At 38.2% G+C, this 54,119-nt stretch carries 46 protein-coding genes, 2 tRNA genes and 1 pseudogene; 25 read left to right on the top strand and 24 right to left on the bottom strand.

All coding sequences use genetic code 11. The annotated features are described in order from the left end of the window. From JHD79_RS14335 to rpsT, 9 genes are all read right to left on the bottom strand, one after another. Window positions 1-2,151 (bottom strand): TonB-dependent receptor (locus tag JHD79_RS14335; protein ID WP_199119995.1); only part of this gene is annotated, 2,151 nt, incomplete at its 3' end. A 111-nt stretch (window positions 2,152-2,262) separates the two neighbouring features. Next, the gene (locus JHD79_RS14340) at window positions 2,263-2,775 is read right to left on the bottom strand and encodes a DUF962 domain-containing protein (RefSeq protein WP_199119996.1); all 513 of its coding nucleotides are present in this window, start codon (window positions 2,773-2,775) and stop codon (window positions 2,263-2,265) included. A 180-nt stretch (window positions 2,776-2,955) separates the two neighbouring features. Next, entirely contained in the window at window positions 2,956-4,518 is a 1,563-nt protein-coding gene (gene rny, locus JHD79_RS14345) for a ribonuclease Y (RefSeq protein ID WP_199119997.1), read from the bottom strand. Window positions 4,519-4,684: 166 nt separating this feature from the next. Next, on the bottom strand, window positions 4,685-4,975 hold the full coding sequence (locus JHD79_RS14350; RefSeq protein ID WP_199119998.1) for a cell division protein ZapA: 291 nt from the start codon (window positions 4,973-4,975) through the stop codon (window positions 4,685-4,687). A gap of 31 nt (window positions 4,976-5,006) precedes the next feature. Continuing rightward, complete coding sequence (locus JHD79_RS14355; RefSeq protein ID WP_199119999.1) at window positions 5,007-5,297, bottom strand: hypothetical protein; 291 nt, start codon at window positions 5,295-5,297, stop codon at window positions 5,007-5,009. A 153-nt stretch (window positions 5,298-5,450) separates the two neighbouring features. Further along, window positions 5,451-7,847 carry a phenylalanine--tRNA ligase subunit beta gene (gene pheT, locus JHD79_RS14360; RefSeq protein ID WP_199120000.1) on the bottom strand — a complete coding sequence of 799 codons (2,397 nt, stop codon included), beginning with the start codon at window positions 7,845-7,847 and terminating at the stop codon, window positions 5,451-5,453. A 298-nt stretch (window positions 7,848-8,145) separates the two neighbouring features. Next, on the bottom strand, window positions 8,146-8,988 hold the full coding sequence (locus JHD79_RS14365; RefSeq protein WP_199120001.1) for an endonuclease/exonuclease/phosphatase family protein: 843 nt from the start codon (window positions 8,986-8,988) through the stop codon (window positions 8,146-8,148). 52 nt (window positions 8,989-9,040) lie between these two features. After that, window positions 9,041-9,739, bottom strand: coding sequence for a DNA repair protein RadC (gene radC, locus JHD79_RS14370; RefSeq protein ID WP_199120002.1), 699 nt, complete (start codon window positions 9,737-9,739; stop codon window positions 9,041-9,043). A gap of 65 nt (window positions 9,740-9,804) precedes the next feature. Next, window positions 9,805-10,059 carry a 30S ribosomal protein S20 gene (gene rpsT / locus JHD79_RS14375; protein WP_199120003.1) on the bottom strand — a complete coding sequence of 85 codons (255 nt, stop codon included), beginning with the start codon at window positions 10,057-10,059 and terminating at the stop codon, window positions 9,805-9,807. A gap of 244 nt (window positions 10,060-10,303) precedes the next feature. On the opposite strand from rpsT, the gene purN reads away from it, so the two are divergent. From purN to rodA, 10 genes and pseudogenes are all read left to right on the top strand, one after another. Beyond that, a complete protein-coding gene (purN, locus tag JHD79_RS14380) occupies window positions 10,304-10,882 on the top strand; it encodes a phosphoribosylglycinamide formyltransferase (RefSeq protein ID WP_199120004.1) in 579 nt (192 codons plus the stop codon). Window positions 10,883-11,014: 132 nt separating this feature from the next. After that, window positions 11,015-11,332: a hypothetical protein gene (locus tag JHD79_RS14385; protein WP_199120005.1), complete on the top strand. Its 318-nt coding sequence runs from the start codon at window positions 11,015-11,017 to the stop codon at window positions 11,330-11,332. Between the two features lie 41 nt (window positions 11,333-11,373). Beyond that, window positions 11,374-12,897 (top strand): DUF4394 domain-containing protein, encoded by a 1,524-nt coding sequence (locus JHD79_RS14390; RefSeq protein ID WP_199120006.1) that lies wholly within the window; start codon window positions 11,374-11,376, stop codon window positions 12,895-12,897. 192 nt (window positions 12,898-13,089) lie between these two features. Then, window positions 13,090-14,616, top strand: coding sequence for a bifunctional phosphoribosylaminoimidazolecarboxamide formyltransferase/IMP cyclohydrolase (gene purH, locus JHD79_RS14395; RefSeq protein WP_199120007.1), 1,527 nt, complete (start codon window positions 13,090-13,092; stop codon window positions 14,614-14,616). Between the two features lie 334 nt (window positions 14,617-14,950). Continuing rightward, window positions 14,951-15,973 (top strand): rod shape-determining protein, encoded by a 1,023-nt coding sequence (locus JHD79_RS14400; RefSeq protein ID WP_055132282.1) that lies wholly within the window; start codon window positions 14,951-14,953, stop codon window positions 15,971-15,973. Window positions 15,974-16,133: 160 nt separating this feature from the next. Beyond that, window positions 16,134-16,379, top strand: a pseudogene (locus JHD79_RS14405) (four helix bundle protein); the annotation flags it as partial. A gap of 21 nt (window positions 16,380-16,400) precedes the next feature. Further along, window positions 16,401-17,240, top strand: coding sequence for a rod shape-determining protein MreC (gene mreC, locus JHD79_RS14410; RefSeq protein WP_199120008.1), 840 nt, complete (start codon window positions 16,401-16,403; stop codon window positions 17,238-17,240). Further along, window positions 17,230-17,745 (top strand): rod shape-determining protein MreD, encoded by a 516-nt coding sequence (locus JHD79_RS14415; protein ID WP_199120009.1) that lies wholly within the window; start codon window positions 17,230-17,232, stop codon window positions 17,743-17,745. The genes mreC and JHD79_RS14415 overlap by 11 nt, the downstream gene beginning before the upstream one ends. After that, window positions 17,745-19,733 (top strand): penicillin-binding protein 2, encoded by a 1,989-nt coding sequence (mrdA, locus tag JHD79_RS14420; RefSeq protein WP_199120010.1) that lies wholly within the window; start codon window positions 17,745-17,747, stop codon window positions 19,731-19,733. The genes JHD79_RS14415 and mrdA overlap by 1 nt, the downstream gene beginning before the upstream one ends. Beyond that, window positions 19,714-20,976 (top strand): rod shape-determining protein RodA, encoded by a 1,263-nt coding sequence (gene rodA, locus JHD79_RS14425; protein WP_199120011.1) that lies wholly within the window; start codon window positions 19,714-19,716, stop codon window positions 20,974-20,976. The genes mrdA and rodA overlap by 20 nt, the downstream gene beginning before the upstream one ends. A 93-nt stretch (window positions 20,977-21,069) precedes the next feature. Here rodA and JHD79_RS14430 read toward each other — a convergent pair whose 3' ends face one another. Beyond that, the gene (locus JHD79_RS14430; protein ID WP_199120012.1) at window positions 21,070-22,125 is read right to left on the bottom strand and encodes a hypothetical protein; all 1,056 of its coding nucleotides are present in this window, start codon (window positions 22,123-22,125) and stop codon (window positions 21,070-21,072) included. A 92-nt stretch (window positions 22,126-22,217) separates the two neighbouring features. Between JHD79_RS14430 and JHD79_RS14435 the strand changes: the two genes are divergently transcribed. Further along, on the top strand, window positions 22,218-22,793 hold the full coding sequence (locus tag JHD79_RS14435; RefSeq protein ID WP_199120013.1) for a thymidine kinase: 576 nt from the start codon (window positions 22,218-22,220) through the stop codon (window positions 22,791-22,793). A gap of 30 nt (window positions 22,794-22,823) precedes the next feature. On the opposite strand, the gene JHD79_RS14440 is transcribed toward JHD79_RS14435, so the two are convergent. From JHD79_RS14440 to JHD79_RS14455, 4 genes are all read right to left on the bottom strand, one after another. Further along, a complete protein-coding gene (locus tag JHD79_RS14440) occupies window positions 22,824-25,676 on the bottom strand; it encodes a S8/S53 family peptidase (protein WP_199120014.1) in 2,853 nt (950 codons plus the stop codon). A gap of 154 nt (window positions 25,677-25,830) precedes the next feature. Continuing rightward, window positions 25,831-28,284: an outer membrane beta-barrel protein gene (locus JHD79_RS14445; RefSeq protein ID WP_199120015.1), complete on the bottom strand. Its 2,454-nt coding sequence runs from the start codon at window positions 28,282-28,284 to the stop codon at window positions 25,831-25,833. Window positions 28,285-28,317: 33 nt separating this feature from the next. Next, window positions 28,318-30,000 carry a M56 family metallopeptidase gene (locus JHD79_RS14450; RefSeq protein WP_199120016.1) on the bottom strand — a complete coding sequence of 561 codons (1,683 nt, stop codon included), beginning with the start codon at window positions 29,998-30,000 and terminating at the stop codon, window positions 28,318-28,320. Between the two features lie 31 nt (window positions 30,001-30,031). After that, window positions 30,032-30,424, bottom strand: a complete 393-nt coding sequence (locus tag JHD79_RS14455; RefSeq protein WP_199120017.1) for a BlaI/MecI/CopY family transcriptional regulator — start codon at window positions 30,422-30,424, stop codon at window positions 30,032-30,034. 222 nt (window positions 30,425-30,646) lie between these two features. On the opposite strand from JHD79_RS14455, the gene JHD79_RS14460 reads away from it, so the two are divergent. The 7 genes from JHD79_RS14460 to JHD79_RS14490 all read left to right on the top strand — a co-directional run bounded on the left by JHD79_RS14460 (window position 30,647) and on the right by JHD79_RS14490 (window position 38,887). Further along, window positions 30,647-31,087: a VOC family protein gene (locus JHD79_RS14460; RefSeq protein ID WP_199120018.1), complete on the top strand. Its 441-nt coding sequence runs from the start codon at window positions 30,647-30,649 to the stop codon at window positions 31,085-31,087. Between the two features lie 11 nt (window positions 31,088-31,098). Then, entirely contained in the window at window positions 31,099-31,500 is a 402-nt protein-coding gene (locus tag JHD79_RS14465; protein WP_199120019.1) for an SRPBCC domain-containing protein, read from the top strand. Between the two features lie 116 nt (window positions 31,501-31,616). Then, the gene (locus JHD79_RS14470) at window positions 31,617-32,015 is read left to right on the top strand and encodes a hypothetical protein (RefSeq protein ID WP_199120020.1); all 399 of its coding nucleotides are present in this window, start codon (window positions 31,617-31,619) and stop codon (window positions 32,013-32,015) included. 59 nt (window positions 32,016-32,074) lie between these two features. Then, window positions 32,075-36,400 (top strand): CusA/CzcA family heavy metal efflux RND transporter, encoded by a 4,326-nt coding sequence (locus tag JHD79_RS14475; protein WP_199120021.1) that lies wholly within the window; start codon window positions 32,075-32,077, stop codon window positions 36,398-36,400. A 2-nt stretch (window positions 36,401-36,402) separates the two neighbouring features. Further along, window positions 36,403-37,530 carry an efflux RND transporter periplasmic adaptor subunit gene (locus tag JHD79_RS14480; protein ID WP_199120022.1) on the top strand — a complete coding sequence of 376 codons (1,128 nt, stop codon included), beginning with the start codon at window positions 36,403-36,405 and terminating at the stop codon, window positions 37,528-37,530. Between the two features lie 356 nt (window positions 37,531-37,886). Continuing rightward, on the top strand, window positions 37,887-38,258 hold the full coding sequence (locus tag JHD79_RS14485) for a hypothetical protein (RefSeq protein ID WP_199120023.1): 372 nt from the start codon (window positions 37,887-37,889) through the stop codon (window positions 38,256-38,258). Window positions 38,259-38,356: 98 nt separating this feature from the next. Continuing rightward, window positions 38,357-38,887, top strand: coding sequence for a ferritin (locus tag JHD79_RS14490; RefSeq protein ID WP_199120024.1), 531 nt, complete (start codon window positions 38,357-38,359; stop codon window positions 38,885-38,887). A gap of 354 nt (window positions 38,888-39,241) precedes the next feature. On the opposite strand, the gene JHD79_RS14495 is transcribed toward JHD79_RS14490, so the two are convergent. From JHD79_RS14495 to JHD79_RS14510, 4 genes are all read right to left on the bottom strand, one after another. After that, a complete protein-coding gene (locus JHD79_RS14495) occupies window positions 39,242-39,802 on the bottom strand; it encodes a DinB family protein (protein ID WP_199120025.1) in 561 nt (186 codons plus the stop codon). A gap of 68 nt (window positions 39,803-39,870) precedes the next feature. After that, window positions 39,871-40,455, bottom strand: a complete 585-nt coding sequence (locus tag JHD79_RS14500) for a Crp/Fnr family transcriptional regulator (protein ID WP_199120026.1) — start codon at window positions 40,453-40,455, stop codon at window positions 39,871-39,873. 142 nt (window positions 40,456-40,597) lie between these two features. Then, window positions 40,598-40,672, bottom strand: a tRNA-Val gene (locus tag JHD79_RS14505). Window positions 40,673-40,715: 43 nt separating this feature from the next. Beyond that, window positions 40,716-40,788 (bottom strand) — tRNA-Phe (locus tag JHD79_RS14510). 234 nt (window positions 40,789-41,022) lie between these two features. Here JHD79_RS14510 and JHD79_RS14515 point away from each other — a divergent pair. Both JHD79_RS14515 and JHD79_RS14520 read left to right on the top strand, forming a co-directional pair. After that, complete coding sequence (locus JHD79_RS14515) at window positions 41,023-42,318, top strand: (Fe-S)-binding protein (RefSeq protein ID WP_199120027.1); 1,296 nt, start codon at window positions 41,023-41,025, stop codon at window positions 42,316-42,318. An 80-nt stretch (window positions 42,319-42,398) separates the two neighbouring features. Then, on the top strand, window positions 42,399-43,187 hold the full coding sequence (locus JHD79_RS14520; protein WP_199120028.1) for a (Fe-S)-binding protein: 789 nt from the start codon (window positions 42,399-42,401) through the stop codon (window positions 43,185-43,187). A 125-nt stretch (window positions 43,188-43,312) separates the two neighbouring features. On the opposite strand, the gene JHD79_RS14525 is transcribed toward JHD79_RS14520, so the two are convergent. Next, on the bottom strand, window positions 43,313-43,795 hold the full coding sequence (locus JHD79_RS14525; RefSeq protein WP_199120029.1) for a hypothetical protein: 483 nt from the start codon (window positions 43,793-43,795) through the stop codon (window positions 43,313-43,315). Window positions 43,796-43,846: 51 nt separating this feature from the next. On the opposite strand from JHD79_RS14525, the gene JHD79_RS14530 reads away from it, so the two are divergent. Both JHD79_RS14530 and JHD79_RS14535 read left to right on the top strand, forming a co-directional pair. After that, a complete protein-coding gene (locus JHD79_RS14530) occupies window positions 43,847-44,332 on the top strand; it encodes an ABC transporter ATPase (protein WP_199120030.1) in 486 nt (161 codons plus the stop codon). A 59-nt stretch (window positions 44,333-44,391) separates the two neighbouring features. Then, a complete protein-coding gene (locus JHD79_RS14535) occupies window positions 44,392-46,833 on the top strand; it encodes an AsmA family protein (RefSeq protein WP_199120031.1) in 2,442 nt (813 codons plus the stop codon). A gap of 129 nt (window positions 46,834-46,962) precedes the next feature. On the opposite strand, the gene JHD79_RS14540 is transcribed toward JHD79_RS14535, so the two are convergent. From JHD79_RS14540 to JHD79_RS14550, 3 genes are all read right to left on the bottom strand, one after another. After that, window positions 46,963-48,195 (bottom strand): tetratricopeptide repeat protein, encoded by a 1,233-nt coding sequence (locus JHD79_RS14540; protein WP_199120032.1) that lies wholly within the window; start codon window positions 48,193-48,195, stop codon window positions 46,963-46,965. A 426-nt stretch (window positions 48,196-48,621) separates the two neighbouring features. Next, window positions 48,622-49,683 carry a hypothetical protein gene (locus JHD79_RS14545; RefSeq protein WP_199120033.1) on the bottom strand — a complete coding sequence of 354 codons (1,062 nt, stop codon included), beginning with the start codon at window positions 49,681-49,683 and terminating at the stop codon, window positions 48,622-48,624. Window positions 49,684-50,089: 406 nt separating this feature from the next. Beyond that, window positions 50,090-50,869, bottom strand: a complete 780-nt coding sequence (locus tag JHD79_RS14550) for a LuxR C-terminal-related transcriptional regulator (RefSeq protein WP_199120034.1) — start codon at window positions 50,867-50,869, stop codon at window positions 50,090-50,092. A 135-nt stretch (window positions 50,870-51,004) separates the two neighbouring features. Here JHD79_RS14550 and JHD79_RS22815 point away from each other — a divergent pair, with 135 nt between their 5' ends. Next, window positions 51,005-51,232: a hypothetical protein gene (locus tag JHD79_RS22815; RefSeq protein WP_233164716.1), complete on the top strand. Its 228-nt coding sequence runs from the start codon at window positions 51,005-51,007 to the stop codon at window positions 51,230-51,232. Here the strand turns inward: JHD79_RS22815 and mtgA are convergent. After that, window positions 51,212-51,931 carry a monofunctional biosynthetic peptidoglycan transglycosylase gene (mtgA, locus tag JHD79_RS14555; RefSeq protein WP_199120035.1) on the bottom strand — a complete coding sequence of 240 codons (720 nt, stop codon included), beginning with the start codon at window positions 51,929-51,931 and terminating at the stop codon, window positions 51,212-51,214. The genes JHD79_RS22815 and mtgA overlap by 21 nt on opposite strands. A 140-nt stretch (window positions 51,932-52,071) precedes the next feature. Here mtgA and nth point away from each other — a divergent pair, with 140 nt between their 5' ends. Further along, window positions 52,072-52,752, top strand: coding sequence for an endonuclease III (gene nth / locus JHD79_RS14560; RefSeq protein WP_199120036.1), 681 nt, complete (start codon window positions 52,072-52,074; stop codon window positions 52,750-52,752). Window positions 52,753-52,867: 115 nt separating this feature from the next. Continuing rightward, window positions 52,868-53,878, top strand: a complete 1,011-nt coding sequence (gene recA, locus JHD79_RS14565; RefSeq protein WP_199120037.1) for a recombinase RecA — start codon at window positions 52,868-52,870, stop codon at window positions 53,876-53,878. A gap of 13 nt (window positions 53,879-53,891) precedes the next feature. On the opposite strand, the gene JHD79_RS14570 is transcribed toward recA, so the two are convergent. Further along, on the bottom strand, window positions 53,892-54,119 hold a 228-nt coding region (locus JHD79_RS14570), incomplete at its 5' end, for a hypothetical protein (protein WP_199120038.1).

Here is a 54,119-nt window from a genome sequence, read left to right on the forward strand (position 1 = left end):
CCCCCCCCCCCCCCCCCACCGACGACAACTACATGGTGGCTCCATCGTCGGCAGCATCAGAGGTTTATAAGAGGAGAGACAGTCGTAATAGTCAAATGGCGCTAATTCTCTAAATTCTGGTCTAGCTAATGTGCGATAATATGATGCTCTTAAATTGGCTTTTTCTGTTAAGGCATAAGTTAAGTTTACCGAAGGAAGAAAATCTAGATAATCTTTTTTAACCTTAACTGGAGATCCATCATTGCCACGAGAATTCAATTTTAAATCGAATTTCTCTGCCCTCACCCCATAAACAGCTCTCAATTTATCTGTAATAGGTTGATCTAACATCACATAACCGAAACTAGTTAAAGAGTTAGCGTCGTACTTATCTGAATTTGATGTTATTTCAGAAAGCTCATACAAACCTTGATTGATTAAACTTGTTGAATATAGAGTCTCTATTGGTCGAGATTGAATATCTTGATCTGCTTGTTTAAGCGTTAATCCCATTAAACGAGCAGCAAAATTACGTTGACGATAATTAGAGCCTACTCCAAATTTAAAATTGGAGTTCTTTCCAAATAATTTCACGGTTTGTTGATCATTTACCGCACCGCCAACAAGTGTCTCATCCAAGTCGGAGAACAAACGGTTATTTTCTTTTGTAAGAGCAGTATTTACCGCTAAAAATGGGCTATTAGTATTTCTTAATCCTATATTTCTCAAGTAACCTATTTTACGCTGATCAGGTTGGCTATTGATAATATTTGCATAAGACACATTCCAATTTAACTTGTTATTTGCAGATATTTTATGATCCCCATCTAATGAAGACTTCAACACCCCTTTTTGAATTATATCAAACGCATAATATTTAATATCGCTAGACCTACCTACATCGGTTCCTTCACGATAAACAAATCTATCATCTAATATTCTGTTATAAAGATTTTTGAAACTGATCTTATTATTTCCTTTCACATAAGCAAAATTTGCCATGGCTCCTATGTTAGAAGAAAAAGTATTCACCCTATCTGCATAGTCATAAGTGTAATATTCTCTCTCAACAACTGGCCTCGTTTGTTCTGCATTCCGATAGGTTAAAGATATTATCGCACCAAATTTTGATTGGTCTTTAAAGTTTTTTACCCTACCTAGCGTAAACTGATGATTTTGGGTTAATGGAGATTTATGTTCTCCAATCTTCCAAACTTTCGGCAACTGATTTACCGCTGCAATCATCGCTTGTTCGTTACCTCTAAGGGCTTCTGTAGCCGCTGTATTTTTAGGAAAAGTAGATGATGATGGCAAATTTCTTTTAGTATCGAAACCAAAATAATTTTCCGTATAACGAGGACCATAATAGAAATCGTTAAAAGTAGATAAACTATTATATCCTGTTCCAAGACTTATTTCTGCAAAATTTTGATCTGGAATATCTTTTGTTATAATTTTTATAGAACCACCTGCAAAATCAGCTGCTAAATCTGGAGTGGCTGTTTTATTAACGACAATGTTATCTACCACGTTAGATGGTACGATATCAAAAGAAAATGCTTTTTTATTAGGTTCTGTACTTGGCAAGCTGGCATTATCTAAACTTGCATTATTATAGCGATCAGCCAAACCACGAACAACTACAAATTTATTATCTTGAATTGTTGTTCCACTAACTCTTTTTAACACGTCTCCTGTACTTCTATCCGGACTTCTCTTAATCATATCTGAAGAGATCCCATCAGAAATTAATGCACTATTTTTTTGCTGGGCGTATAGTGCATTTATGGATTCCTTTTTATAATTACCAGTAATCACTACTTGTTGTAAAGTTTGAGAAGAAGCTTCTTCCATTACTACATTTAAAGTCGTAACCGATCCAGCTTTTACTTCTACATCAGTAATTTTTTTGGTAGCGTAGCTTACGTAAGAAATTTCAATCGTATATTTTCCTTGGGCTAGACCACCCAATAGATATTTACCATCTACATCAGTTCCCACCCCTTTAGTTGTGCCCGCAAGCTTAACGGAAACACCGATCAGCGTTTCTCCGGTTTTTTTATCCGTTACAGTTCCCGAGATTTTCCCTGCTCCCTGAGCGAAAACAAGCACACTGGCTAACGCAAACATGATAGTTAGCAGTGCTTTCTTTAGAGTTAATTGTGATTTCAATTTGCCTTATTTTTGTTAGGGCAAAACTATTACCACAATGTTAGCTATTTGTTACGCCGCAATTACCATTTGTTTACCGTAACATTAACAAATTGTTAAATGGCTTTTCTACTAATACTTTAGCCCAATTTTTTTGCAAATAAAATGAAGAAGCCAAATTGGACCGATTAACAAAAACTTAACATCTTCTAAAAATGAGGGCTTTTTTCCCTCTATCTTATGGCCTATAAACTGACCTACCCAAGCCAGCACAAAAATGACCAAAAAAATCAACCATGCGGCAGGTCCGTCAGCAGCCTGCCAATACTCCAATTGTACTATACCATAACTCATCAGGCCAATAATCCATATCATCATAAAGAACAGCACAGGAGATAAAGTAAAATAATAATACAGGGCAAAGGCAATAAGAAAAGATGCCCAGTTAAAAAAAGTCTGGTACTGTCCTAAAAAGCTTAACTGGGGAAAAGGTATTTGCCAAATCAAGCCCAATAAACTAAATACGATCAGGGGTACACATATCCAATGGATGAGTTTATTGGTTTTGTCCTGATGGCTTTCTGCGTATTTATCAAATAAAATGTCAACTGGCTTTTTTGCTGGGGTTTGTGCAATTTTATTCATATCCGATTATTTTGGAATTATAAAAATAAGAAAAAAAAGAAACCGTCATTTCGAACGTATGTAAGAAATCTAACAATTTGCTAGATTTATCCTCCTTTGTCGTCGAAATGACGGTTTATTCAAGAAATTTACTTCGTAGCTGCTTCGCGGTCCTCGCTATGCTCGGAATGACAGGTTGTATTATTTCGCAAAAGCTACCGAACGGGTTTCTCTAATTACCGTTACCTTAATCTGGCCTGGGTAGGTCATTTCGGTTTGGATACGGTTAGAGATATCGGCAGCCAATAACTCTGCCTGCTGGTCCGTTACTCTTTCACTCTCTACAACCACCCTTAGTTCTCTACCTGCCTGGATGGCAAAAGTTTTTTCAACGCCCGGATAAGATAATGCGAGCTCTTCTAATTCTTTAAGGCGTTTGATATAACTTTCCACTACTTCACGTCTTGCACCTGGTCTTGCTCCAGAAATGGAATCGCAAGCCTGTATAATCGGAGAAATCATAGAGGTCATTTCAATTTCATCATGGTGGGCTCCAATAGCATTACACACTTCTGGATGCTCTTTATATTTCTCGGCCAACTGCATACCCAAAATAGCATGTGGCAATTCAGGGTTATCATCAGGCACTTTACCTATATCATGTAACAAACCTGCACGCTTGGCCAGTTTAGCATTTAAACCAAGTTCAGCGGCCATGGTAGCACAGAAATTGGCTACTTCACGTGAGTGGTGCAATAAGTTTTGGCCATATGATGAACGGTAACGCATACGCCCTACCATTCTGATCAACTCAGGGTGAAGGCCATGTATACCTAAATCGATTACCGTACGTTCCCCAATTTCGATGATCTCATCTTCAATCTGCTTTTTGGTTTTGGCCACAATTTCCTCAATGCGGGCCGGGTGGATACGACCATCTGTTACCAAACGGTGTAAGGCCAAACGGGCTATCTCTCTCCTAACAGGATCAAATCCAGATAAAATAATAGCTTCTGGTGTATCATCAACAATAATCTCTATGCCTGTTGCCGCTTCTAGAGCACGAATATTACGACCTTCCCTACCAATTACACGGCCTTTGATCTCATCATTATCAATATGAAAAATAGAGACAGAATTCTCGATGGCAGCTTCTGCAGCTGTACGTTGAATTGTTTGGATCACGACCTTCTTAGCTTCCTTACTTGCCGTTAATTTAGCTTCGTCAACAATGTCCTTTACCTGCATCAGAGCCTGAGACCGTGCCTCAGCCTTCATGTTTTCAACCAATTGGTTTTTAGCTTCTTCGGCACTCAAGCCTGCAATGGTTTCCAATTGCTGTACATGCTGGTTTTTAAGTACATCAACCTCTTCCTGCTTTTTAACCGCTACCATGGTCTGTTTTTCCAAGTTATCGCGTTGTTTATCCAGATCCTGCTCTTTTCTATTTAGATTTTCTAGCTTTTGATTTAGCGACTGCTCTTTTTGCTTAATGTTGTTTTCGCGTTGGCTCACCTCATTATTTCTTGACTGAACTTGTTGTTCATGCTCTGCTTTGAGCTGTAAGAATTTCTCCTTTGCTTCCAACAATCTATCTTTTTTCAAGATCTCTGCATTGCTTTCGGCATCCTTTAAGATCTTTTTTGCCTTGCTCTGCGCTGCAATCTCCTGCTGCTTTAACAGGTTACGCAACAAGTACCGACCTATTACTATGCCAACAATTAAGCTGGCCAGTATGCATCCTACTATTCCTAATATTTCCATTTTTGTTCTCGTATAAAAAAACCGTAACTAAATAATTATGCTTCATGCGCTGATTGCCTTAAATCCAATTAACTGAAACATAAAAATGTAGCCACGGCCCATTTATAGCTATGTACGATAATTACACCACATGGTCTATGCAGTGCAAAAATCAATAAAGAACGTCTTATTTCGAAAAAAACCCGTTTAACAAACCATCTAATTCTTCAACTTTTTCAGCTACAGCAGTGTCTTGATGCTGCACTTTATGCTCGGTTCTCAATACAGCCGTTGCATAGTGAAGCACTGCCATGGACAATAAATCCTGCTTATCCCTAACCGCATAATTTTCTTGATAGTCCTTTATACGTTCATTGATAATTTTGGCTGCTCGTCTCACAATTTCTTCTTCTTCCACATTTACCTTTAAAGGATAAATACGGTCTGAGATGGTTATTTTAATCGAGATTTCTCCCATTTTTTAGCTTTGTTTCAATTAATTTGCATTACTATTTCTTAAGCAACGCTACACACTTATCAATTTCACGCACAAATTCGTTAATTTTTTGTTTTATATCAAGTGTCTTTTCACTTGTTCCTTCAATACTCTTTGCTAATTTGAGTACCCTTATCTTTTCATCAAGGTCTGCTTGGTTGCTTTTAGCTGTCTCTAAAGCTACTTTTTGTTGCTGATTTTCAACTTTTAACAAATGGTTTTCTTCCTGTAAAGCGTTACAAAGCGCTATTAACCGAGATGTTTTTTGCAACACATGATTTAGTTGATCAGCAACAGCAGACATTTTTAAAACTTAATTTATGTTAATCTTTTTTAATCACCTTCTGAATTTTTCAGCAGTCTTTTTCATTTATGGAGCCCCAAAGTACCGTATAACTCGTTTCAGTTTCTCAAAAAGACACCAAATACAAGTTCAGCAAAACGTTTTCCCCTTTTATTATCTTATTTCTGCACCTGCAGTTTGGGCTAAGTTAGCAATAATCTTTTGCATAATTGCATCGATTTGTTTATCTGTCAAAGTTTGCTCTTCATCTTGAAGTGTAAAGTTCAACGCATATGATTTTTTGCCCTCAGGCAACTTATCCCCTTCATAAACATCAAACACCTGCACCTGTTTCACCATTTTTTTCTCTGCCTTGAAAGCAATGGTTTTCAACTCATCAAAAGTCACTTTCAAGTCTACGAGCAAAGAAAGATCACGTCTTACTGATGGATACTTGGGCACCTCTTTATTGATGATTTTGTTTTTCTTTAATGTCTCCAACAATAATGCCCAATCAAAATCTGCGTAGAAAACATCCTTACTTAAACCCACACGTTTTTTGTCGGCATTGGTCACTGCACCAAATGTAACCAAGGATTTATCTCCCCTAAAATATTTAAGTCCGTAAGCGAAATTTTCATCTTTCACCTCTTCGGTTTGGAAATTGACAATCCCCAAACGATTAACAATAGCGTCAACTGCAGCCTTTAGGTTATAAAAGGTTGAAGGACCACTTTTCTGGTTCCACTGTTCACCCTGCTTTGATCCATGTATCAAAAGCAACAAACGTGGCCTTTCCACATATTTTTCACCAATCAAGTGATAGGTTTTTCCAAATTCATAAAATTTGACATCTGAATTTTTCCTGTTCACATTATAAGCTACACTTTCTAGAGCTGGCTGTAACAAACTTTGCCGCATGGCATTTAAATCCGTACTTAAAGGATTGAGAATCTGAACAGCTTCATCTATATTTTTCGAGTTGGCCAAACGGGTTAAAGAATTACACCAGACCTCCATAAAACCATTTGCCGTTAGCATATCGGCTATGAGATTTTGAACATTTTCTTTATTAGGCTTAAGGGTATAAGCCAAAGAAGCATTCACCTTTGAAGGGATCTCTACATTATCGTAACCATAAATACGCAATACTTCTTCTGTAATATCGCATTCCCTAGTCACATCGACCTTATAAGCAGGCACCTCTAAACTTAATCCTTCTGTAGTTTCCTTAACCACCTGAATACCCAATGAAGTAATGATCTCCTTTATTTCTTCTGCCGGGATACTTTTTCCTATAAGACCTGTGATATTATCATACTTCACTTCAACAGAAAATGGTTCTGCCTTCACCGGATAATGATCAGAAACCGCAGAAGATATTTCTCCTCCAGCTACTTCTTTGATCAATAATGCAGCCCTCTTTAAAGCTGTTACGGTGATTTCAGGATCAGTACCACGTTCAAACCTAAAAGAAGCATCAGTTTTTAGCCCATGTCTTTTCGCTGTTTTACGTACAGCAACTGCATTAAAATAAGCACTTTCCAAAAATACATTTGTGGTTTTCTCGCTTACTCCAGAATGTACACCTCCAAATACCCCTGCAATGCATAGAGGCTTTTCTGCATCACAAATCATTAAATCTTCTGCAGAAAGTTTACGCTCTACCCCGTCTAAAGTAACAAAAGGCGTACCTTCCTCACATTTTTTAACCAAGATTTTATTTCCTACAATTTGGTCAGCATCAAAAGCATGTAAAGGCTGCCCCAACTCATGCAATACATAATTGGTTGCATCGACAATATTATTGATGGGTCTCAAACCAATCACTTTCAGTTTATCTTTTAACCAATCAGGCGATGGTTTTACCGTAACTCCAGCTATGCTTACACTACTGTATCGAGGGCAAGCTTCAAGAGCCTCTACCGTTACTGGTATGGTTAAGTGCTCGTTTTCAATTGCAAAAGCGGTTAAATCAGGCAACTGATAGGCTATTCGTAAATAGGCTGCCAAATCTCTGGCCACACCCAAATGTGAGGCTGCATCTGCTCTATTTGGCGTTAAACCAATCTCAAAAACATAATCATCCTCTATATTGAAATAGGTTTTTGCCGCGATACCGATAGCCGTATCTTCTGGTAAAACCATGATACCTGCATGGGAGGCACCAAGCCCTATTTCATCTTCTGCACAAATCATTCCTTCCGACACTTCTCCTCTAATTTTGGATTTGTTGATTTTAAATGGCTCCCCTTCATTTGGATATACCGTGGTACCCACTGTAGCCACCACTACCTTCTGTCCGGCCGCAACATTAGGTGCTCCACAAACAATCTGTAGAAGTTCTCCTGTGCCTACATCAACTTTTGTTACACGTAAACGATCTGCATTAGGATGTGGTATGCATTCTGTAACATGGCCTATAATCAAGCCTTCCAAGCCACCGGGAACGGCCTGTACTTCCTCTAAACTTTCTACTTCCAAACCTATATTGGTAAGAATAAGCGAAATCTCATGAGGGGTTTTACCTGTTTCTATAAATTGTTTAAGCCAACTATATGATATTTTCATTTTGGAGTATCAAGTATTTAGTATACAGTATCAAGGCAATTGCCGATACTTTCACATCTAAAAAATAAAATGCAAAGATATTATTATATAAGGAAAGGAGAAAGATAAAAAGAGAGGAAAGTGCCTATACCTATTAGATTTAAAACATAAGAAGTTTAACTTTTATGGATTAAATTTTTCTTTCAGAGGTAAAACAAGGGCTTTGTTGTTAATTTAAGGTTTGACCAAGACTTATGAAGTTTAAAAACTTCGTAAGTCTCCCTCGATAAAAGGAACTGAATAAAACGCCTTTAGCAATTTAGGGATTAAACAACAACCTAGCAAAAACTGGCAAATGATCAGAAAAATACCTTTGATCTTTGCTATCTGTCAATACCGCATATTTTAGCACTTTGAAATCTTTATTGACAAAAACATAATCAATTCGCTCTTTCAGCAGACTGTTAAAGTTAAATCCATTAAATGTTCCTTCTGGACCATAAGGAGCTTCTATGCTTACCTCTTTAGCATCATCCAAAAATGACTTAATGGTAGCGATAGCTTCGGTCTCTGGAGTTACGTTAAGATCGCCCGTATAAACCACCGGTAATTTGGGTGCAATTTCCTGTATCTTCTGCTTGATCAATTTAGCCGATTCGACCCTTGCCTTTACGCCCACATGATCATAATGTGTATTAAAAACCAAAAACTCCTTTTTATGCTGTTTATCATATAGCCTCACCCACGTACACACCCTATTGAACATTGCATCCCAGCCTTTACTTGGTACATCTGGAGTTTCCGAAAGCCAAAATACCCCTCCATCTTTTTTAACGAATCTATTTTTATTATAATAAATTGGAGAGAATTCACCTTTCCGAAGACCATCTTCCCTACCTGCACCCACCGCTTCAAAGTTCGAATTTTCCAATAGTTCATCAAATTGCAAGGCCAAAGCTTCTTGGACACAGAGTATATCGGCATCATGAAACTTAATCAATGCCTTCACATTGTCTTTACGATTTGGCCATGCATTTATTCCATCTTTGGCATTATTATATCTTACGTTATAAGTAATGACATTAATCGGTTGGCCTTTTTGGGCATTAACCTGAAAAGCTGAAACCCACCATAACACAACAATGAAGAAAAAACATTTCATAGATCTTTTTTTAAGGATAATTGAAGGATAAGTAAAATTCAAAGCTGAGGAATCACATCAGCCCTTCATCGGCAAGACTTAAAAATTTGTGGTCCGTTACGATAAGATGATCAAAAACTGTTATTTCCAATAACACACCAGCATTAACCAGTTTCTTGGTAATCCCGATATCAGAATCACTTGGCCTTAAACTGCCCGAAGGATGGTTATGTGCCAATATGATGGCCGAGGCACTATTTTCCAAAGCAATTCTAAATATGGTCTTTGGGTCCACAACCGTACCTGCCTGCCCGCCTTTGCTCACAAAGTATTTACCAATTACGAAATTACTTCTGTTTAAGAGCAACATCCAAAATTCTTCATGCTGTAAATCTGCCAGATCTGCTTTTAATAATTGATAGGCATCTTTTGAGGAAGCTATTTTATTCGGTTCTTCCGAAATAAGCTCTTTTCTTCTTCTACCGAGCTCAAGGGCTGCTACTATAGCAATAGCCTTGGCCTCTCCAATTCCCCTGAACTTTGACAGCTCCCTTACACTCAACTTGGCCAATTTATCAAGATCATTTTGACAAGTACTCAATATGCGCTTACTTAAATCAACTGCTGTTTCATGCTTACTACCCGATGCGATAAGAATAGCAATCAGCTCTGCGTCGGTCAATTGCCGCCTACCCTGAGCCAGTAGCTTTTCTCTAGGCCTATCAGCCTCTGCCCAAGCTTTGATTCCTAATTTATTATTATACGCAGTCATTTAAAACAAAAAAAAACGGCATCATCTTTCGATGATACCGTTCTAATATCGTTAAAAAAAAGTGACTATTTCAATTTGTTTACAAATTTAGTCAACTTAGCCTTATTGTTAGAAGCTTTATTTTTGTGAATAACGTTCTTTTTAGCTAAACGATCTAACATAGAAATTACCTTAGGCAATAATTCTAGTCCTGTTTTTTTATCTTCAGCAGCACGCAATCTTTTGATAAAAGTACGTGTAGTTTTAGCTTGATATCTATTACGTAAACGTTTTGCAGCGTTTGCTCTAATTCTTTTTAATGCCGATTTATGATTTGCCATTATTGTTTAGCCTTTTATTTCCTCTGTTTATTATTTTCGGACTGCAAATATAGGGGTATTATTTTTAATTTGCAAAATGCTTTTTAAAATATTTTCAATTAACATGGTTCTATTGAAATATTTGAGGTTTAACCTTTCTAAGCAGTGCCTAAACAAGCATATATTACGGACAATTTTTAAAAAACTAGCCCAAAAATATTTAGTTTAGCCCTAAAACACTATTTTTGGAAAAAACACGAAATTAGTGAAGAAACGTATAGCCATTTTTGCTTCGGGGTCAGGTTCTAATGCCCAAAAAATAATGGAGCATTTTAAGCGTAGTACAGAGGCAGAAGTTGTTTTGGTACTTACCAATAATCCAGATGCCTACGTTTTACAACGGGCAGATAGCTTTGAAATTCCCTCCCATGTTTTTGACAGGCACGAATTTTACCAAACAGACAATGTACTAGACCTACTAAAAAATCTTGATATTGATTTAATTGTGCTCGCAGGATTTTTATGGCTGATACCACAAAATCTTCTCAGAGAGTACCCAGGCAGAATGATCAATATACACCCTGCTTTACTTCCTAAATACGGAGGCAAAGGCATGTACGGCGATCATGTACACCAAGCAGTAATGGCCAACAATGAAACGGAAGGTGGCATTACCATCCACTATGTAAACGAAAACTACGATGAGGGCGAGTTTATCTATCAAGCCAAGTACCGCATTGACAAGGACGATAGTTTAGAAATGGTAAAATTTAAGGGTCAACAACTGGAACATTTACACTATCCAAGGATTGTAGAGAGTATCATTAAAAAGATTAAAAAGTAATAAGCTTAAATACGAAACACAATTTACGATACCGTAAAGCTAATAATTCTGGAAAACAAAAATTTTCGTCCAAATAAATCCAGCCTTCAAAAACTCTCGTAAATAAAATAGTCTGCCAATAAAGATTATTTTATGAGGGTAACTACCTTTTTCATATTGTCTATATTTCTGTTCTCAGCAGCAACGGTAAAAGCCAGTACAGCTTTGCCCAACAATACCTTTCCCTATTCCTCTATCTTACCAGTATCCAACAAATATGAGCAAATAGTCCTCGAGGAAGAAACCCCATTAGTGAATGAATACATAAAGAACAACGAGTTCATCTATATAGACTTTCACCTCTCCTTCCCAACCAGTGGACTTAAATTAAGGTTCAATTATTTAACAGCCATTGTTCCTTCCTCCTATTTTAACATCCCCGAAAGACCGCCCCAAAAAAGTTATTCATAAAAATATCTGTCACCATTTATTTCAACATAACTTTTAAAACCATGCTAAAAAATAAAAAAACATCGCTTGTCATACTTTGTATGCTTCTCTTTTTTACCGCATTCATTTCATGCAAAAAAGATAAAACCATCATATCCGAAAATTTAGTTCCGGGCCCCAACATCAATCTTTATGCTTTAACGAACGACAATAAAATCTTGTTATTCAATGCAAAAACACCCAATTTGATAACTTCCCAAGTTTCCATAATTGGCCTTCAAGCCGGAGAACTTGTTGTTGGCATTGATTTCCGACCTGCCACAGGCCAGCTTTATGCTTTGGGCAACAGCAGCCGTATTTACATTATCGATCCCAAAACCGGCGCAGCTAGGGCAATCAATAGTTCGCCCTTCTCTCCCTCAATTTCTGGGACATCTTTTGGCTTCGATTTTAATCCAACGGTTGACCGCATTCGTCTAGTCAGTTCAAATGGCCAGAATTTACGTTTAAATCCAGAAACTGGAACTGTTGCGGCCACAGATCTTCAGATTAACGGCATAACAAACCCCAAAATCAGTAGCGTAGCGTATAACCAGAATAGAGCTGGCGCTGCCACAACCGTACTCTTTGATATTGATGCCTCTAGTGATAAATTATACAAACAAGATCCTCCAAACGATGGAAAGCTTGTTGAAATTGGAAGCTTAGGCTATGATATTGACGAAGCTAGCGGATTTGACATCAGCCCTGACGGCAGTGCCGCACTTGCCGCCCTCAGCGTAAACGGAAAGTCTTCCTTGTTTACTATTGATCTTAGTTCAGGAAAAGCTGCTAAGATTGGTAATTTCACACAAAACATCATTGGTATCGCCATCCCTACCGAACCTGTTGCCTATGCTGTTTCTACCAATAACGAGCTACTTATTTTTAATCACACCAGCGCTACACCAACATTGGTCTCTAAATCTATTACAGGTATCCAAGCTGGCGAGAACATTCTAGGTATGGATATGCGCCCTTTAAACGGCCAATTGTTTGCTTTAGGAAGCACCAGTAGAATCTACACCATAAATGCCGCTTCTGGAACAGCTACAATGGTTGGCTCTGGACAATTAAGCACACTTCTTTTAGGCTCACAATTCGGATTCGATTTCAACCCCACGGTTGACCGTATACGTGTAGTCAGCAACCTCGGACAAAATCTTCGCATCAATCCTACGGATGCATCACTTATCGTTGATGGTTCAATTACCTTACCAACAGCATCCATAAGCGGGGTGGCTTACACCAATAGCTTCGCAGGTGCTACCACTACCATACTTTACGACATAGACGCTATGTCAGATCGATTGTACAAGCAGGATCCACCAAACAACGGAACATTAGTTGATGTTGGTTCTTTGGGCGTAAATATAGATAGCGTAAATGGCTTTGATATTGGAGGGACCAGCGGTATTGCCTATGGAATATTCACCGTAGGTACCTTACAACGCCTGTATACGATTAACCTAAATACAGGAATGAGCACTCCTTCAACCACCTTAACGCCAACCATGCGTGCTTTTACCTTAGGACTAGGTTTTTAGCAACAAGCATACCCCTTTCATCTGTTTTGAACGAAAGGGGTATGTTTCATCCGAAAGATAAACAGCCTTATATTTTAACAATCCAATAGAACACTGTATGGAACACAAATATAGTCGACCAATTTATTTTAAAAATACTCTCTAAAAATTTCTATTTTTCATACCTTTGCGGCTCAAAACAATACCCTCAAAATGAGCCAATCAGTAAAGATCAAAAACGCCTTAATTTCAGTTTATTATAAAGATGGTCTAGCGCCATTGGTTGAGTATTTAGGCCAGCAAGGTGTAACCTTGTTTTCTACCGGTGGAACCGAGCAATTTATTAAAGACTTAGGTCTTCCTGTAACAGCGGTAGAAGATTTAACAGGCTACCCTTCTATTTTAGGTGGGCGTGTAAAGACTTTACACCCAAAAGTATTTGGTGGAATTTTAAATCGCCGAAATTTAACTAGTGATCAGGAACAGATCTCACAATATGAAATTCCTGAAATTGACCTGGTCATCGTAGATCTTTACCCATTTGAAGAAACCGTTAAAAATGGCGGTACTGACCAAGAAATTATCGAGAAAATAGATATAGGTGGCATTTCGCTCATCCGTGCAGCAGCAAAGAATTTTAATGATGTAGTGATCATTGCCTCTAAGAATAATTACGGCACCTTATTGGAAGAGTTACAAAGTCAAGGTGGCACGACTACTTTGGCACAACGCAAATCTTATGCAAAAAAAGCATTCCATACTTCATCACATTATGATACGGCCATCTTCAACTATTTTAATAATGAAGAACCTTTAAACGTATTCAAACAAAGTATTGCAAGTGCGCAGACTTTACGTTACGGCGAAAACCCTCACCAAAAAGGCACTTTCTATGGTTATTTGGATGAAATGTTCACCAAGCTGAACGGCAAAGAACTTAGCTATAACAATTTGGTAGATGTGGATGCAGCCGTAAGTTTGATTGATGAATTTGAGGAAGCGACCTTTGCCATATTGAAACATACCAACGCCTGTGGTGTTGCGTCTAGGAGCACGATTAAGCAAGCTTGGATAGATGCCCTGGCCTGTGATCCTGTTTCTGCATTTGGCGGTGTATTAATTGCCAACAGGGAAATTGATCTGGCTACCGCACAAGAAATCAACAACCTATTTTTCGAAGTTTTAATTGCACCCAGCTATGAGCAAGCAGCCATAGACCTATTCAAGACCAAGAAAAACCGTGTGATCTTAAAACGCAATTATGTTGAACTGAACAAAAAACAGTTTAAAACTTTATTGAATGGCGTTATTGAGCAAGACAAAGATCTGATTATTGAAGGTCCTGAGCAAATGACCACAGTTACCGAGAAAGCACCTAGCGCACAAGAATTAAAAGACTTACATTTTGCCAACAAGATTGTAAAACATACGAAATCGAATACCATTGTTTTGGTAAAGGATGATGTTTTGATCGCTAGCGGCGTAGGACAAACCTCAAGGGTTGATGCATTAAGGCAAGCCATTGAAAAAGCAGCTTCTTTTGGCTTTAGTATAAAAGGCGCAGCAATGGCTTCAGATGCTTTCTTTCCTTTTCCCGACTGCGTAGAAATTGCTGCTGATGCCGGAATTACTTCAGTATTACAGCCGGGAGGTTCTATAAAAGACGCGGACTCTGTAGCTAAGGCCAACGAAAAAGGCATTGCCATGGTAACTACTGGAGTGAGACACTTTAAGCATTAAGAGGAGAAAGAGCAAAGACAACCTTAATTTTGAGTTTTTTACACAACAGGAGCAAATTTAAACCAGATTGAAGGGGAAATACTTTTTGTCTTACCTGTCATCCAGAGCGAAGGATCTGTAGTTTGCAGCACTATAGAAACAGATTCCTGCTAACGTCGGAATGACAGTAAGCTTAAAACAAAAAGATTACAGCGAAAAGCGGGGCTGGCTTGCCAAAAGGATTACCCGTTTTGATTTTCGAATAGAAAAAAGAAACTTAATATAATATTTTGCCTAATTTTACATTTAGGATATTAGACACATTTGTTAATACACACAATAACATACCTCTTACATGGGATTATTTAACTGGTTTACGCAAGAAGTTGCCATTGATCTTGGCACTGCGAATACCCTTATTATACATAACGATAAAGTAGTAGTTGACGAGCCTTCTATTGTGGCTTTTGACAGACAAACCAATAAAATTATAGCCATTGGCAGACAGGCCATGCAAATGGAGGGTAAAACCCACGATAACATTAGGACGGTAAGACCTTTGAAAGACGGTGTAATTGCAGATTTTAATGCTGCAGAGGCCATGATCAAGGGGATGATCCGCATGTTGAATGGCGGTAAGGGATGGATGTTCCCTTCGTTGAGGATGGTGATCTGTATCCCTTCAGGGATTACCGAAGTAGAAAAACGTGCTGTTCGGGACAGTGCAGAAATTGCTGGTGCCAAAGAAGTATACTTAATTCACGAGCCAATGGCTGCTGCCGTGGGTATAGGCATTGACGTAGAGGAGCCCATGGGAAACATGATTATCGATATTGGTGGTGGTACTACCGAGATTGCCGTTATTGCCTTGTCTGGTATTGTATGTGATCAATCTATCCGCGTAGCAGGTGATAACTTCGATTCGGATATTGTAAACTACATCCGTCGCCAACACAACATCATGATTGGTGACCGTACTGCCGAGAAGATCAAGATTGAAGTGGGTGCGGCATTGCCCGAACTGAGCGACCCTCCTGCCGATTTTGCCGTTCAAGGTAGAGATTTGATGACTGGTGTACCTAAGCAGATTACCGTTTCTTATACCGAGATTGCACATTGTTTAGACAAATCAATCTCCAAAATTGAAGAAGCGATTTTAAAAGCATTGGAGATTACTCCGCCAGAACTTTCTGCTGATATTTACCAAACTGGTATTTATTTAACAGGCGGTGGTGCTTTGTTACGTGGCCTCGACAAACGTGTGGCCGCTAAAACCAAGCTACCTGTTCATGTGGCCGAAGATCCTCTACGGGCAGTAGTAAGGGGTACGGGAATTGCCCTGAAAAATATTGGCAACTTTAAATTTTTAATGCAATAAGGGAGATTTACGAATGTAGATTTTAAATTTACAATTGATGAATAGCGATATTTTAAAAGCAAGAACCAAAGCATATTCTATATCGATTGGCAAGTTAATAATCAATCTTCCTAATAACATATTAAATAAAAACTATTCAAATCAGTGAGTTAGGTGTTCTAGCTCTGTTGGTGCAAACTATAGAGCGGCTTGCAGAGCTAAATCAACAGCTGATTTTTTGAATAAGTTAAAAATTGTTGAAGAAGAACTAGATGAAACAATGTTCTTTCTTGAGTTATTATTGGAATTCAATCCTAAATTGAAGGAGACCATTCAAGAAAATTTGCATGAGGCAAGCGAGCTTCTAGCTATCATTGTTGCATCTATTGTTACTATTCGAAAGAACGAACAAAATCGTAAATTGTAATTCTAAAATCGTAAATATAAAATGCGTAACCTTTGGATTTTCATCAGTAGATACAACGCATTTTTCTTTTTCATTATATTCTTTACTATCGGCATTGTATTGACCTTAAAGAATAATTCCTATCAGCGAAGTATAACCTTAAACTCTACAAATGAGCTTGTAGGTGACGCGTACAAACGGCTGAACATTATTAAACGATATTTAAACCTAGGTCAGGTGAACGATAGCCTAGCGGCCGAAAATGCGATATTGAAAACCCAATTGCTGGCACTCACCAATACCGACAGTACCAAAAAAGTATTGGTCAAGGATACCGTTTACCATCAGCAATACACCATTATATCGGCCATGGTGATCAAAAATTCTATTGCACTGGCCAATAACGTCATTACCATTAACAAAGGAAGTAATGAAGGCATTGAGGTAGGCATGCCCGTTATATCGCCCCAAAAGGGAGTGGTAGGTTTTATATTGGATGTATCTCCTCAATACGCCACGATAAGATCCTTATTGAACAAGGAAACTTCCATCAGTGTAAACCTTAAAAAGAATAATGCCTTTGGCAGTTTGGTTTGGGGCGATGGCAATTTCGATTTCAGAAAAGCTTATGTCAAAGAAATTCCCAACCATTTCAAGGTAAATGTTGGCGATACGATTATTACTTCTGGAGGGGGTTATTTTCCCAAAGGGATAGAAGTAGGAAAGGTAATTAACACCCAGGTAAGTACCGGTGACAGTTTTATGTCTATAGAAGTAGCGCTGTTCAATGACTTTAGCACGCTTCAATATGTGTATGTGGTAAAGGATAAATTTGCACAAGAACTTAAAACACTACAAACAGGGGCAAAAAATGAACAGTAAAACAATCTTGATCAATATTTTTAGGTGGCTTATACTTTTGTTTGTGCAAATATTCTTGTTGCGTAATTTAGCATTCTATAATCTTTCCACACCATTTATATACGTACTCTTTATATTGATATTGCCCTTTGGCATGCCCAATCTCCTACTATACCTCATTGCTTTTTTAACTGGGCTAACCCTAGATACCTTTTACGACACGATGGGCGTACATACTAGTGCTTGTGTGGCATTGGCTTTTGTAAGGATCTTATTTATTTCCATTAGTTTAAATCGGGAATCCATTGACGAGCCTGAACCTTCGTTAGGTAATATGGGTTTCAAATGGTTTTCTTTATATGCCGTATTATGTATTTTTGCACATCATTTGGTTTTGTTTTTCCTGGAGGCATTTAAACTTACAGAATTTGCCTATACCTTGGGCAGGGCATTATTAAGTGTGGTATTTACATTGTTTACTGTATTATTGGTAGAATTTATCTTCCATAATAGAAAATCAGCTTAATGGATCAGCTATTTAATAGGAAATATATTATACAAGGGCTGTTTATTGTACTTGCGCTTACTTTGCTGGGCAAACTTTTTTACATACAAATTGCCAGCGACAAATACTTTTTAGATGCCAACAATAATGCGCTTAGAAAGATTTTTGTTTATCCTGCAAGAGGCGTAATTTTAGATCGGAATAATAAGGTATTAGCTCAAAACCAACCTACCTATGACTTAATGGTTACCCCCAACCAAGTCAAACCTTTCGACACACTTTCCTTGTGTAACATCATTGGAATTACCATGGAAGATTTTAGAAAAAAATTCCATAAAGCCGAAGTCCAGTCCAAGTATCAGGCCTCTGTTTTCCAAAAATTGCTTTCGGTTGAAACTTATGCCACCTTACAGGAAAGAATGTACAATTACAAAGGTTTTTATGTACAGAAAAGAACCATACGTTATTACCCGGATAGTATTGGAGGTCAACTTCTGGGTTATATCAGAGAGGTTAACCAGAGAGAAATCGAAAAACATGAGGGTTATTACAAACCTGGAGATTATATTGGGAAATCGGGCCTAGAAAAGCAATACGAAGCCGACCTTAGGGGAAAAAAGGGCGTAATTAATATGTTGTATAATGCCCATAATGTTCCCCAGGGAAGTTATGCTGATGGCAAATTTGACTCATTGGCCATCGCCGGCGACCAGTTGACCACCACTATAGACATCGACCTGCAAAAGCTGGGCGAACAGTTATTGGCCAATAAGCTGGGCAGTATTGTGGCCATTGAACCTGCTACAGGTGAAGTTCTGGCTTTTGTAAGTAGTCCGGGCTACGATCCTAATAAAATGGTGGGTAGAGAGACGGGAAATAATTACATGAAAATTTGGTCTGACCCTTACAAACCTTTTTTCATCAGACCACTAAAAGGAAGATATTCTCCAGGTTCGGCATTCAAGCCCTTAGATGCGCTAATTGCTTTGCAGGATGGCGTGGTAGACGAATTTACTACAATTAATTGCCCTGGCTACTATATTGCTGGAAATAGAAGGTTCAGGTGTGACCACGCTAATGGTGATGGCAATATTGCTGTACGCAAGAGTATAGCAAGATCTTGCAATGTTTACTTTTATAACATCTTTGCAAGGATGATGTTAAAGAAAGGTGGTAAAAATCAACATAAAGCTTACGAAGAATGGCAGGAAAAGGTACGCAAGTTTGGTATTGGTGATACTTTAGGGATTGACTTTCCCGGTGAAAGTGCTTATAAATTGTTTAGAGCAGAAGACTACACCAAACGCTATAGCAAATATTGGGGCTACACTACTATTTTATCTGTTGCAATTGGGCAAGGTGAAATCAGTACCACACCATTACAAATGGCCAATATTATGGCCATTATTGCCAACAGAGGTTATTATGTTAAGCCCCATTTGGTAAAGGGGGTGGGCAATAATAAATCTATAGACTCCAAATACACTGAAAAACATTACGTAGGTGTTGATCCCATACATTTTGAACCTGTAATTGATGGCATGGAAGATGCGGTAAATACCTCTTGGGGTACGGCCACCGAATCGAGATTAAGCAATATACTCATGTGTGGAAAAACAGGTACCGTACAGAATAACCATGGTAAAAACCACTCGGTATTCATTGGCTTTGCCCCTAGGGACAATCCTAAGATTGCCATAGCCGTAATTGTTGAAAATGGTGGATATGGTGGTGCCTATGCCGCCCCAATTGCCAGTTACCTCACCGAAAAATACCTAACCGACTCCTTAAAAGGCAGAAAAATTAATGGCAGTACCATAGAGATGTATAAAGCCGCCAATCTCTTACCGGTACTTAAGGACAAAACACCCAAGCCAAAGGCTAAAATAGATACCCTTAACCAAGCAGATAAGTTAAAAAAAACATTACCAACCCAAAACAAAGTTGCGCAAAACGACTTTAACAAAGTAGCTACCGAGCCTAAAAAACATGCAACAGCAGAACAATAGATTTTTCTTCAATGTAGACTGGGTAACCATATTGATCTATATGGCGCTGTGTGCTATCGGCTGGGTCAATATCTATGCGGCCATCTATAATCCTGATAAGGCAGAAGGCTTTAGTCTTATGGCTGTCTATGGGAAACAATTGCTATTCATTATCACTGGATTAATTATAGGACTTTCTATTTTATTGTTGGATGCCAAATTCTTCAGCATTTTCGCGCCGATTGTATATGGAATTACCATGGTTTTATTACTTGCCGTATTGGTGGTAGGCAGAAATGTTGGGGGCAATCAGGCCTGGATACCAATTGGTAGTTTCAGGCTGCAACCCTCCGAGTTTGCAAAATTTGGAACGGCCCTGTTATTGGCAAGGTATATATCTTCTTTCAACCCCAAATTAAATACCTTAAAGCCCATACTCATTTGCATAGCTATTGTAGCCTTGCCCATGGCACTTATCATGCTTCAGCCAGACGCAGGATCTACCCTCGTTTTCCTTTCTTTCATGTTCCCTCTATATAGGGAAGGATTGCCCGGCTACTTGCTGATTATTTTTTGGGGAATGGTACTATTATTCATTCTGAACTTATATCTCAGCCCTGCTACGCTGATCACTGCCATCATTATTTTAGGGGCTTTGTTCATTTATAATTATAGAAAAAAACAGCAGAAGATGATAGGGATCGGAATGATCACTATCTTAGCTATTGGTTATTTATTTGTAGCGAAATATTTATTCAACAATGTACTACAACCACATCAACGTACCCGTATCGAACTCATTTTAGGATTAAAGACCGATAATAGAGGCGCAGGCTACAATGTGATACAATCTAAAATTGCCATTGGTGCCGGTCAGGTAACCGGAAGGGGGTTTCTTCAAGGTACCCAAACCAAATACGGATATGTTCCCGAGCAAAGTACCGATTTTATCTTTTCTACCATTGGTGAAGAATGGGGGTTTGTTGGTTGCCTTGTAGTGATAGGCCTTTATATCTTCCTGCTTTTAAGGATTGTTAATATTGCTGAACGACAGCGATCTGTTTTTTCAAGAGTCTATGGTTATTGCATTGCCTGCATCCTATTCTTCCATGTTTTTATCAATATTGGAATGACCATTGGCATTATGCCCGTAATCGGTATTCCTCTACCATTTATAAGTTATGGGGGATCTTCCTTATGGAGTTTTACTATCTTATTATTTATCTTTTTGAAACTCGATTCAAATAGAATGGGATTTATTTAAGAAACCAAGAATAAAGAAGCGAAGAACAAGGATAAAAGAGCCAGGAGCAAAGATTTTGGAAGTTTTTTAGCCTTATTCTTTTGGCTAAAAAAACTAGTCTTTAAACCTTCTGTTCAATAATAGATAAAATTTATCCACAGTAGCTTGTTTATCGGCCCAATGATTTTTAGCTGCATAATTTTTCTGGAAAAAGGCGTCTGCAGCTTCGAAATTAGGCAGTTTGTTGGCCAGGTCTATGGCCTCTGCATAAGCTAGATTATAACCATTAAACAAGTCTTTAATGTATAAGAGCTTATCATTTAAGCTTATAGCCTGTTTAAGATCGGTTACGGGCAAAGTTGTTCTATCATTTAAATTTGAGCTTGCATTTTTACCTGCTAAAATATCATTCAAAGTAGGCTTGTAATCATTTTCATATTTCAATTCTACTTTAGTCTCCTCTATTACTTTCTCTACCACTATACTAGCCGTTGCTGGTGGTGCAATCAAAGGCTCTTTCTCTACAGGTTTCTCTTTTTCGATAACGGGCAACTGTTCTTCTTCCTTATGTACCAAAAAAGGTTCGGGGCCAATTTCATCTTCCTCTAGCTCTTCCACATTTCTAATCAGGTGTTCCTTAACTTTTTTCTTTTGCTCAAGTATGCGCTCTTCTTCCTTGCTTAAGGGCCTATTGAATAGTTCATCAACACTTTTTTCCTCAAACTCAAATTTATCATCGTCTGAGTAATTATCATTTAGTATAAATTCAAATGTTTGTGTAGGTTCACTTTCTAAAACAAAAACATCTTTTTCTTCGGGCTCGTTTTCAACAATAGATTGTTCCTCATCTATCTCGTTCGCAAATGTCGGCATTTCTACCTGCTGTACATCGTTCAGGTCATCGGTAATTGGTTCCTTTTCTATAATCGCTTGGGGCTCTTCAGCTATTATAGGCGATTTTTCATCTAAAACTTCGTTAGGTACTGGTAGGCTATGGTTTATCTTTTTGATGATCTGAATATGATCTGTCAGAAAATTAGCATTTGCCAAAAAAAGTTCCAACTCTAATTCACTGAGTTGTGTCGGATTTTGAGACAGAAACTGATACTGTTCATTTAACTCATTAAGGATATTTCCTAGTTTCTTGAAAAGAGCTTCTTGCTTCATCATATTGGTGTAACGAAAAATTTAGCGTTTTATGTTAATAAGTGACAACCAAAAATACTATAAAAATCTTTTATATTTGGCTAAAAATACCTTACATGTTATTTAGTGAGCAAAATTTTAGAAGGGGAGAATTTTGTGGCAGCATAGAAGTAATTTGCGGCTCCATGTTTTCTGGTAAAACCGAAGAGTTGATAAGAAGATTAAAAAGGGCACAGATCGCTAAATTAAATGTAGAGATTTTCAAACCTAAAACCGATACTCGTTATGACGATACCGCTGTGGTATCTCATGATTCAAACTCTATACAATCTACACCTGTAGATAGTTCTGCTGCTATTTTATTACTTGGTACCAATACACAGGTGGTAGGTATTGATGAAGCGCAATTTTTTGACGATGAACTTCCCGAAGTTTGCAACAAGTTGGCCAAAAAAGGAATCAGGGTCATTATCGCAGGATTAGATATGGACTTTCTGGGTAAGCCCTTTGGCCCAATGCCAGCATTAATGGCCATAGCAGAACATGTAACGAAAGTGAATGCGGTATGTATGCAATGTGGGAGTCCTGCTGTATATTCTTATAGGACCGCAGCCAGCGAAGCAAAAATTCTATTGGGAGAAAAAGACAGTTATGAGCCTCGTTGCAGGGCTTGTTACAACAATATTGGATAGTTAACAGGCTATAAAAATATTCACACTTTATTATTTTCCTATTATCATTTTCATGGTCTTGCTGTAATGTGGTGTCTTTAGCTTATATAAATAGGTACCCGATGAAAATTTAGATACGTCAACATAAATACGATAAGCGCCCGCGCTCAAATCTTCATTAACAACTTGTGCCATTTTCTTCCCCATTATATCATAAATGGTTAAGGTTGTTAACGATTGTTCAGACAGATCAAAAGGAATATAGGTAAAACGATTTGCTGCATTGGGGTAGTTCTGTTTTAATGCAGAAATAGTAGGAACCACCTTTGTATCTACCGACGCTAGGTCATTATATTTCGCTTGTGCAGACATCCCTATTTCAAACAAATCATTTAGGTTATCTCCGCCCATAAAAGCATAGGCCACTTTAATGGATCCATTTTTGGGAATACGGTATGGACCACTTCCAATGGTAAACATCACATCATAACCATCAGCGGTGTTATACCCCAGCCCTATATCTTTAATACCTGAGGTTAGACTTTTGTATTTTTCGGCAATGGTGAATATATTATCTGAAAGTAAGCTATTTGGAAGCTGATAAGACAATGGATAGTAGGCAGCTGGTGCTGCATTACTCAGTAACCTCACCCCCGCATAAGGATAGCTCGCATTTTTTTTGGCATACACATAAGCTAGTTTTTGAGCATCATCATATTTTGTAGCATTGGAAGAAGCCTCATCCAAATCCCAATCGGTAAACAATCCTGTATAAATTCCATCCAGGTCATTGGCACTCTGGTTAGCTATCTCATATTCTACAATAACATATTTATCTTCATTGGTTTGGTTAAATGCTAATAGGCGTGATTTTATTTTTAAACCTATGGGTGTTGAACTTCCAGCATCTGTAAAAATACTGGCACCTTCAAAAGCTGCTGTACTATGCTGCACCAATGCTGCTGTTTGTTGTTTTTTAAAATCATTGCTGTAGTTTACATCAAATCTGGCATTATTTACTACCTGAGTTTCCGATTTAGCAATCATTAAAGCTGCTTCGTACAGCATATTCTCATCTTTATAAATAAAGCCCAATCCTGCCGTTGCATTGGCCTTGCTGTAACCTACCCTGCCGTTTGAACTTAGCGTAGTACTGACCTTGTTTACGGCTACATTTAAATAATCAAGTGCTACAACTGTGCTAAAACTCTCAAAATCGGTATATGTACCTCCGTTAGCAGTATATGTCAAATTAAAAACAAGCTCGTGATTCTCGGGAGCATTAGCCAATATCTTGACCCTTACAGGACCTATATTATTCTTTGTTTCTAAAGTAGCCAAGTTTCCAACATTGATCTGGGGATCTAGTATTTGTACATAGCTGCTAGTGGTCGATATGCTAACATTTAGTCCTGTAACAGGGGCCAAAAAGTTCTTCAGTACAAAATTAAGTGCAATTTCAGTACCTGGAGCACGATTGCCCAAACTTTGATCGGTTATGCTAATTGATTGATACCTTACCGAAGAAGCTGCTTCGGTTAATGCCCTATATACATTCAACCTTCCCTTACCCAGTTTATGGATGTAATCTGGATTTTGCTGATCTATATTATCGGCAGTAGCCCTTAACAATTCGCCTATCTGCAAAGCAGTATACTGTGGATATTTAGCCTTGATTAAGGCAGCAGCACTGGCCACCAAAGGTGCCGACATAGACGTGCCAGAGTAATAACCATAGCTGTTATTATAAACCGTATTATAAATCCCTTCTCCAGGCGCCGATAAATCTACATAGGTTCCGTAGTTAGAATATCTCCCTTTTTTATCGTTCTGATCTAGATTAGCTACAGCTAACACGCCATCATAAGCTGCTGGATAAATAGGAGTATCATTCGCTGAATTTCCGGCAGCCGCAATGATCAAACAGCCTTTGGCAATAGCGTAATTCACCATTTCCTGACCAAACTGCCCACCTCCTACACCGCCCCAAGAACAGTTAATAATATGGGCACCTTTATCTGCCGCATACTTAATTCCCTCATAACCCTTATAAATAGATTGACCATTATCATCTGCCCCTGCCTTCACAATAAGCAGCTTGGCATTGAAAGCCAAACTAGCTACCCCAATGCCATTATTGGAAACGGCGCTGGCAATTCCACTTACATGCACACCATGTTCTGTAGCACTGCTTTTTACATTCGGATCATTATCACCAATCATGGTACTGGCCGACTGTCCACAAAAATCCCAACCATAATAATTATCTATATAACCGTCGCCATCATCATCTATGCCATTAATAGGATCTGCCGTATTGAGGTAGATATTAGCGGCCAGATCTTGATGGGTGGTTTCCGAGCCCGAATCAACAATACCAATAATTACATTGGATGAATTTTTAATTACCTCCCATGCCTGTGGCGCTTTTACCTGGGGCAGGGAAAATTGGGCACCGTAGCTTGCATCATTGGGTGTATACCAAGTGGTATAAATATAACTTGGCTCAACATAATCGATATCATCATTTTGCAAAAGTGTATTGATTACCTGTTCTATGGCTGCATTACCATTATATTTAGCCAAAAAATAATTTTCGAAATGAAAAATATTTTCTTTTCCTTCAGCTTGTTCTACCACTGTTTGATTGGCATTTCGAAAAATAGGATCAATATCAGATAACGTTATCCCACTTTTCTTTAGTGCGTCCCCTGCGCTTTCTGTAATTACATTAAGCTTTTTACCACTTTTAAATTTAATGACCAAAGTATTGGGCAAATAGTCCTTAGCTGTTATTCCTACCGGCAATTTAAATATCTTCTTGCCAACGGGCAATTCTGAAGCATCCTGTTTGAATGCCAACAGGATAAAGAACAATAAAATGAGCAGGTAACTTCTTTTCATTAACAAGCGTTGATATGAACGAAGATATTGATAATGAAGCTGTCATACAAGAGCTTTTTTCTATTCCCTAGCTTACGGTCATCAAATTTATGGATGATGTAATTTCATTCGCCAAATCATGCCTAAATATTTTCGGTAGGCAAACCCAGGTCTTTTAATTTTTGACCCTATTCTGTTCCGTTTGTGCCCCATCTGCATTATGCTTACGCAGGTTATTGATGGCCTTGCCAAATCTATAGTTTAAGCTAAAAATAACCGTTGTAAAATCTCCCCTATTTCTCCAATTGGCTTCTGTAAGATTAAGATTGTTAATAATACCATTAACAGCCCTTGTTTGAAAAATATCGGTAGCACTTAGTTTTAAGGTGGTACTTGTAGTCAATTTCTTTTGTACAGCCAAACCAAAGTCATAAATATTGGCCAGCTCAAATTGTACATTTCTTAGTCTCGACTGGTATCTATAGTTCAATTCTCCACTCCATCCCTTATTAAACTTCAACTGTAGATTTCCATTACTTGAAAAAAATCCTCCTTTTGTGTTTAGAAACCCGGTATAAAAATCACTTTGGGAATGAATATAGGTATACTGGCCATACCAATGCAGGCTTAACCATTTGGTCATATCGGTATTGGCATCGATAGAGGCGTTATATACCTCTTGCTTACCAATGTTAGCAGGCCTGCTGTAATAAGTTCCATCTACAATCTCGATGGTTTCATTGACCTGGTCTTTGGTATAGTTATAACTTAGGGCAGTGGTAATTTTATTCTTATAGGTATGAGACAATTCTATGGTTTGGGTAAACGAAGGTTTTAAAAATGGATTGCCCACATAATAGGTGAACTTATCTAAAGGTGAATAGAATGGGTTCAAATCCTGATAAAAAGGCCTATCAATTCTCCTTCCATAATTCAGCCCGAGCTGATGGATAGACAGGGTATCCAACTTATAAGAGAAATAAAGTGTTGGGAAGGCGTTAAGATAGCTTCTTTTAAAGCTAGAATCTGATTTCATGATGTTGCCTAATTGGTTTCCTTTGGATATGGTACCCTCTAACCTTAAGCCGGCCTGTACCGAAAATCTTTTGCCTTCTTTGCTCAAATTCAAATAAGCAGCACTTATATTTTCACTATAAATGAAATGATTGCTTTTATCATAGTCAGGTACCGTAATATGGTTAGTGGTATAAAAATAGCTGGCTATGTTATTGGTCTTGATGTAACTTGTCTTTACACCAGCATCCAACTTCCATACCTTTGTTAAACTTTGGGAATAATCTGATTTCAGGCTATAGATATTAATTCTTCCGGGCAAATGACCTTCCAATAAATCCTGGGCTTTCAGTTGTCCATTTCCCAGAAAGGTATCATTAAAATATTGCTGATCTGTTTGGGAATTGTAATTGATATAGTCAGCATCCACCGTAATTTCCTTTCCTGTTTTTCCAAACTGATGCCGATAATTCGCATTTATACCCCCATTTCTAAAATCAATATCATCCATATTTTTGGCTACAATGCTCGAATCTTTAACCATAGCAGGATTGAATAGTGAACTGGTATTGTTATTTACGTTATTAGCATTTCTAACATTTCCTTTCAGTACCACTCCCCAAGTGGTAAAATCAGATTGATAAAAATCGAAGCCTGCCCTTCCATTAAAGGTGTCGCCATGTCGCCTAAAATAAGAATTTTGATTAAAGAAGTATTTTACACTTTCATCCGGATTTTTATATTTCCTGTTTAAGTCCAGATCGGTAAAGCTATTGTTTAAATTGTAACCAAAGTTGCCAAAGAAGTTGAATTTATTTTTTCTATAGTTAAAATTAAAACTATCGTTAGACCTGCTCAATTTACCTTGGTTAAGGCTCAAGTTTAATGAACCATTAAAGCCAACAGCCTTATCTTTTTTAGTCTTAATGTTAATGACCCCCGCATTACCTGCGGCATCATATTTTGCAGGAGGATTTGTCATCAATTCAATTTGATCCAGCATGGAAGAGGGTAATGATTTAAGATAGTTTTCCAAATCTGTTCCAGAAAGATAACTTGGTTTATCATCAATAAAAACAACAACTCCCTGTTTCCCCTTTAAACTAATATTCCCATTCTGGTCTATGCTAACACCAGGAGACTTTTCCAGCACATCAAGCGCACTGGTTCCCGCATTCGAGATCAGCGCATCAACATTTACCACGGTCCGGTCTATTTTCCTTTCTACAAAAGGTTTCTTTGCCACAATATTAACCTCTTTTAGTGTTTCTGTAGCTGCTGCAAGCTTAATATTACCCAAGTCAATGGTGTTACTATTTTCTACAACAATGATTGGTTCTCCCCTATAACTGGCATAACCTACCAATAAAACCCTAAGCTGGTAGCTGCCTGCCGCGATCTTATCAAAGCTAAACTTTCCATCTGCTTCTGTAAAAACGGTTTTGACCAGTAAACTGTCCGTAGACCTGAATAGTGCAACGGTAGCCAGATCAAGTGCTTTAAGATTAAGGTCAGTAATTTTACCATTAATAATTGCAGCATGCTGTTGTGCATGGACAAAAGTTGAGGCAATAGCCATCAGGCAGGTTAAAATAACCCTAAATTTAGCTTTCATTAAAAAGGAATTGATCGTAGTTTATTTTATCTGTTAACTTCCAATACGATATTGAGTATCGGTGTTTTTGATATACTTATCTTTATACTTTTGGTGTGTTTTATGATCTTGCTTAACCCCATTCACCAGCATCTCGTTGTAATTTAAAATATACTTAGGATTTTCTCCAATTACAATTAGACTATCATTGATCATGTCTTTTTGGATATCTGCTCTTGAATCCCGATCATGATAAACTACGTGACTGACCACTTTACCATCTATCTTAACCGTACTTACCGTAGTAGAAATAGTGGTCGACTTAATACCTCCATTATTCAAATCTACGGCTACCGTAACCAATCCATCAGTATGGATGACATTGGATACATTTGGCTTAACACATACGGCAGGTGCTTCAAGTTTATTGCTCATGGGCAATAAGCTCGTTTTCATAGGAGCCATTGAATGAAGTTGTTGCAATCCGCTCATCACCTGTAAACTACTTAAGGCTTTTGGCTTATCATCACCTAATTCCTTTTTTTCGGTTACCATAGGATGATCATTTTTCTCTATTGCTTCTTCATGTGAAATTTCCTTTGCTGTATTAGTAGGATTTTTTTTTGCTTTCGCCACCGCCACATGTCGATCATGTTTAGCAATAAAAAGTTGTTTTTTAAGCTGCGCATTTTTAAAGCCAACCGTCTCTTCCTTTGAATATCTTTTTACGTTAAATGCAACACCAACAACTAAGGTTAAAACCAAAGAAATGGTTAATGCCATTTTTTCAAATCCACTTAGAGAAGCCTTATTATTAAACGCTATTCTACGTATCCGGAATAAAAGTTGATTTTTATGGCCGGTAATGGCCATCCCCAAATCAGCTACTCCCAAATTAAACTCCTGGCAAGAAACTAAAGCTTTGAGATAACCATTTTTATCGTTGGTACAACAAATTGCTAAGTCATCACAACAGTTCTCTCTTTCTTCCTTTATCATCTTAGAAATCCATAAAACAGCTGGATTAAAGAAAAACAGCACCTCCAATATATTTTGAATGATATTTACCAAATAATCCCTACGCTTAATGTGCGCCAGTTCATGACTTAAAATAGCTTCTACTTCGGTTAAGCTCAAATGATTTAACATGCCGAGGGGCATTAAAATAATCGGCTTAAAATGTCCTATTACCATTGGTATTTTGGCCATACCAGACTGCAAGATTTGGACACTTTGCTTGATATACAACTGTTGTGAAAGTTCGTTCACCTTGTTTTGCCAGTATGTACCTGCATCAAAAATCTTTGTACGTTTTAGGTGATGAATGCCCTTCAAACCAGCCATCAACCGAACGAACTTGATCATAATAACGCCAAACCAAACGAGTATCAATTGATTGGTATAAGCACCCAGCACAATTAACATACTATCAATATCCTTAAAAAGATTGAACTTAAGAAGCTGATTTGTATTTGAAACATCACGATTTAAGTGATCAGAAAGTTGGTTAATTTTATCTAGTGATTGATAAAAAACGAAGATCGTAGTTAGTGAAAAAATCCCCAATAAAGCAGTGAGCAGATTATACCTCAAAGACGATGTGCTGTTTTGAGTACCGATAATAATGATACCTGCAACTAATGCCATTACCACACCTATCCAAAGCGAATGGAATAAGGTGCCATAAAGTGCATTAATCCAATCTGAAGATAAAAAGTTTAACCATTGAAATTCCATAACTGTGGTCCTTTAATTATTTTGAATTCGCCTATTTTCCTAACTCGTTCAGCATTTTTTTAATCTCCTCCAATTCCTCCTTCGATGTTTTTTCATTTCCCAAAAGCTGCATAACCAAATTGGCTGTAGAACCTTTATATAAAGTATTTACGAACCTGTCCAACAATTGATCTTTGGTTTTAAGTTCAGCTTGCACGGGCGTATAAATATGTTTCATCTGGCTTTCGTCACGCTTCAATATGCCTTTATCGGCCATAATTTGCATTTGCTTTAAGGTAGAGGTATAGTTTACATCTCTTTGTTTATTAAGTTCATCATTCACAAAGCGAACGGTGCTGGCACCAAATTCCCACAAAACTTGCAATATTTCCAACTCTGCCCGAGTAGGTTCTGGGATTGAATTTTTCCATTTATTCTCCTGCATAAAACAAAGGTAGGATAACTTTCGTACGAAACAAATTTTACATTAACTTTTTTTTAATAGACGAAAAAATAAATATTTTGTTGCATGACGATAAATATTTGCCACAGCATGAAAGATTTATAGATGGCCACTGTCTGTTACCCCCCTTTATTTGTCATTTTTAACCCCATTCATGTCAACCATTTTCATGAAATTTGGTTATATTTATTAAATAATCAGACCATGACAAAAGAAATTTGGCTCAATCTGCCAGTTAAAAACATCCAAAAAACTATTGATTTCTTTACCAGCATTGGATTTACCTTAAATACCCATGCTCCAAAAAACGATGCTATGGCTTCTTTTAAAATTGGGAAAAAAGACTTTATCGTTAACTTCTTCAAAGCAGAAGTGTTCAATAGTTTCACGCCTTTTAAAATTGCAGATTTAACTCATTCAACCGAATGTTTAATATCCATAGATGCAGAAAATAGAGACGATGTAGATCAATTATTAAAAAAAGCAGAAGAAGCAGGAGCTTTTGTCTATGCCAAAGGTGGAGAAAAAGATGGCTGGATGTACGGTGGAGGCTTCTCCGACCTTGACGGACATAAATGGAATGTGTTGTTTATGGATTTCAGCAAATTACCCCCAAACCTAATTAACCATGGAAGATCCATTTAAAATAGCGATAAATGCCGCTATGGAAAAAGTATGAAAGTACTTGGGAAAACATACTTACGAAGAATGGACCGCTCCCTTATCGGCAGGCTCTAGAAAAAGGTAGCGGGGCCCTCTTTCTTGATAATGCTGGCGAGGGAATGGTATCAAGGATTACAGAAAATATTCCAAATGAACACATGTCCATACGCCATTTGGGCCGCTATAAAAACGGCGTTGAAGATTACGATAGCGATGAGGTTAAAAAATGCAGCAATGCTTTTGAAAACTACACTTTAAGGAACAAAAACCAATTCAACGAACTAACGGTAGAGATAGATACCCAAACAGCACATAAATCCTATTTTGAAGAAATCTGGCCAACAGCCTTAGTCAAAGTTAAAGCATTGGCAGAAACTAGAGAAGGAGAAATCTAAGTACCTTATCAATAAAGCTACGATACTCGCTAAATTCAAAATAGATCATTTCTAAATTTCGTAATTTTTCATCTAGTCTAAGGGTTATTTAGCTTTGTTTCTATACTTTTGAAGCATTGAAAAGGTTTTTACATATATCATTCCTTAGCGTTTATATTTTTTCTTGTACCGGACTACAGGAATTAACCAAGTTGCCTATACTTTTTCAGCATTACTTTGAACATAAAAATTTAGATAAAGAGATTACCTTCCTAAGTTATCTAGAACATCATTATAACGATATTCCGCATACAGATGATGATGCAGATAGAGATAACCAGCTCCCTTTTAAGACGCCTAACTTTTCCACGGCCAACACTTTAAGTCCCGCATTACCTCCTTCATTTGGCCTATCACTTAAAAAAGTCTACCAAATTTTACCTAAACAAAAACTAGAGATCAACAACGATCATATTCCCCATTCAAACTATGCTGGAAAAATCTGGCAACCCCCTAAATCCCTAATCATTTCTTAATGCATTAAATTCAGCATTAAACATGCTGTTGTCCATTTATTAGAATTGATTGATATTCCATGTTAAATAGAATTATAGAGTTTTCTGTACAGAATAAACTCATTATAGGGCTATTCACCATTAGCCTTATCATATACGGTAGTTTCGAGCTCACCAAACTCCCTATTGATGCTGTACCCGACATTACCAATAACCAGGTACAGATTATTACTACTGCGCCTTCTTATGGCGCAACCGACATAGAAAGGCTGGTTACCTTTCCCGTAGAGCAGGCCAACAGTAATATTGCGGGCATTCAGGAGATCAGAAGCTATAGCCGATTTGGGCTGTCACTGGTCACCCTTGTTTTTAATGACAATGTAGATGTTTACTGGGCCCGTCAACAAGTGGCAGAACGGCTATTGCTGGTACAGGAACAAATTCCAAAAGGCATTGGAAAACCTGAAATGGGGCCCATTTCAACTGGCCTGGGAGAAATTTACCAATATGTGGTCAAACCCAAGAAAGGATATGAAAAACGTTATGACATTACCGAATTGCGCACTATTCAGGATTGGGTAATTAGGCGACAATTACTAGGGGTAAAAGGTGTGGCCGAAGTCAGTAGTTTTGGAGGCAGACTGAAACAATATGAAGTCACCATAAACCCCAGTAAACTTGCAGCGCACCAGGTCACTATTAGCGATGTCTTTAAGGCTTTGGAAAGCAATAACCAAAATACCGGTGGTGCTTATATCGAAAAACAATCTACCGTGCTGTACATCAGAAGTGAAGGGCTGATTGGAAACAAGGAAGACATTGAGAATATTGTCGTAAAAAGCAATGAAGCCTCTCCCCCCCTACTTATCAGGGATGTAGCCCAAATCAATATTGGTTATGCCACAAGATATGGAGCTTTGACCTTTAACAATGAAGGAGAGGTTTCTGGCGCCATAGTAATGATGCTAAAGGGCGCCAACAGCAATGTAGTGATTGACAACATCAAAACCAAAATTGCCAACATACAGGAGACCCTACCAGAAGGCGTAGAAATTGTTCCTTTCCTTGACCGTACCCATATGGTCAATAATGCCATAAAAACGGTTGAAACCAATTTGTTGGAAGGTGCATTGATTGTGGTTTTTGTACTGGTTATTTTCTTAGGCAATTTGAGGGCCGGTTTTATCGTCGCATCGGTCATTCCACTGTCCATGTTATTTGCCATTATCATGATGAACATTTTTGGGGTCAGTGGCAACCTTATGAGCTTGGGCGCACTAGACTTTGGCCTCATTGTAGATGGCGCCGTCATTATTGTGGAAGCGGTGATGCATCAGCTTAGCCATAGCAAGAAATTTTCCGGGCTCAGCATACTCAGGCAAGACGAAATGGATTCGGAAGTTAAGAGCGCTTCAAGCAAAATGATGAACAGTGCTGTTTTTGGCCAGATCATCATTTTAATTGTATACCTGCCTATTTTTAGCTTACAGGGCATAGAAGGTAAAATGTTCAAGCCTATGGCACAAACTGTGGCTTTTGCCCTGCTAGGGGCCTTCATCTTATCCTTGACCTATATCCCCATGATCAGCAGTTTATTGTTGAGCAAGAAGATAAAAATAAAAAACAATATCTCTGATAAGGTGATGGCCAAAGTGGAAAATAGATACAGTCAAGCCCTACAGAAAATATTGGGCATTCCAAAAACTGTCATAGCCATTGTTATCGGGTTATTCGTCAGTTCGGTCATTATCATTTCGAATTTAGGTGGCGAATTCATTCCGTCCATTGAAGAGGGTGACTATGCCGTAGAAACCCGTGTACTTTCTGGCAGCAACCTGAGCACCTCTATCGAAAATATACAAAAGGTAGCAGGCATACTCAAAAGTCGTTTTCCAGAAGTAAAAAATATTGTGGCCAAAATTGGAAGCAGTGAAGTACCTACAGACCCCTTGCCTATGGATATAGGTGATATGATCATCAATCTAAAGCCAAAAGACGAATGGACTTCTGCCAAAAGCTTCGATGAACTTTCCGAAAAAATGGGCAAAGTGGCCAGTGAAGTTCCCGGGGTAACCACCAGCTTTCAGTTTCCTGTACAGATGCGCTTTAACGAACTAATGACTGGTGCAAGACAGGATGTGGTCTGCAAAATATTCGGAGATGATTTTGATACGTTAGCCCTGTATGCCAAGAAATTGGGCAATCTGGCCAAACAAGTACAAGGTACCAGCGAAATGTACATAGAGCAGATTACCGGAACGCCGCAAATTGTCATCCAATTTAACCGAGCTGCCATTGCCCAATATGGTTTAAACATTGCAGACATCAATCGTAATATCAATACTGCCTTTGCCGGTGAAAGCACCGGCTTGGTTTTTGAAGGCGAAAAACGTTTTGATCTGGTGGTCCGCCTTCAGCAAGACAAACGGAAAAGTATAGAAGATGTAGAAAACCTGCTTATTCCCACGCCAAATGGCACACAGCTACCCCTTAACCAAGTAGCCAAAGTCAGCTTGGCCAACAGCCCAAGTCAAATACAACGCGAAGATACCAAGAGACGCATTTTAGTAGGCTTTAATGTAAATGGACGTGACGTAGAAAGCATTGTAAATGAATTACAGGACAAAGTAAAGGCTCAAATTAAATTGCCTACAGGTTATACGGTTACCTATGGAGGATCTTTTGAGAACCTGAACGAAGCCAAATCTAGATTGATGATTGCCGTACCCGTATCCTTAATCCTCATCTTTCTCTTGTTATATTTTGCTTTCGGCTCTATTAAATATGGCTTGTTGATTTATACGGCCATCCCATTATCTGCTATAGGAGGTGTTTTTTTATTGGCCATACGTGGCTTGCCTTTTAGTATTAGTGCAGGTGTAGGCTTTATTGCACTATTTGGCATTGCCGTACTTAACGGTATTGTACTGGTTGCAGAATTCAATAGTATTAAAAAATCTGGAGAACAAGACATGAAAAAAGTCGTCATTAGAGGAACAAAAACCAGGTTGAGGCCCGTTTTAATGACTGCCTTTGTTGCATCCCTAGGCTTTTTACCTATGGCCATAAGCAATGGAGCGGGTGCAGCTGTACAACGTCCATTGGCCACTGTAGTTATTGGTGGCTTAATGATTGCCACCCTACTTACACTTTTCGTACTTCCCATTTTGTATGTAAGTTTCGAGAAAGGTATAAAACTGAAAAGAGGTGCCAAAATTATTCCGATCATCATGCTGGCATTTGTTTTTGCCCCTGCCAAAGCACAGCAGAAGATCACGCTAAACCAAGCTTTGGATAGCCTATATCAAAACAACATTAGCCTAAAAAGCAGCACCCTAAAGGCACAGTATAATCAGGACCTTAGCAAAACTGCCGTTAATATTGCTCCGCTTAGCATTAGTGGAGAGTATGGAAAGTTTAATAGTAATCTCCCCGACAGTAAACTAAGCATCAGTCAAAGTTTCAGCCTACCGAGTGTTTATAACCGACAAAAGAACAAAATGTTGGCCGAATGGAAAACTAGCTTACTTGAAAAAGAACTTAATGAGGTAGAGTTAAAAAAAATAGCCACCACTATTTTTTATGAATTATTGGTTCTGGCACAAAAGAAAAAACTTTATCTCCAGGCCGATACTTCCTATCGCAAGTTACTTGAACTAGCACTTATCAGGTTGAAAACCGGTGAAAGTAATCTCTTGGAAAAAGCCAATGCCGAAAATCAATTGGTACAGATTAAGGCCAAGCTTAGCGGCTTAGCTATTGACGAAGCCCTGCTGCAACAGCAGTTGGCATGGCTATTAAACAGTAAAAGCACCTTCGTTCCTTTTGCCCCCCATATTAAAGCCGAATTTATAGCCTTAGATACCTTAAACTGGAGCAACCACCCCTTAATAAAGCTGCAACAACAAGGAGAAAAAACGGCATCTGCCAGTACAAAAGCAGAACAAGCTAAGTTGTTGCCTGAACTTAATATTGGGTACAACAATACTTCCCTTCGTGATGGCCTATTTGACAGTAACGACCGTTTTCATTCTTTTCAGTTAGGTTTAAATATCCCTTTATTTGGAGGTGTCCAGCGACATCGGATAAAATCGGCAAAAACCTATGAAGCATTTCGTAAAAACGAAACCGAAAACACATTGAAGCAGTTAGCTACCCAATTTAAAGCTGCCTACCAGCAATATCAACAACAGTTGGAAATGGTAAAAAACTATGAAAGTATAGGACTTAGAAATGCAGATGAAATTACCACTACCTTAACCAAACAGTTTAAAAGTGGCGAGATCAATTATATAGAGTGGACCTTACTCAATAATGAGGCCATCGCTATTAAGCAAAATTACCTCGAAGCCATTTCCAGTCTTAACAAGAGCATTATCGAATTGAATTATATATTATCAAAATAGCCATGAAGCATAAATCATATCTAGCCATTTCATTAGCCCTTATTTTCTTTGGCTGTAACCATAAGCCAAGCCTCCAGGAGCAACCTACTGCAAATAATGAAAATGAGGTAGAACTTAGCAATGAGCAGGCCAAGAACATCAACCTACAAATTGGCGAAGTACAATTCAGGGAAGTAAACCAGCATCTTAAACTACAGGGAAAAATAGATGTACCACCCCAAAACCTGATTTCCATTAGCATTCCTTTGGGCGGTTATTTAAAAGCAACCAACATGCTGCCGGGAACACGCGTAAGTAAAGGTCAGGCTATTGCCACCTTGGAAGATCCGCAGTACATCCAGCTTCAACAAGATTACCTTAGCATCAAAAACAAGCTCAGTTACGCCACTAAAGAACTGGCTCGCCAAAAAGAGTTAAACCTGAGCAAGGCCAATAGCGATAAAACCCTGCAACAGGTAGAAACGGAACATTACAACCTGAAGGTAGAACATCGTGCTTTGCTGGAAAAACTGAAACTCATTAACATTGATGCCAGCAAATTAAATGAAGATAGGATATCAAGGTCCATCAATATCTATTCTCCAATTAACGGATACATTAGCAAGGTAAATGTAAATATCGGTAAATATGTTACGCCCTCAGACGTTATTTTCGAACTCATCAACCCTACTGATATACACCTTAACCTTACCGTATTCGAAAAGGATCTCAATCAAATTTCCGTTGGCCAAAGGGTTATTGCCTATAACAATACCAAACCGAATATAAAATACGAAACAGAAGTGATCTTGGTAAGCCATAATATAGCTGAAGGGGGCCGAAGCGAAGTACATTGCCATTTTGAAAAGTACAACAAGGACCTCATTCCAGGTATGTATATGAACGCAGAATTACAGCTTCAGAATCTTAAAACACAAACCTTGCCCCAGGAAGCAATAGTCAGTTTTGAAAATAAAGATTATGTTTTTGTAGAACTTGCTAAAAACAAATTTATCATGACCGAAGTGTCAATTGGCAGCAGCGAGAACGGTTACACAGTGATCCAATCCAATCTTAAAGATAAGAAAATAGCTACCAGAGGAGCCTATTCTATCCTTATGAAATTGAAAAATACGGCCGATGAGGAATAGTAAATAAGTAGATAAGGTGAGTTTTGGGGCACATTATTCGGTATGTATGTTAGCGGCCCTAAGCAAAATCTTTTCTATCCTCATGCTGGGCATTGGCACCTCATTTTTCGGCTTGTTTATTCTTATCAGCGGTTCCCAAGAAACACTCCGCTTTTTTTGAGCGACCCAAAACTCACCTTAAACATTAAGAAAATGGCTAAAAAGACATCTTGGTTCTATTGAAAACCAGTCTGAGAATCAATATCCCTATTTCAAATGGCCCAATAAGTGCTGATGCTTTTAGAAGATGTTCTTTTTTTAATTTTATTTGTATTAAATCTAAATAGTGTTACTTTTGTACCTAATAATTAACAAAAGTGCAAAAACTACAAGAACCTTTATTTCCTGTTGCTACGTTTGAAGAAGTATTTGCTACAACTAGCGGGACTATCTTCCAGTCTGATTCGGAAAATTGCTGGTACATTGATTTTGCAGGAAAATTGGCCCGCTTTGACTACAGAAATCTTTTAAAATTAAAGAAAGCAGTTTATCAGGTTGACATCGAAGGCAAATTATTAAACAGTGTCCAATCTGCAGATGTAGAGATTATCTTCATTTGTGCTTGCGATCACTCTTACGTACTTTCTCTCTTAGAACTGATCAAACTGAAGGAATTGCTTCAGGGAACTTTCGTCATGTTAGAACTCAACCACATTATCCACGATTGTCTGTACCGCTTGGCTTCTTAAAACTAAGACTTAGACTCTTTCCATATTATTAATAAATTCTTTTCTAGGCTATTATAGCACTATTTTTGTGTCATCATTGTATGCAAAAGGAGGAAATTATGAAAGATATTATGCGAGTTAAGTGTTTGTTATCTTCAGATGTAGAAACACTAATCAACCAACAAATAAAAAAAGAAGCCCATTCATCAGCCATTTACCTATCTATGGCCTCATGGTGCAACAGAAATGGTTATGACTTTTCTGCAGATTATTTCTTTAAGCAAGCAGAAGAAGAAAGACAGCATCAATTGAAATTCTTCAAATATGTGTTGGATATGGGTGGAACAGCCATCTCTCCTGACATTACCAATGTTAAACAAGAATACAATTCTTTTCGTGAAGTTTTTGAAGAAGCCTTAGAACAGGAGATCAGTGTTACGCAATCAATTAAAAACATTGCCGCCCGTTGCCATAAAGAACAAGATTATGTAACCTTAGAATTCCTCAATTGGTTCTTTAGAGAGCAAAGAGAAGAAGAATACAAAGCTCGCAGGGCATTAGAGCTATTTGAAGTAATTGGAGAAGAAGGAACTGGCAGATGGCAAATAGACAAACATGTAGGTCAAATTAGCTACGATAGCGAAGCGTAGTGTCTTCGACTAATTGTTAACTAAAAACCGATAAACAAAAAGGTGCATACAACAAATATGCGCCTTTTTTGTTTAATTTAATAGTATTACATAAGGTGTCCAATAAATTCAGGCTGATGCTAAACGACGTTCCGTCATGCTGAATTTATTTCAGCATTGGTTTTAAAGTAAGACGGTTTAGTAAAAACCAGTATTGGAGCACCTGCTAATTTGCAGCATAAGCTAACTACAAAAAAACATGTCTAAAAAGGATAAAAAGAAAAAGGGTTCAAAGCACGACAAAAAAGATAAAAAAAAGAAAGAGTGCTGTGAAAAATACCTAAAGGGGAAAAGGTGCAAGAATTGTCCTTTAGCCTAATTTTTCGCTTGTTCATTGCTTATCCGTTCTATCTGTTGCATGTGCCTTTCATCATGCATGACCAAAAAGGACAGCACATCTCCTAATTTTAGCTTAACCAGTTTCTGTATTGAAATAGGAATCCTTTCCTTGCCGAGGTCTACTCCTTTTGCCTGTTGCAGACACTTCAACAACCTTTCCTTTTGATGAATAAATAAGGCTACCGCTTCATTAGCATCGGCCTCTAAGGGTAAATGTTGCTTTGCCGCCTTATACTTTTTATCCGATTTCTTAGCATCCATCATATTTACAAAATAAGTACCTAACCAACCAGGCACATAATTATATATAGAATTGCTTGTGTTCTTAAATACAATAGCTTCTATTTTGGGCAAATAATAATCACCATAAGAATTAAGATGGGTCAAGCATTGTGAAATACTCCAACCCTGGTCAGCGGCTGGCTGGCAAAGTAAATGGCTTGGTAAATTTTGATATTTGAAAATGACCACATCTAGGTAGCCCTCTACCCTTTCATACAACTGATCTAGAAATTGTTCTTTATTTATTGGCTTCATTATACCATACTGATTTGAGGCAAATGTATAAGCTTAGCAGGAGTTAAAACTTGGCATTTACCAAGATTCTAAATTAATGTTCTATTAAGCAGCTTACTAAAATTAGTGACATCAATACCTAAATAACTGGCCAGATACTTATGTGGAATTAACTGTAAAATATGCGGGCTCCTGGTCAACAACTTTCTGAACTTTTCTTCAGAGCTCATCAATTGCAATTCGGCCAACCTTTCCAACAAGCCGCCCAGGGCATTGCTAATTCCCTGAACCACCATCATATTAATAGCGGGTTCCTGCTCCATGATCCTTTTCAGATCTTTAACCGAAGCTCTCAAAAATGAAGAAGAGGTTAGGGTTTCATAAGTATAGCTAGACCTTGTTTCCGTCATCATGGAATTAAGCACGCCACCAAAAGAAGGCGCATAGGTAAAAACCAGTGTGGCCTCATTTCCTTTTTCATTGACAAAATAAATTCGCTGTACACCTTCCGTTACAAAGTATAGGTATTTTTCTACTTCTCCCGTCCTCGTCAGCATTTCTTTTCTTCTGGCAGAAAAAGGCTGCCAAATGGAGGCAAACAACTGCCATTCGGTATCAGATAGATTACTCATCAGATCCAAAGCGGCCCTTAATTGTTGTAGATCAGCTTCCATAGTTTATTTTATACACTAAAATACAAATATTTAAAGATTTGACTTCGGCAATCACTATGATTCTTTTTTACAAATTACTTGAATACCCAGGATAGGAACCATCCCAAAATAAAAAAGCTTCAGCATAAAGTTGAAGCTTTTGTGGGAATTACTGGGTTCGAACCAGTGACCCCTACCTTGTCGAGGTAGTGCTCTAAACCAGCTGAGCTAAACTCCCTCTATCATAACAAAGCCTTTCAACGTATGTTGAAAGGCTTTTGTGGTACCTGCTGGGATCGAACCAGCGACACAAGGATTTTCAGTCCTTTGCTCTACCTACTGAGCTAAGGTACCTCCCGTTTGGGATTGCAAATGTAGTTTCTTTTTTTGAAAGCAAAAATATTTTTTCAAATTTCTTTATAAAAAACTGGAAAACGCATGTTTCCCCTCTAAAAATCAGCCAATTAATTTTCCACTTCACTTGAAGACAATCCATATCCATTCTAAATTTATAAAATTATGCATGCATAATAATATATTTTAAAACTAAAACTTTTAACTTAGCCATACCATTACGATAAAGAAATTATGGCTTCACAGATTATATTTGTTATTCTAGCCTTAGCAGGCATTGGATTATTTAGTTATAATGCCCGAAAGATAGTTCGAAATATCAAGCTGGGTAAAGCTGCAAATCGTAGCGATCAGCCCCAAAAAAGATTAATCACCATGCTCAAAGTTGCTTTTGGGCAAACTAAAATGGCGGTAAGACCAATACCCTTCTTCTTACATCTCATTGTATATCTTGGCTTCGTGATCATCAACCTGGAAGTGTTAGAGATTATAGTTGACGGTATTTTTGGTTCTCACAGGGCATTTGCCGGATTAGGCAGTTTTTACAATTTCCTCATTGGTTCTTTCGAATTCCTGGCAGCGGGAGTATGGTTGGCCTGTGCCGTTTTTCTGATCAGAAGAAATATACTAAAATTAAAACGCTTTTCTGGAGTAGAAATGAAAAGCTGGCCCAAATCAGATGCCAACTATATCCTCATTACAGAAATCCTATTGATGTCTGCCTTTCTGACCATGAATGCCGCAGATGCCAAGTTACAAATATTGGGCGAAGCGCATTATATCAATGCAGGTGCCTTTCCGGTAAGCACTTGGCTACAGGCCCTATTACCAGATCAAATTAGTACCTTAATTTTTATAGAGCGTTTCTGCTGGTGGTTCCATATTATTGGCATCTTTGCCTTCTTGAACTACCTGCCCTATTCTAAACATTTTCATATTATGTTGGCCTTTCCAAACACCTACTTTTCTAATTTGGAACCCAAGGGTGAATTCACCAATATGGCCAGTGTAACCAACGAGGTAAAAGCCATGCTCGATCCTTCTTTTGTACCTGCAGAAGCTGCTCCAGGAAAATTCGGAGCCAAGGACGTCAACGATTTAAGTTGGGCAAACCTACTAAACGCCTACACCTGTACCGAATGCGGGCGTTGTACGTCGGTCTGTCCTGCAAACCTCACAGGTAAATTGCTTTCACCGCGTAAAATCATGATGGATACCCGCGACCGTATAGAAGAAGTGGGCAAAAACCTGGACAAATACGGCGCAGATCACCAAGATAACAAATCCTTATTGGACGATTATATTAGCAGGGAAGAGATATGGGCCTGTACCAGCTGTAATGCCTGTACAGAAGCTTGTCCTATAAATATTGACCCATTGGCCATTATTGTAGAATTAAGGCGCTATGCGGTGATGGAAGAATCGGTTGCCCCGGCCAGTATTAATGCAATGCTGGGCAATGTAGAAAACAATGGAGCACCTTGGAAATACTCACCAGCCGATAGATTTAATTGGGCAACAGAAGACTAAGTAAGAGAGAGAGCAAAGAGCAAAATTAAAAGAACAAAAGAGATCAGATCTTGATACCTGATCAATATTAATACAAGAATATGGAATTCAAAGTACCAACAATGGCCGAATTATTGGCCTCGGGAGAAGAACCAGAAATACTGTTTTGGGTTGGCTGCGCAGGTAGTTATGATGAACGGGCACAGAAAATCACCAGAGATATCTGTAAAATCTTACACCATGTAGGCATCAAATATGCAGTTTTGGGCACAGAAGAAAGTTGTACGGGCGATCCTGCAAAAAGAGCCGGAAACGAATTCTTATTCCAAATGCAGGCCATGACCAACATTGAGGTACTCAATGCCTATAACATCAAAAAAATTGTAACCGGATGTCCGCACTGCTTCAATACCATTAAAAACGAATATCCGGGATTAGGCGGAACTTATGAAGTCATCCACCATTCCCAACTTATACAAGACCTGATCAACCAGGGCAAGTTAAAGGCCGAAGGTGGTGAAAGTTTTAAGGGCAAAAAAATCACCTATCATGATCCCTGCTATCTTGGCCGTGGAAATGGCATTTATGAAGCTCCCAGAAAGGCATTAGAAATTTTGGATGCTGAACTGGTAGAAATGAAGCGTTGTAAGTCTAATGGACTCTGTTGCGGTGCTGGCGGAGCACAAATGTTCAAAGAGCCTGAAAAAGGAAATAAGGACATTAATATTGAACGTATTGAAGAAGCATTAGAAACCCAACCCCAATTCATTGCCGCAGGATGTCCATTTTGTATGACCATGCTCAATGATGGCGTGAAACTAAAAGACAAAGATCAAGAAGTTAAGGTACTGGATATTGCCGAAATTACGGTAAGGGCCAATGGCCTGTAAACTTATTGGCTGTTGAAACGACTTACGGCATTTTTAAAACGGCGAAGCCTCAACTTCACCTTTAAAACCCATAAAAAAAGTTAAGATTCGTTAAGTGTCAAGCGTTTACTTTTCTCACCTTTCACCTATTTATTCAAAGCCAATTGCGATTGTGTGATTTGCTTAAAGTGGGCGGCCAATTCGTTCAATTGTTCCGCGTCGATATTTTTCAAAGGCACTATCATATAAGTCGACATGCTATCAATGGCACCCGCCCTGTCATTTCTGGTCTGCACAATTACATCATCATTATTGGTACGCAGGTATAATTCACCACTACGAGTATCCCCGTAATAGTCCATCGATTTAAAACGGGCCAGGTTAAATGCGAAAAACTCTTCCTTCCCATTAGCATATACCTTCCTGTACCTACAAAAACCATTGTTGGTAACATTTAATTCATAGCGTTTCAGCGTCTCCACCTGCCCTTCCTTATCATAATATTTGTTCAATAGATGATGAATGAAAAGCCGACTATCCTCTGGAATAGCAAAACCAGAAAACAGAAAAAAAGCTCCGCCAATCAAAAAGAAAACACACTTTTTTAAGTTCAATGTAAACTTTCCCATGAGAGTCTCGTTTTAATAGTGTAAACTTAAATAATTTGATATTTTTGATCTATGATTTTTTCTCCACAATCTAAAGTTTGGATCTACCAGAGCAACCGAAAATTCACCCATCAAGAGGCGGTTGAAATTCAGCAGATACTGGATGACTTTACCAGCCAATGGAAGGCCCATGGCCATCAATTGAAGGCAAAGGGCGGAATCTTCTACCAATACTTTATTGTACTTACCGTAGACCAAGAAACAGCCCATGCTACGGGTTGTTCTATTGATGCTTCGGTAAAGACAATCAAACAGATCGAAAACAAATTTGGCTTAGATCTTTTCAACAGATTTAACATGGCCTATAAAATAGATGATGAGGTACACGTGGTTCCAAAGGAAGATTTCGAAACGCTTATCTCCATTAAGAAGATCGGCCTAGATACCATTGTTTTCAACAACTTGGTCCAAACCTTAATGGAATTTGAGCAAAAATGGGAAGTTCCACTGCAAAGCAGTTGGCATAAAAACATCTTTTCAGAACAGCTGGGCATCTAAAAAAGGCAAAGCCAAACAAGCTGACTTTTTTTTTGTTATCTTCATAACAAATACCATGTATGTCTCGTTGGCTTAAACTATCACTTAAAATTCTTACTGGTCTTATCATACTCATTGCGCTTATATGGATAGGAATCGCTTATTACATCAACAAGAACAACAAAGAAATTTTAGCTAAAATACTGGATCAGGTCAATACCAAAGTTAATGGAACGGTACAGGTATCTGGCATGGAAACCACTTTGCTACAAGGTTTTCCCGGTGTATCCGTATCCCTGAAAAATGTCTCCTTAAAGGACAGCCTATGGAGCAAGCACCATCATGAACTACTTAGGGCCAAAGATATCGATGTCACTTTAAATGCACTTTCATTGTTGATCGGGACCATTAACATCAGTAAAGTTAGCATCAATAATGCCAACATCTATCTCTATACCGATTCTAGTGGCTACACCAATACCAGTATGTTCAGAACTAAAAACAATGAAAAGGCCAGCGACAATAGTAGCTCGACTTCTTTGCAGATAAGAAAAATTGACCTGAACAAGGTAAACTTGATAGTGGATAATCAAAAACGCTTTAAACTGTTCAATTTCTATGTAGACGAGCTTAAAGGGAGAATCAAGTATCCAATGGGCAAATGGGATGGCCAATTTAAACTAAAAACCCAAATCAAAAGTTTTGCTTTCAATACCAGAAAGGGGAGTTTCTTAAAGGATAAGATCTTAGCAGGAAATCTGACTGCACATTATGACAATAACACCGAGGTGATTACCATTGACCAGAAGCCGTTAAAGATAGGAGACGATCGTTTTGATATTGGGGCCAATATCAATATTGCCGAAAATAATGCGGCCTTTGCCATTGCCATTAAGGCCGATCAAATCCTATACAGGAATATCTCCCTTTTATTATCACCCAACATTTCATCAAAGCTCTTAAAGTTTGGTATTGAAAAGCCGGTGGATGTAACAGGAAGTATCATTGACGATGGGAATAAATCACATAAAGACCCACTTATCAATGTTAAAATGCTGGTTAAGAACAACAAAGTATCCATTCCTTCGGGCGAATTAACCGACTGTAGCTTTACAGGTTTTTTCTCCAACCAGGATACCAGCGCAAGACCTATCGGTGATCCTAATTCTGCCATCAAATTCTACGGACTAACCGCCAACTACTACAATGCACCCATCAAGGCAGACACTTTTATCATCTCCAACCTTGAACGACCGCTGGCCAAAGGATTAGTCACTTCTCAATTTCCATTGGAAAGATTAAACAGCTCATTGGGAGGTGAAACTTTCGCCTTCAAAAATGGTACGGCAGATGTAAAGCTTTTTTGCCAAGCTGACATTGATAATTTTCTGTTCACCAAACCTGTTATACATGGCAATATCCTTATAAAAAATGCCGACATTACCTACCTTCCACGGGGACTAAAATTGGTCAACAGTTCATTAAACCTCAACTTTAACGAAAAGGACCTGCACATTACCGACAGCAGGTTCCAATTGGGCCGTAGTGTATTGAACATGAACTGCAACATTGCCAATTTTCTGAACTTTTATTATACCGATCCGGAAAAGATAGTGGTCGACCTAAAAATGAGCAGTCCTCAATTATACCTTAGTGAGTTCATTCCGTTCTTAGGCCCCAGGAAATCGACGAAGAGGAAAACAAACACCAAGAACACCCTTAAAGAGGCTTCTGAACAGCTCAGCAACGCACTAGAGGCATCCAAGGTACAAATTCAGTTAAATGTAGGCAGGGCTATATATAATAAGTTTGTAGCCAAAGACCTCAATGCCAGCATATCATTAATTGGCAATGGTGTATACTTCAACAAAATCACCGTAAACCATGCGGGTGGAAAGGTAAATGTAAACGGAAAAATAGAGCAGCAAGGTGCAATAAACAAGATGAAGCTGAATGCAACCATTAATAATGTAAGCGTGAAGGAATTTTTCTATGCCTTTGATAATTTTGGACAGCAATCTGTGACCAATAAAAACCTCAAGGGTTTCCTGTCGGCAAAAGTGAACGCTTCCGGCAGCATTACCGAAAAGGGGAATATAGTGCCCAGATCCATTTTTGGAAACGTAAACTTCACTTTGAACAAGGCGGCGCTGATGGGCTTCGAGCCGTTAGAAAAGGTGGGAAAGTTTGTATTTCGAAGCAGAAATCTCTCTAACATAGCATTAGAGAGATTAAATGGCACATTAATCCTTGAGGGAGATAAAGTGAACATCAGTCCAATGCAAGTAAACTCTAGCGCCATCAATTTTAATGTAAAAGGCGTTTATGGCTTTAATTCGGGTACCAACATCGCCTTAGACATCCCCTTGCGGGATCCTAAAAAGAGCGCTGGAATAGTAGACAAGGAAGAAAGGGAGCTGGCCCGCATGAAAGGCATTGTACTGCACTTAAAAGCAGTAGATGAAGATGGTAAAATCAAGATCAAATGGAATGGTAAAAAAGATAGGGAAGAGAAGTTGTGATGCCATATTACTATGGCTGGTGACAACTGATTATAGATTTAAAAAACATCATACTCCTCGGTCATGTCGACAACACCAACCTAAGGAGCAAGGATAGGCAAATTAATCTCAACCTACAATGTAGACAACCTATTTTAAATTGTTTAGTTTATCGCAAGCTTTTTCATTTTTTAAATCGCAAGCCTTTTGGTACCAATATTTGGCTTTTTGTAAATCGGTAGCCAATTTGCCTCCGTTATTATAATAATCACCCAAATGGAACATGCAGCTTACCTCACCTAAATTAGCACCCTTTATAAAATAATTATATGCCGCTTGAAAATCAGATTTGTTGCTATCGCTATTGTAGCCTTCTTCGCAAAGATGACCTAACTGATGGTAAACGCTTGCAATATCGCTGTAATTTGCACTAACTTTTGAATAATAATAGAATGCAATATTTTTATCAACTGTAGTTCCATGTCCGTTTTCATAGGCATAAGCTAAATCATAAATACCTATATCAGACCCTTTAGATGCAGCCATTTTAAAATATTTAAAAGAATTCGTATAATCTTTTTGCTTCCAGAAGTAAAAGCCTAAAGTATTTAATTCGTCTCCATTTAGTTCACTTACATGCGATAGCAGCAAATTTGCAGCTTTTCTATAGCCATCATCAGTGCCATTGTTTGCTTCCACAGCAGCTTGCTCAATGTAAGAAGTTTGAGTTTTAGCTTCCACTTCTCTTTGTTGTTTTTCTCTTTTTTCGGCTTTTGCCTTATCAAATGATTTTGCTAAATCCATTAAAGAACCTGAAATTACATTTAATGCCTGTGCTTGTTTTTGAGCTTTAGTTTGTTGAGGACTTGTATACGTTTGAGTATTTTGAACTGTATTAGAAGCGGTTGATGTTCTACTACCTGACAACGAAGAACTGGAATTAGCACAATCTGGGATATTTGGCGTCCCATTGTCACAAGGCGAGTAACATTCATCCTTACATCGTCCATCCGCACTAAAACATACACTGAATACAAAATAATTTATCTTGCTAGCATTTGGTAATGCTGTATTTCTATATACCTGATTGGCGGCTAATGTTTTCCTCATTGGTGTATTTCCAGAGCTTGCATCGCTTTCACTGAACTGGAAACTAAAGGCAACTTGTCTTCCGTAATTGTTCTTCACCTCGTACTCCCAAGTAAAGCCACCACTATTACCAGAATAAAAGCTCTGTCTAAACCGCCAAGCTATTCCTTTGTGGCAAGCCGTTGTTGACCAATTAGACCATGTTGTTACGGCATGACCAACCTCATCTCTTTGCTGAGCATAAGAAATTGTTATTTGAAACATGAATGCTAGAAGTAGTATTATATTTTTCATAATCAAAGTTTAACCAAAAATATACAAGACGGCTATTCTTCACCTACCTTTAAACTGCCTACCTTTTTGTAAACAATTTTATTAATCGTAACCTTATCTGCCGCAATGTTAACTTTCATATAAGCAAATAACGGTGTAGTTAAATTGACAATTAAAAGAAATTTGATAGGCAAATAGTAGCCGCTGCCATATTTTATACCATTTGTATTTATGTACGTATAGTTTGTGCTATTTATAGAATTTGTAGTATAGATTAAATAATCGCTATGGGATCTATTACCAAAAAACAGCGATGGTGAAAGTTAGGCATTAGCCTCCGCTTTATTAATAAAAGATATGCCATTAACGTTTTAGGGCATTAAAAACACAAAACTTGAGCCTTGCACGTCAGCCCGAATGACACAAAGCCCATGTTGACCGCAGTTTTTATTCATTTATTGGTATTAAGAAGTTATAAATTTTTTCTTTTTCCTTGTCAAAATACATAAGTGTAAAACTAGTTTTATTAAAGTTTATTAATTTGAATGAAGTAAACTTAACACCCTCAATTTTAGCATTTACATTTATTGCATTTTCTATTTTTACAACTTCAATAATTTCAACACTTTTAATACATTTTTCTTTATCAAAATCAGTTTCATTTATTTTGTATTTATAGCATTGAGAGGTTTTAAATAATTTATTTAGTTTAAAAGCATTTTCAACATCCCTATATTCAATGGGTTTGTTATTATAGGCAAATCCAAAAATTTCTACAACTGGCTTATCTGCAAGTATTCTTCTAAAATCAAGTGATTTTACAAATACAGTGTTTGCTCCAAAGAATGTCGCATTTATTTTGGTTGCTTTATAAACCTTAACTTTCACGTCATCTTCACTAACGAAAATTGTTGGGGATTTTCTTGTAATACTAATTGTTCCAAGTTTATTTAAATTAGAGATTTTTTTAGTAGTTAATGAAACATTTAAATAATCTTCGGGAGAATTTACTAATTCATTGTCGGGTTCAACATCCAATTTTGATAGTTCTACTATTTCTCTTTGCGCATCTTTGCCAACATTTATTTTTGCTTGTGCTTGTTGTTCAACTGCTAAATTTCCTAATGCACCCATTAGTTGATTTCCCGCTTTATAGATTGGGTCGTTAGCCATTGATGGTATGAAACCCCCAAAACCATTTGAATTAGGTGAAGAATTTGAGCTTTGCGAAGATTTGCCTTGGGTCGAGCCATTGCAACCAAGTTTAGAAATTCTATCCATTTCAATCTGCCAATCTTTATGTTCAGCTGCATAAAGTGGACAATTTTCTGTTACATAATCTGTCCAAGATTTCAATTCTGCATTAGGTGGTTGATTTGCTTGTTCACAAGTTTTTATATTTTTAAGAAATTGTGTCACTTTATTGTATTTGTCTATGCATTCTTTTGATTGTCCAAAAACAAATGTGATTTGAAATAATAAAATAGTAAGTAAAAATACTTTTTTCATTTTTGTAAATTTTAGTGCCTAGTAATTAAAAATTCGGATTTCGACTTTTCCCTCAGTTGTTCAATTCATATAAATATATTTTGTTATCAACTACCTTTTGATGTAATTTATAGCAGTATTCTTAGTTAATACATCATTAAAGCTCACTTGCCTTAGAGTAACTATTTTTCCACCAATAACTATTCGTACTTTTATTAAAGTCTAATTTCTGATACTGTACTGAATTCCTTTATAGCAAGAAACAGAAGTCCACGGTTCCCATTGCGGGCTTTGCCCAAAACAAATCGACAACCGAAGCAAGAATAGCAATAGCGGGAATGTTTTTTCATGATGGAAATTTCTAAATGCACATCATAAAATTAGACACTCTAAAAACATGAAAAAATAGCTACAACTAGCTATTTTTCTATACCCAACCTTCTTTAACAGACTTATTCACCAGTTCTAAAGCTGTTTTCACGCCCGCCTTGGCCAATATATTTTTTCTGTGGGCGTTTACGGTATGAATGCTAATGAACATTTGTGCTGCCATTTCCTGGCTGGTTTTTCCTTCTATAATGCCCTTTAGAATATCCCTTTCCCTTCTGGTAAAAAGGTCATACGATTTGGTAAAGACCTGCATGGGCTGAATATTATAGTAAGAGGCTTCGCCATCGAGGCCGATGATGGAAAAACAGGGTACTCCTTCTTGTTTAATGTGTGTAATGTCGGTCTCTAAACAAAGGGTCCGATAAAAGTTATCTTCATCATAGTCTATCTGCACGGCCTGGTGAAGTATTCTCAGGTATTGGCCATCCCTTTTTTTAATCCTGAAATCGTACTGCACTTTATAATAGGGTATCTTATCATAAGGTAATGCTTTAAAAAATTCGACTACCTTATATTCGAAATTCAAAAAATGGGTCTTATCATCTGGATGCATCTTATCCATCATAAATGCTGCAGAAATTTCTTCTTGTTCGTAGCCTAATATTTCTTTAACATCGCTGCTCACAAAATCCACATTTCCCGTGTACATGTTAAAGATCATATAAAAATAGTTGCCAGCCTGAAAAACGTTTAGTAAGCGCTTGTGGGCTTCTATTTGGGCTTGTAGCTGGGCCGGATCAACAGTGGTTTCTTTATCTACAACTGTTTTCCAAAACTTGTGGGCCGTTAGGAAAAAGTCTGAATCTATATTTTTCATTCATAGTTGGTTTAGCCGAAAAGACTGATAAGATGTGCTTAACAAAATACCAAACTCATTCTTCTACCAATTTAAAAATTAAAAACAACATAAAAAACTGGTTAGCAACATTTTAAAATCCTTAAAATTGCACCAGTGCAAAAGCGCTTTTGCGGATCAGGAAATACCGGCCTCCGCTTCGGAAGTTGTATTTTATGTACAGCCCTAAGTACAATAAACCAGATTGCAATGGCAGCCCTTGCGCAAAGCGAAGGGCTAAAATGGAAAGCAGGGCTAAGCATTAATAGCAGCATTACACTTGCTTTTCAGAAAATAGAAAGCTCAGATGATGAAATGGCGGCCTTAAAAATCCAGCGGCCCTAGCCTACGCATATTTCTCATAATGAGATATTGCCTATGTTTGATGTACGGAGTGGCTTTGTTGGGGTTCCAGCGTAACGGATTAGGAAAACAGGCCGCGACCAAAGCGGCTTCAGCCTTGCTCATTTTTTTGCAGGAATGGCCATAATAGGTCTGTGAAGCAGCCTCTGCGCCATAAATACCATCGCCCATTTCAATTACGTTCAGGTAAACCTCTAAAATCCTTTCCTTGCTCCACAACAGCTCAATCAGCAGGGTAAAGTACGCTTCAAATGCTTTTCTCACATAAGATCTGCCAGGCCATAAAAACACGTTCTTGGCCGTTTGCTGAGAAATGGTACTCCCGCCTTTTATTTTCTTCCCCTTATGATTATTGGCATAAGCCTGCTCTATGGCATTCAGGTCAAAGCCCATGTGCTTTAAAAAAAGCTGGTCTTCGGCCGAAACGGCAGCACGTTTCATGTTATCTGAGATCTCCTCAAAACCGACCCATTCCTTCTTTATCTTTGCTGGCTTACCATCAGCCTTGCGCTCCCAATTTCTTTGTACCATTAACAAGGTAATAGGTGGATTGATAAATCGGTAAGCGATGACCCAAATGATCGAAAACACAAAGAACCAGAGCAACACTTTGGCCAATAACATGCCCAGGCGTTTCCACCAAGGCTTTTTCACATTTCTTTCAGTAGATTTTCTTGCCATTATCATAAAGGTAAAAACATTTAGCGGAAAGCAGAAACTGAAATCCCTATCTTCTGCTATCTAACATCTCATGTCCAAACAAATCATCAATCGAAGCTCTAAAATCGTAAATCTAAAATCGTAAATTTCTATATTTGTTCATGCTAAAGAAAGAACGTTACCAGCATTTTGTTGAACATTTTACCAGCAAACAGCCACATGCCGAAACCGAACTGCACTACAATAACCCTTTTCAATTGTTGGTTGCCGTAATTTTATCGGCCCAATGCACCGATAAGCGCATTAACCAGGTAACACCTGCCCTATTTCAACGATTTCCTAATGCAAAAGCATTGGCAGAAACCACCCCAGATATTGTTTTCGACTACATTAGAAGCGTAAGTTACCCGAACAACAAAGCCAAACATTTGGTGGGAATGGCCAATATGCTTTTGCATGAATTTAATAACGAGGTACCTGCCGATGTTAACCTTTTGCAGAAAATGCCAGGTGTTGGCAGAAAAACGGCTAATGTTATTGCCTCTGTTGTTTATGATGCTCCGGCTATGGCTGTAGACACCCATGTATTTAGGGTGGCCAATCGTTTAGGACTTACCAAGGGGAAAACACCGCTTGCCGTTGAAAAAGACCTGGTAAAGAACCTGCCCGAACACACCATTGCCATTGCCCATCATTGGCTCATTCTACACGGCCGTTATATTTGTGTGGCACGAAATCCAAAATGTAATATTTGCGAGCTTACCAGCTTCTGTCAATATTATGAAAAGCTCCAAAAAACAGCAAAACCCAAGCTTCCAGAAAAAAGTTCAAAAAAATCCTAAAATAATTTGCATCAAACCAAAACATTTTGATATGTTTGCTAAAATTATTAGTTATACTATTTAATTATTTATTTGCCGAAACGTATTATTATATTTATTTCAAAGAATTACGAACATGAATCCAAACGCAGAAAAATTAAAAGCACTACAGCTCACCTTAGATAAACTTGAAAAATCATATGGTAAAGGTTCCATTATGAAATTAGGCGATCAGGCCGTAGAAAATATGGAAGCCATCTCTACTGGCTCTATCAGTCTTGATATTGCTTTAGGCATAGGTGGTGTACCAAAAGGACGTGTCATTGAAATATATGGCCCAGAATCTTCTGGTAAAACTACTTTGGCCACACACATTATTGCAGAAGCCCAAAAAAAGGGTGGTATTGCAGCCATTATTGATGCTGAGCATGCTTTCGATAAATTTTATGCAAAAAAATTAGGTGTAGACACTGATAATCTATTGATTTCTCAACCAGACAACGGTGAGCAGGCGTTGGAAATTGCAGATAACCTGATCCGTTCGGGCGCTATTGATGTGATTGTTATCGACTCTGTTGCTGCCTTAGTGCCAAAAGCAGAGATAGAAGGCGAAATGGGCGATAGCAAAATGGGCTTGCAGGCTCGTTTGATGAGCCAGGCCTTACGTAAGCTAACGGGAACCATTTCCAAAACTGGCTGTTGCTGTATATTCATTAACCAATTACGTGAGAAGATTGGGGTGATGTTTGGCAATCCAGAAACCACTACCGGAGGTAATGCGTTAAAGTTTTATGCTTCGGTACGTCTAGATATCCGTAGAACATCACAGATCAAAGATTCGGACGAGGTATCTGGTAACCGTGTAAAAGTTAAAATTGTAAAAAATAAAGTAGCTCCTCCTTTCAGGTTAGCAGAGTTCGACATCATGTTTGGCGAAGGTATTTCTAAAACTGGTGAGATCATCGACCTTGGTGTGGACTTCAACATCATCAAAAAAGCGGGCTCTTGGTTTTCATATGGCGATACCAAGTTGGGTCAAGGCAGGGACGCTGTTAAGCAATTATTGCTGGATAATCCAGAGCTAGCCGAAGAAATCGAAAATAAGATCAGGGCAGAAGTTACCGGAGAGCAATTGGAAGAGAAATAGTCAACTAACTATATTAAAAAAGCGCACCATGTATTTGATCATGGCTGTCTCTTATACACATCTGACGCTGCCGACGATCGAGCCATAGTGTAGATCGCGGGGGTGGGCGGGTCCGGAAAGAGGGGGGGGGGGGGGGGGGGGGGGGGGGGGGGGGGGGGGGGGGGGGGGGGGGGGGGGGGGGGGGGGGGGGGGGGGGGGGGGGGGGGGGGGGGGGGGGGGGGGGGGGGGGGGGGGGGGGGGG

Origin of the sequence: Pedobacter sp. ASV28 (assembly GCF_016428855.1) — a bacterium.
In the GTDB taxonomy this organism is placed as follows: Bacteria; Bacteroidota; Bacteroidia; order Sphingobacteriales; family Sphingobacteriaceae; genus Pedobacter.

Bases quoted from the DNA above. Each gene is read 5' to 3' on its own strand.
- rpsT (WP_199120003.1), bottom strand. From the start codon at position 10,059: ATGGCAAATCATAAATCGGCATTAAAAAGAATTAGAGCAAACGCTGCA.
- JHD79_RS14450 (WP_199120016.1), bottom strand. From the start codon at position 30,000: ATGGAATTTCAATGGTTAAACTTTTTATCTTCAGATTGGATTAATGCA.
- JHD79_RS14430 (WP_199120012.1), bottom strand. From the start codon at position 22,125: ATGATGAAGCAAGAAGCTCTTTTCAAGAAACTAGGAAATATCCTTAAT.
- JHD79_RS14525 (WP_199120029.1), bottom strand. From the start codon at position 43,795: ATGGGAAAGTTTACATTGAACTTAAAAAAGTGTGTTTTCTTTTTGATT.
- JHD79_RS14500 (WP_199120026.1), bottom strand. From the start codon at position 40,455: ATGGAAGCTGATCTACAACAATTAAGGGCCGCTTTGGATCTGATGAGT.
- JHD79_RS14445 (WP_199120015.1), bottom strand. From the start codon at position 28,284: ATGAAAGCTAAATTTAGGGTTATTTTAACCTGCCTGATGGCTATTGCC.
- JHD79_RS14415 (WP_199120009.1), top strand. From the start codon at position 17,230: ATGAACAGTAAAACAATCTTGATCAATATTTTTAGGTGGCTTATACTT.
- JHD79_RS14465 (WP_199120019.1), top strand. From the start codon at position 31,099: ATGCCGCTATGGAAAAAGTATGAAAGTACTTGGGAAAACATACTTACG.
- rodA (WP_199120011.1), top strand. From the start codon at position 19,714: ATGCAACAGCAGAACAATAGATTTTTCTTCAATGTAGACTGGGTAACC.
- radC (WP_199120002.1), bottom strand. From the start codon at position 9,739: ATGACTGCGTATAATAATAAATTAGGAATCAAAGCTTGGGCAGAGGCT.
- recA (WP_199120037.1), top strand. From the start codon at position 52,868: ATGAATCCAAACGCAGAAAAATTAAAAGCACTACAGCTCACCTTAGAT.
- JHD79_RS14400 (WP_055132282.1), top strand. From the start codon at position 14,951: ATGGGATTATTTAACTGGTTTACGCAAGAAGTTGCCATTGATCTTGGC.
- mrdA (WP_199120010.1), top strand. From the start codon at position 17,745: ATGGATCAGCTATTTAATAGGAAATATATTATACAAGGGCTGTTTATT.
- rny (WP_199119997.1), bottom strand. From the start codon at position 4,518: ATGGAAATATTAGGAATAGTAGGATGCATACTGGCCAGCTTAATTGTT.
- JHD79_RS14545 (WP_199120033.1), bottom strand. From the start codon at position 49,683: ATGAAAAAAGTATTTTTACTTACTATTTTATTATTTCAAATCACATTT.
- nth (WP_199120036.1), top strand. From the start codon at position 52,072: ATGCTAAAGAAAGAACGTTACCAGCATTTTGTTGAACATTTTACCAGC.
- JHD79_RS14340 (WP_199119996.1), bottom strand. From the start codon at position 2,775: ATGAATAAAATTGCACAAACCCCAGCAAAAAAGCCAGTTGACATTTTA.
- pheT (WP_199120000.1), bottom strand. From the start codon at position 7,847: ATGAAAATATCATATAGTTGGCTTAAACAATTTATAGAAACAGGTAAA.
- JHD79_RS14350 (WP_199119998.1), bottom strand. From the start codon at position 4,975: ATGGGAGAAATCTCGATTAAAATAACCATCTCAGACCGTATTTATCCT.
- mtgA (WP_199120035.1), bottom strand. From the start codon at position 51,931: ATGGCAAGAAAATCTACTGAAAGAAATGTGAAAAAGCCTTGGTGGAAA.
- JHD79_RS14440 (WP_199120014.1), bottom strand. From the start codon at position 25,676: ATGAAAAGAAGTTACCTGCTCATTTTATTGTTCTTTATCCTGTTGGCA.
- JHD79_RS14480 (WP_199120022.1), top strand. From the start codon at position 36,403: ATGAAGCATAAATCATATCTAGCCATTTCATTAGCCCTTATTTTCTTT.
- JHD79_RS14390 (WP_199120006.1), top strand. From the start codon at position 11,374: ATGCTAAAAAATAAAAAAACATCGCTTGTCATACTTTGTATGCTTCTC.
- JHD79_RS14460 (WP_199120018.1), top strand. From the start codon at position 30,647: ATGACAAAAGAAATTTGGCTCAATCTGCCAGTTAAAAACATCCAAAAA.
- JHD79_RS14365 (WP_199120001.1), bottom strand. From the start codon at position 8,988: ATGAAATGTTTTTTCTTCATTGTTGTGTTATGGTGGGTTTCAGCTTTT.
- JHD79_RS14540 (WP_199120032.1), bottom strand. From the start codon at position 48,195: ATGAAAAATATAATACTACTTCTAGCATTCATGTTTCAAATAACAATT.
- mreC (WP_199120008.1), top strand. From the start codon at position 16,401: ATGCGTAACCTTTGGATTTTCATCAGTAGATACAACGCATTTTTCTTT.
- JHD79_RS14495 (WP_199120025.1), bottom strand. From the start codon at position 39,802: ATGAAGCCAATAAATAAAGAACAATTTCTAGATCAGTTGTATGAAAGG.
- JHD79_RS14435 (WP_199120013.1), top strand. From the start codon at position 22,218: ATGTTATTTAGTGAGCAAAATTTTAGAAGGGGAGAATTTTGTGGCAGC.
- JHD79_RS14520 (WP_199120028.1), top strand. From the start codon at position 42,399: ATGGAATTCAAAGTACCAACAATGGCCGAATTATTGGCCTCGGGAGAA.
- purH (WP_199120007.1), top strand. From the start codon at position 13,090: ATGAGCCAATCAGTAAAGATCAAAAACGCCTTAATTTCAGTTTATTAT.
- JHD79_RS14475 (WP_199120021.1), top strand. From the start codon at position 32,075: ATGTTAAATAGAATTATAGAGTTTTCTGTACAGAATAAACTCATTATA.
- JHD79_RS14355 (WP_199119999.1), bottom strand. From the start codon at position 5,297: ATGTCTGCTGTTGCTGATCAACTAAATCATGTGTTGCAAAAAACATCT.
- JHD79_RS14515 (WP_199120027.1), top strand. From the start codon at position 41,023: ATGGCTTCACAGATTATATTTGTTATTCTAGCCTTAGCAGGCATTGGA.
- JHD79_RS14550 (WP_199120034.1), bottom strand. From the start codon at position 50,869: ATGAAAAATATAGATTCAGACTTTTTCCTAACGGCCCACAAGTTTTGG.
- JHD79_RS14490 (WP_199120024.1), top strand. From the start codon at position 38,357: ATGAAAGATATTATGCGAGTTAAGTGTTTGTTATCTTCAGATGTAGAA.
- JHD79_RS14385 (WP_199120005.1), top strand. From the start codon at position 11,015: ATGAGGGTAACTACCTTTTTCATATTGTCTATATTTCTGTTCTCAGCA.
- JHD79_RS14455 (WP_199120017.1), bottom strand. From the start codon at position 30,424: ATGCAGGAGAATAAATGGAAAAATTCAATCCCAGAACCTACTCGGGCA.
- JHD79_RS14530 (WP_199120030.1), top strand. From the start codon at position 43,847: ATGATTTTTTCTCCACAATCTAAAGTTTGGATCTACCAGAGCAACCGA.
- JHD79_RS14535 (WP_199120031.1), top strand. From the start codon at position 44,392: ATGTCTCGTTGGCTTAAACTATCACTTAAAATTCTTACTGGTCTTATC.